Source organism: Ferrimonas sp., assembly GCF_048263965.1.
In the GTDB taxonomy this organism is placed as follows: domain Bacteria; phylum Pseudomonadota; class Gammaproteobacteria; order Enterobacterales; family Shewanellaceae; genus Ferrimonas.
This window is the reverse complement of the sequence record NZ_JBLXDO010000008.1, coordinates 56,652-113,062: the sequence shown is the minus strand read 5'-3', so window position 1 is coordinate 113,062 and position 56,411 is coordinate 56,652. Positions and strand designations below refer to the sequence as shown.

General features: G+C 59.7%; 54 protein-coding genes and 1 riboswitch (2 of these 55 cut by a window edge). Of the genes, 20 read left to right on the top strand and 34 right to left on the bottom strand.

Features of this window, described 5'->3' with window-relative positions; genetic code table 11:
- The 4 genes from ACN0RV_RS09500 to ACN0RV_RS09485 all read right to left on the bottom strand — a co-directional run.
- Window positions 1-285, bottom strand: partial view of a hypothetical protein gene (locus ACN0RV_RS09500; RefSeq protein WP_417347380.1) — the 5' end (the start) only. The gene continues 486 nt to the left of window position 1, outside the view; 285 of the gene's 771 nt are visible here — the first part of the coding sequence; the start codon lies at window positions 283-285; the stop codon falls past the left edge of the window.
- Between the two features lie 207 nt (window positions 286-492).
- On the bottom strand, window positions 493-1,167 hold the full coding sequence (locus ACN0RV_RS09495; RefSeq protein WP_417347379.1) for a ChrR family anti-sigma-E factor: 675 nt from the start codon (window positions 1,165-1,167) through the stop codon (window positions 493-495).
- Window positions 1,160-1,753, bottom strand: a complete 594-nt coding sequence (locus ACN0RV_RS09490) for a sigma-70 family RNA polymerase sigma factor (protein WP_417347378.1) — start codon at window positions 1,751-1,753, stop codon at window positions 1,160-1,162. Before ACN0RV_RS09490 ends, ACN0RV_RS09495 begins: the two co-directional genes overlap by 8 nt.
- A 128-nt stretch (window positions 1,754-1,881) precedes the next feature.
- Window positions 1,882-2,454, bottom strand: a complete 573-nt coding sequence (locus tag ACN0RV_RS09485) for an LON peptidase substrate-binding domain-containing protein (RefSeq protein WP_417347377.1) — start codon at window positions 2,452-2,454, stop codon at window positions 1,882-1,884.
- A 118-nt stretch (window positions 2,455-2,572) separates the two neighbouring features.
- Between ACN0RV_RS09485 and ACN0RV_RS09480 the strand changes: the two genes are divergently transcribed.
- From ACN0RV_RS09480 to ACN0RV_RS09450, 7 genes are all read left to right on the top strand, one after another.
- On the top strand, window positions 2,573-3,100 hold the full coding sequence (locus ACN0RV_RS09480; RefSeq protein WP_417347376.1) for a DUF2878 family protein: 528 nt from the start codon (window positions 2,573-2,575) through the stop codon (window positions 3,098-3,100).
- The gene (locus ACN0RV_RS09475) at window positions 3,097-3,585 is read left to right on the top strand and encodes a chalcone isomerase family protein (protein WP_417347375.1); all 489 of its coding nucleotides are present in this window, start codon (window positions 3,097-3,099) and stop codon (window positions 3,583-3,585) included. The genes ACN0RV_RS09480 and ACN0RV_RS09475 overlap by 4 nt, the downstream gene beginning before the upstream one ends.
- Window position 3,586: 1 nt before the next feature.
- On the top strand, window positions 3,587-4,102 hold the full coding sequence (locus ACN0RV_RS09470; protein ID WP_417347374.1) for a DUF3833 domain-containing protein: 516 nt from the start codon (window positions 3,587-3,589) through the stop codon (window positions 4,100-4,102).
- A 79-nt stretch (window positions 4,103-4,181) separates the two neighbouring features.
- Window positions 4,182-5,633, top strand: coding sequence for a DUF4397 domain-containing protein (locus tag ACN0RV_RS09465; protein WP_417347373.1), 1,452 nt, complete (start codon window positions 4,182-4,184; stop codon window positions 5,631-5,633).
- Window positions 5,634-5,740: 107 nt separating this feature from the next.
- Entirely contained in the window at window positions 5,741-7,336 is a 1,596-nt protein-coding gene (locus ACN0RV_RS09460) for a M28 family peptidase (protein WP_417347372.1), read from the top strand.
- Window positions 7,337-7,351: 15 nt separating this feature from the next.
- Window positions 7,352-8,158 (top strand): ABC transporter permease, encoded by an 807-nt coding sequence (locus ACN0RV_RS09455; RefSeq protein ID WP_417347371.1) that lies wholly within the window; start codon window positions 7,352-7,354, stop codon window positions 8,156-8,158.
- Window positions 8,155-9,060 carry an ABC transporter ATP-binding protein gene (locus ACN0RV_RS09450; protein ID WP_417347370.1) on the top strand — a complete coding sequence of 302 codons (906 nt, stop codon included), beginning with the start codon at window positions 8,155-8,157 and terminating at the stop codon, window positions 9,058-9,060. The genes ACN0RV_RS09455 and ACN0RV_RS09450 overlap by 4 nt, the downstream gene beginning before the upstream one ends.
- Window positions 9,061-9,127: 67 nt before the next feature.
- Here the strand turns inward: ACN0RV_RS09450 and ACN0RV_RS09445 are convergent, their stop codons facing one another.
- From ACN0RV_RS09445 to ACN0RV_RS09430, 4 genes are all read right to left on the bottom strand, one after another.
- Window positions 9,128-9,823, bottom strand: a complete 696-nt coding sequence (locus ACN0RV_RS09445; RefSeq protein ID WP_417347369.1) for a PepSY-associated TM helix domain-containing protein — start codon at window positions 9,821-9,823, stop codon at window positions 9,128-9,130.
- Entirely contained in the window at window positions 9,823-10,347 is a 525-nt protein-coding gene (locus ACN0RV_RS09440) for an FMN-binding protein (protein WP_417347368.1), read from the bottom strand. The genes ACN0RV_RS09445 and ACN0RV_RS09440 overlap by 1 nt, the downstream gene beginning before the upstream one ends.
- 1 nt (window position 10,348) lies before the next feature.
- Window positions 10,349-11,551 (bottom strand): porin, encoded by a 1,203-nt coding sequence (locus ACN0RV_RS09435; protein ID WP_417347367.1) that lies wholly within the window; start codon window positions 11,549-11,551, stop codon window positions 10,349-10,351.
- 436 nt (window positions 11,552-11,987) lie between these two features.
- Entirely contained in the window at window positions 11,988-12,776 is a 789-nt protein-coding gene (locus ACN0RV_RS09430; protein ID WP_417347366.1) for a ParA family protein, read from the bottom strand.
- 178 nt (window positions 12,777-12,954) lie between these two features.
- On the opposite strand from ACN0RV_RS09430, the gene ACN0RV_RS09425 reads away from it, so the two are divergent.
- Window positions 12,955-13,407, top strand: coding sequence for a hypothetical protein (locus ACN0RV_RS09425; protein ID WP_417347365.1), 453 nt, complete (start codon window positions 12,955-12,957; stop codon window positions 13,405-13,407).
- Between the two features lie 44 nt (window positions 13,408-13,451).
- On the opposite strand, the gene ACN0RV_RS09420 is transcribed toward ACN0RV_RS09425, so the two are convergent.
- A complete protein-coding gene (locus tag ACN0RV_RS09420; RefSeq protein WP_417347364.1) occupies window positions 13,452-14,249 on the bottom strand; it encodes an SDR family NAD(P)-dependent oxidoreductase in 798 nt (265 codons plus the stop codon).
- 97 nt (window positions 14,250-14,346) lie between these two features.
- Here ACN0RV_RS09420 and ACN0RV_RS09415 point away from each other — a divergent pair, with 97 nt between their 5' ends.
- A complete protein-coding gene (locus ACN0RV_RS09415; RefSeq protein ID WP_417347363.1) occupies window positions 14,347-15,162 on the top strand; it encodes a class I SAM-dependent methyltransferase in 816 nt (271 codons plus the stop codon).
- Here the strand turns inward: ACN0RV_RS09415 and ACN0RV_RS09410 are convergent.
- Window positions 15,155-15,688 (bottom strand): thioredoxin family protein, encoded by a 534-nt coding sequence (locus ACN0RV_RS09410; protein ID WP_417347362.1) that lies wholly within the window; start codon window positions 15,686-15,688, stop codon window positions 15,155-15,157. The genes ACN0RV_RS09415 and ACN0RV_RS09410 overlap by 8 nt on opposite strands.
- 222 nt (window positions 15,689-15,910) lie before the next feature.
- Here ACN0RV_RS09410 and ACN0RV_RS09405 point away from each other — a divergent pair, with 222 nt between their 5' ends.
- The 3 genes from ACN0RV_RS09405 to ACN0RV_RS09395 are packed head-to-tail and all read left to right on the top strand — an operon-like array spanning window position 15,911 to window position 17,232.
- Window positions 15,911-16,327: a hypothetical protein gene (locus ACN0RV_RS09405; RefSeq protein WP_028108734.1), complete on the top strand. Its 417-nt coding sequence runs from the start codon at window positions 15,911-15,913 to the stop codon at window positions 16,325-16,327.
- A 56-nt stretch (window positions 16,328-16,383) separates the two neighbouring features.
- Complete coding sequence (locus ACN0RV_RS09400; protein WP_417347361.1) at window positions 16,384-16,914, top strand: methyltransferase domain-containing protein; 531 nt, start codon at window positions 16,384-16,386, stop codon at window positions 16,912-16,914.
- A gap of 24 nt (window positions 16,915-16,938) precedes the next feature.
- Complete coding sequence (locus tag ACN0RV_RS09395; RefSeq protein WP_286341614.1) at window positions 16,939-17,232, top strand: hypothetical protein; 294 nt, start codon at window positions 16,939-16,941, stop codon at window positions 17,230-17,232.
- Here ACN0RV_RS09395 and ACN0RV_RS09390 read toward each other — a convergent pair.
- The 8 genes from ACN0RV_RS09390 to queA form a co-directional block, all read right to left on the bottom strand.
- The gene (locus tag ACN0RV_RS09390; RefSeq protein ID WP_417347360.1) at window positions 17,229-18,116 is read right to left on the bottom strand and encodes a siroheme synthase; all 888 of its coding nucleotides are present in this window, start codon (window positions 18,114-18,116) and stop codon (window positions 17,229-17,231) included. The genes ACN0RV_RS09395 and ACN0RV_RS09390 overlap by 4 nt on opposite strands.
- Complete coding sequence (locus tag ACN0RV_RS09385; RefSeq protein WP_417347359.1) at window positions 18,116-18,484, bottom strand: rhodanese-like domain-containing protein; 369 nt, start codon at window positions 18,482-18,484, stop codon at window positions 18,116-18,118. The genes ACN0RV_RS09390 and ACN0RV_RS09385 overlap by 1 nt, the downstream gene beginning before the upstream one ends.
- Window positions 18,485-18,493: 9 nt before the next feature.
- Window positions 18,494-18,802: a putative signal transducing protein gene (locus ACN0RV_RS09380; protein ID WP_028108738.1), complete on the bottom strand. Its 309-nt coding sequence runs from the start codon at window positions 18,800-18,802 to the stop codon at window positions 18,494-18,496.
- 197 nt (window positions 18,803-18,999) lie between these two features.
- Window positions 19,000-19,944 carry a protein translocase subunit SecF gene (gene secF / locus ACN0RV_RS09375; protein WP_417347358.1) on the bottom strand — a complete coding sequence of 315 codons (945 nt, stop codon included), beginning with the start codon at window positions 19,942-19,944 and terminating at the stop codon, window positions 19,000-19,002.
- Window positions 19,945-19,953: 9 nt separating this feature from the next.
- Complete coding sequence (gene secD / locus ACN0RV_RS09370; protein WP_417347357.1) at window positions 19,954-21,795, bottom strand: protein translocase subunit SecD; 1,842 nt, start codon at window positions 21,793-21,795, stop codon at window positions 19,954-19,956.
- Between the two features lie 21 nt (window positions 21,796-21,816).
- A complete protein-coding gene (gene yajC, locus ACN0RV_RS09365) occupies window positions 21,817-22,146 on the bottom strand; it encodes a preprotein translocase subunit YajC (protein ID WP_028108741.1) in 330 nt (109 codons plus the stop codon).
- A gap of 27 nt (window positions 22,147-22,173) precedes the next feature.
- Window positions 22,174-23,298 (bottom strand): tRNA guanosine(34) transglycosylase Tgt, encoded by a 1,125-nt coding sequence (gene tgt / locus ACN0RV_RS09360; protein WP_286341608.1) that lies wholly within the window; start codon window positions 23,296-23,298, stop codon window positions 22,174-22,176.
- A gap of 203 nt (window positions 23,299-23,501) precedes the next feature.
- A complete protein-coding gene (gene queA / locus ACN0RV_RS09355; RefSeq protein WP_417347356.1) occupies window positions 23,502-24,566 on the bottom strand; it encodes a tRNA preQ1(34) S-adenosylmethionine ribosyltransferase-isomerase QueA in 1,065 nt (354 codons plus the stop codon).
- A gap of 158 nt (window positions 24,567-24,724) precedes the next feature.
- Here queA and ACN0RV_RS09350 point away from each other — a divergent pair, with 158 nt between their 5' ends.
- Window positions 24,725-25,081, top strand: a complete 357-nt coding sequence (locus ACN0RV_RS09350) for a hypothetical protein (protein ID WP_417347355.1) — start codon at window positions 24,725-24,727, stop codon at window positions 25,079-25,081.
- Window positions 25,082-25,120: 39 nt separating this feature from the next.
- Complete coding sequence (locus ACN0RV_RS09345; RefSeq protein ID WP_417347354.1) at window positions 25,121-25,708, top strand: ACP phosphodiesterase; 588 nt, start codon at window positions 25,121-25,123, stop codon at window positions 25,706-25,708.
- Window positions 25,709-25,721: 13 nt separating this feature from the next.
- Here ACN0RV_RS09345 and ACN0RV_RS09340 read toward each other — a convergent pair whose 3' ends face one another.
- Window positions 25,722-26,150: an Lrp/AsnC family transcriptional regulator gene (locus ACN0RV_RS09340; RefSeq protein ID WP_245568339.1), complete on the bottom strand. Its 429-nt coding sequence runs from the start codon at window positions 26,148-26,150 to the stop codon at window positions 25,722-25,724.
- A 131-nt stretch (window positions 26,151-26,281) separates the two neighbouring features.
- On the opposite strand from ACN0RV_RS09340, the gene yjeH reads away from it, so the two are divergent.
- Window positions 26,282-27,511: an L-methionine/branched-chain amino acid transporter gene (yjeH, locus tag ACN0RV_RS09335; RefSeq protein WP_417347353.1), complete on the top strand. Its 1,230-nt coding sequence runs from the start codon at window positions 26,282-26,284 to the stop codon at window positions 27,509-27,511.
- Window positions 27,512-27,561: 50 nt separating this feature from the next.
- Here the strand turns inward: yjeH and ACN0RV_RS09330 are convergent, their stop codons facing one another.
- Window positions 27,562-28,776 (bottom strand): 4Fe-4S binding protein, encoded by a 1,215-nt coding sequence (locus ACN0RV_RS09330; protein ID WP_417347352.1) that lies wholly within the window; start codon window positions 28,774-28,776, stop codon window positions 27,562-27,564.
- Window positions 28,777-28,946: 170 nt separating this feature from the next.
- Here ACN0RV_RS09330 and ACN0RV_RS09325 point away from each other — a divergent pair, with 170 nt between their 5' ends.
- Entirely contained in the window at window positions 28,947-29,540 is a 594-nt protein-coding gene (locus tag ACN0RV_RS09325) for a TetR/AcrR family transcriptional regulator (protein WP_417347351.1), read from the top strand.
- Between the two features lie 487 nt (window positions 29,541-30,027).
- Here ACN0RV_RS09325 and ACN0RV_RS09320 read toward each other — a convergent pair whose 3' ends face one another.
- The 5 genes from ACN0RV_RS09320 to ACN0RV_RS09300 form a co-directional block, all read right to left on the bottom strand.
- Window positions 30,028-31,626, bottom strand: coding sequence for an isocitrate lyase (locus ACN0RV_RS09320; protein ID WP_417347350.1), 1,599 nt, complete (start codon window positions 31,624-31,626; stop codon window positions 30,028-30,030).
- A 27-nt stretch (window positions 31,627-31,653) separates the two neighbouring features.
- Window positions 31,654-33,276 (bottom strand): malate synthase A, encoded by a 1,623-nt coding sequence (gene aceB / locus ACN0RV_RS09315; protein ID WP_417347349.1) that lies wholly within the window; start codon window positions 33,274-33,276, stop codon window positions 31,654-31,656.
- Window positions 33,277-33,985: 709 nt separating this feature from the next.
- Window positions 33,986-37,099 (bottom strand): efflux RND transporter permease subunit, encoded by a 3,114-nt coding sequence (locus ACN0RV_RS09310; RefSeq protein WP_417347348.1) that lies wholly within the window; start codon window positions 37,097-37,099, stop codon window positions 33,986-33,988.
- A gap of 8 nt (window positions 37,100-37,107) precedes the next feature.
- Window positions 37,108-38,238 (bottom strand): efflux RND transporter periplasmic adaptor subunit, encoded by a 1,131-nt coding sequence (locus ACN0RV_RS09305; protein ID WP_417347347.1) that lies wholly within the window; start codon window positions 38,236-38,238, stop codon window positions 37,108-37,110.
- 104 nt (window positions 38,239-38,342) lie between these two features.
- Window positions 38,343-39,323: a calcium/sodium antiporter gene (locus ACN0RV_RS09300; RefSeq protein ID WP_417347346.1), complete on the bottom strand. Its 981-nt coding sequence runs from the start codon at window positions 39,321-39,323 to the stop codon at window positions 38,343-38,345.
- Window positions 39,324-39,329: 6 nt separating this feature from the next.
- A riboswitch (yybP-ykoY riboswitch) is annotated at window positions 39,330-39,496 on the bottom strand.
- 119 nt (window positions 39,497-39,615) lie between these two features.
- Between ACN0RV_RS09300 and ACN0RV_RS09295 the strand changes: the two genes are divergently transcribed.
- Window positions 39,616-41,301: a bifunctional metallophosphatase/5'-nucleotidase gene (locus tag ACN0RV_RS09295; RefSeq protein WP_417347345.1), complete on the top strand. Its 1,686-nt coding sequence runs from the start codon at window positions 39,616-39,618 to the stop codon at window positions 41,299-41,301.
- Here the strand turns inward: ACN0RV_RS09295 and ACN0RV_RS09290 are convergent.
- The 5 genes from ACN0RV_RS09290 to ACN0RV_RS09270 form a co-directional block, all read right to left on the bottom strand.
- The gene (locus ACN0RV_RS09290) at window positions 41,298-42,695 is read right to left on the bottom strand and encodes an APC family permease (protein ID WP_417347344.1); all 1,398 of its coding nucleotides are present in this window, start codon (window positions 42,693-42,695) and stop codon (window positions 41,298-41,300) included. The two genes, ACN0RV_RS09295 and ACN0RV_RS09290, sit on opposite strands and share 4 nt — an antisense overlap.
- 250 nt (window positions 42,696-42,945) lie before the next feature.
- Window positions 42,946-43,653, bottom strand: coding sequence for a phosphate signaling complex protein PhoU (phoU, locus tag ACN0RV_RS09285; RefSeq protein WP_417347343.1), 708 nt, complete (start codon window positions 43,651-43,653; stop codon window positions 42,946-42,948).
- A 12-nt stretch (window positions 43,654-43,665) separates the two neighbouring features.
- Window positions 43,666-44,484, bottom strand: coding sequence for a phosphate ABC transporter ATP-binding protein PstB (gene pstB, locus ACN0RV_RS09280; protein ID WP_417347342.1), 819 nt, complete (start codon window positions 44,482-44,484; stop codon window positions 43,666-43,668).
- Between the two features lie 15 nt (window positions 44,485-44,499).
- Complete coding sequence (pstA, locus tag ACN0RV_RS09275; protein WP_417347341.1) at window positions 44,500-46,149, bottom strand: phosphate ABC transporter permease PstA; 1,650 nt, start codon at window positions 46,147-46,149, stop codon at window positions 44,500-44,502.
- Window positions 46,150-46,166: 17 nt separating this feature from the next.
- Window positions 46,167-48,395, bottom strand: a complete 2,229-nt coding sequence (locus tag ACN0RV_RS09270; RefSeq protein WP_417347340.1) for an ABC transporter permease subunit — start codon at window positions 48,393-48,395, stop codon at window positions 46,167-46,169.
- A gap of 113 nt (window positions 48,396-48,508) precedes the next feature.
- Between ACN0RV_RS09270 and ACN0RV_RS09265 the strand changes: the two genes are divergently transcribed.
- The 3 genes from ACN0RV_RS09265 (at window position 48,509) to ppx (ending at window position 52,660) form a co-directional block, all read left to right on the top strand.
- On the top strand, window positions 48,509-49,015 hold the full coding sequence (locus ACN0RV_RS09265) for a glycine cleavage system protein R (protein WP_417347339.1): 507 nt from the start codon (window positions 48,509-48,511) through the stop codon (window positions 49,013-49,015).
- Between the two features lie 82 nt (window positions 49,016-49,097).
- The gene (gene ppk1, locus ACN0RV_RS09260) at window positions 49,098-51,182 is read left to right on the top strand and encodes a polyphosphate kinase 1 (RefSeq protein WP_417347338.1); all 2,085 of its coding nucleotides are present in this window, start codon (window positions 49,098-49,100) and stop codon (window positions 51,180-51,182) included.
- Window positions 51,179-52,660, top strand: a complete 1,482-nt coding sequence (ppx, locus tag ACN0RV_RS09255) for an exopolyphosphatase (protein WP_417347337.1) — start codon at window positions 51,179-51,181, stop codon at window positions 52,658-52,660. Before ppk1 ends, ppx begins: the two co-directional genes overlap by 4 nt.
- A gap of 113 nt (window positions 52,661-52,773) precedes the next feature.
- On the opposite strand, the gene ACN0RV_RS09250 is transcribed toward ppx, so the two are convergent.
- The 4 genes from ACN0RV_RS09250 to ACN0RV_RS09235 form a co-directional block, all read right to left on the bottom strand.
- Complete coding sequence (locus tag ACN0RV_RS09250) at window positions 52,774-53,745, bottom strand: PstS family phosphate ABC transporter substrate-binding protein (protein ID WP_417347336.1); 972 nt, start codon at window positions 53,743-53,745, stop codon at window positions 52,774-52,776.
- 102 nt (window positions 53,746-53,847) lie between these two features.
- A complete protein-coding gene (phoR, locus tag ACN0RV_RS09245; RefSeq protein WP_417347335.1) occupies window positions 53,848-55,149 on the bottom strand; it encodes a phosphate regulon sensor histidine kinase PhoR in 1,302 nt (433 codons plus the stop codon).
- A gap of 88 nt (window positions 55,150-55,237) precedes the next feature.
- Window positions 55,238-55,927, bottom strand: a complete 690-nt coding sequence (gene phoB / locus ACN0RV_RS09240) for a phosphate regulon transcriptional regulator PhoB (RefSeq protein WP_417347334.1) — start codon at window positions 55,925-55,927, stop codon at window positions 55,238-55,240.
- A gap of 145 nt (window positions 55,928-56,072) precedes the next feature.
- On the bottom strand, window positions 56,073-56,411 hold the 3' end of the coding sequence (locus ACN0RV_RS09235) for a porin (protein ID WP_417347333.1). It continues 585 nt past the right edge of the window; the window shows 339 of its 924 coding nt (coding positions 586-924); its start codon lies off the right edge, out of view; its stop codon occupies window positions 56,073-56,075.

The following is a 56,411-nucleotide window of genomic DNA, read 5'->3' as shown; positions in this document are numbered from 1 at the left end:
GGTGGAGGATAGATAGGCCACGCGGTGGGTCAGCATGGCCAGCTCGTTCTGAGCATGCTGCGCGCGAAGATAAAGGTTTTCGAAGTCTGAGGTCGGCTGAACAACCGATGCTGAATCCTGGCTTTCGATGGCCATCAGACCCGGCAGGCCCTTTTCTGCCTTGTTGGAGCGCTCCAGTCCGGGGAGCTTGTCTAGAGATGTATCAAGGGATAGCTGAGTCGCTGCCTGGACCGGGGCCTGCCCCACCATGAACAACATCAGCGCCGTTTTTAAAAACTTGCCCATTCAGTCTCCTTTTCCAGAAACCGGACCGCTCTGATAGCGGCCCTGCTCCTACTCTCTGGGTGACGAAGGGGGTTTTCAAGATCGACCAGATCACAAAAACCGCCCCTTCTCCTGATTCTTCAGAGTTATCAGGGGTCAGGGCGGTTCCACCAGTGTGCTGAAATCGTTCGGTTATTCAGACTGTATTCAGTTTTGTTTGGCTTGAGGTCAGCCTCCTGTCTTAAAAAACAGCTGACTGAATGGGTTCAGAGCCCGCGCCAGACCAGAGGTAAAGTGCAGTGGGGCATCGATCACCGCCAGGCACAGACATCCCTTCTCAGACCTGGGGCTGTGTTCATTGGACTCGGAGCAGTGCACCAGGTCTCCGGGGCCATAATCTCCGGAATCATCACTGAAGGCGCCGTCCAGGACCAGGGTCCACTCCTTGCCTTTGTGAGTGTGTGCGGCGATGCTCCCCCCTGGTTCCATGTAGATGAAGTTCAACTGATAGGCACGTTGATGGTCTTGGATTGGCGCACTCCAGAGCCGGTTCACCACCCGGCTCCAGGGGCCGGCACGATCCACCAGGCCGGACAGGGCGGGAGGCAGGGTAATGCGGCGTCCCTGAAACTCCATCTCAGTTGGTTGAGGTGCCTGGGGCGCCACCACGGGTGCGTCCTCCAGCCTGTTCAGCATCCTGGCCAACTCATCGTCACCGAAGTCAGAGGGAGGACTCAAAGCAGAGAGTTGCTCGGCCTGCTGCTGCTGCACCAATTCAACCCGGTTCCGACAACGGCGACACTGGCCAAGGTGTACGGACACCATAATGGCGAGCACATCGTCCAGTTCACCGGAAGCGAACTGTTCTAGTTCCATAGCGGTTGGATGATGACGGTCACTCATAGCCCAGTGCCCCCTTGTTTAGACGCATCGAAAGTTTCTCCATGGCCAGTCTCAGCCGGCTTTTCACTGTCCCGACGGGAAGATTCAGGTGTTCGGCCACCGCCTGATGACTCATCTCTTTGAGATAGACCAGAGACACCACTTGACGCTGATTCTCAGGAAGTCGGGCGATCAGCTCATTGAGCCGCCGCTTCTCCGCTTCGCTCTGCACCAGAAGGTCGCTGCTGTCCTCAACCGGAGTCGGCTCCAGGTACAACTCATCGGCGCTGACCAGAGTCGGGCGGGACAGTTTTTGTCGGCCCAGGTCAAAGCACCGATTGCGGGCGATGGTATAGATCCAGGTGGATACGTTTCCCTTGTCCAGATCGAAGCTGGAAGCCTTCTGCCACACCGCCAGCAGCGTGTCCTGCGCGACTTCACGGGCAGTCTGATCATCGCCCAGGCGAGTGAAACAAAAAGCGTGAACGCGGCTGGCGAAGTGCCGAAACAGTTCCGCATAAGCTTGCTTGTCTCTGTTGTTGGCCACACGTGTCATGGCCTGAGCCAAGCGTTGGTTCAGGTCGTCCTGAGAGGCGGACACAGTCATGGAAGTCTCTGAATCCCTCTTGCTCGATGGCGTCGGTACAACTCTCATAGGTGGTCCCCGTAGCGACTCGGCGGCGGGTGCATCGTGCGTCCCAGATCGCCTCCAGACGAAGTCATACGGCAACGCCACTACTGTGGATCACTTTTATCAAGAATAGAATGAATTAGGCTAACCGCCATAGAGGAGGAGGGCTGGGTCAGCAGGGTGGCCTTGGCCGAAGCCTCGATGGGCAATAGCTCCAACCAGCGTTGCAGGCTCCACCTGAGGGAGTCGAGTCCGGGTTCAGGGTAGAGCTCGCCGATCTCCGGGTATTCGGTAAGGAGCCGGCCTAGAGCCTGCTGAATGCGGGCATCCTCGGCAATCTTCTCCTCTGGCCACAGCTCAAAGGCGTTGCAGTCCGCCCAGCGCAAGCCGTCTTCATCGATCTCCACCTCACCGACCCGGGCCAGAGACACCCCTTCTACGGTGATTCCCAGCAGACCGTCCTCAAGTTGGTCAAAGTCCACCATCTTCACCAAGGTAGCAACTGCGAGCACCTGACTTTTGCCGTCAGCAGATTTCTCGAGCATGCCCATGGCAAAGCAGGGGGCGTGACCAGCTCGCTCACGCACCATGCGCAGGTATCTGGCCTCGAAAATCCTCAGAGCCAGGCGCCCTTCGGGAAATACATGGGCGTTTAGAGGGAATAGGGGAAGTCGCATCAGTCTGTCACTTGGCTGGATTCGATGCCATTTGATACGACGGATTACGGCCATCAGTTCACCCGGTGATCCCGGAACCTGGCTGGTACGTAATTGAAGGTTCTTGGAGGAACTGACAATGAACGGCATTCCTTTTACCTGGAACAAGCTGGCACCTCAAACCAGACAGTTGTTGCTGGACAGCACAGTGTTTCAACTGTTTTGGTTTGGTTCGATTCTGTCGCCCCATGTTGCGATGCAACTGACCGCCTTGGCGCTATGGTCTCTGGCGTCGCCCTGGCCCAAGAGACTGTGGTTTCTGGCCCTGATGACGGCCCTGCTGGGATGTGCCGTCGATGCACTGTGGATTCAGTCCGGCCTGTTTATCCCCCATGACACCCTCCCCGGGTTGTTCGTTGTCCCCCTGTGGCTGATGTTGTTGTGGCTGGCCTGTGCTCGCTACCTACTGATGCTGGTCAACTGCCTGACATTGCCCTCCTTCGCCCTGTTTCTGCTGGGGGCCACTGCGGGTCCCCTTAGCTATCTGGCTGCCGCCGGACTCGGCGCCGCCACCATGTCCTCCCCCTCCATCGCCCTGTGGATCGGCTTCACCCTGTGGTGGGGGCTGTTGATGCTGGTGATAAAATTCGTGGGAACCAAGCCATGAAAACATTCTCTCTCTTGTTGATGATCCTGCTGCTTGGCAGCCCTTCGGCCCTCGCCCTGCCTCTGGTAGGGGAGAGCAAACTTCGGGTGCTGTTCTGGGACATCTACACCGCCCGACTCTATGCCCCCGAGGGACAGTTTACCGCCATCGAGGCGCCACTGACCCTCAGCCTCACCTATCACCGAGACATCGACTCATCCGCCCTGATGGACGCCACCAGGGAGCAGTGGCAGCGCCTGAATTTCAAAGATGATGACAGCCTGACCTGGCTAGAGCAGGTCGCTCCCTGTATGCCTGACGTCAGTGACGGAGACAACCTGAGCTTCAGACTGACCGCGGGCAGCCACGCAGAGATCGTGTTTAACGGCGAACTTCTTTGCTCCCTGCCCCCATCCAAAGGAAACAGCCAGTTTCTTGCCATCTGGTTGTCAGAGCAAAGTGCTTACCCCAGATTCACTCAGAGGCTGTTGGCCAAAGGAGACTAGGATGCGAAACCTGTTAGCCCTGCTGCTGACCCTGGTTGTTGGGTGCAGTGCCGATTACAGCGCCATCAAGTCGCGACAGCCCATCCTGGAGCTGGAGAGGTTCTTTGACGGCAAGGTCAGCGCCCAAGGCATGGTGACCAACTTCAGCGGCGAGATAGTTCGACGCTTTACCGTCGAATTGGAGGGCCGCTGGCAGGACGGCGAGGGGGTGCTGGATGAGTACTTCCTCTACAACGATGGCGAGACCCAGTTTCGGCAGTGGCGCATCCGCCGCACCGGTCCTGACAGCTACACCGGTGAAGCGGACGACATCATAGGCACCGCCTCCGGAGAACGTTACGGTCCTCTGCTCAGGTGGCAGTATGAGATGGTGCTGGTCACCGACGATGGCGAGTGGCAGGTCAGCTTCGACGATCTGATGGTGCTGGTGGATAATCGGCACCTGCTCAATCGCGCCAAGATCAATAAGTTTGGCGTCACTGTGGCCGAGGTGTTCATCTCCTTTCAAAAAGAGTGATCAAAAATCAGTTAATTCTGTGATCACCCCAACGCGTTGCTCCGTAATTTTCCAGGCTTATTCCTGATGGAGCACCATGATGAAACTCTTACCCCTATCCGCAATTCTGGCCGCCTCGGCCCTGATTCTGACCGGTTGTGATGACGACGATGACGATCCGGTCGTTGTCCCACCGCCAGAGCTGACCATGAGTTATGTGCGCGTCATCCACGCCTCGCCGGATGCGCCCAAGGTCAATGTCCTGGTGGACGAAGCCACCGTGCTGTCCGAGGTGGATTATCAACAAGCCTCCGCCCTGCTGGCCCTGCCCTCCGGCAGCCACCGCATCCAGGTAGAGGGCATTCTGGCGGACGGCACAACGGCCACCGTCTTCGATGCGACCCTGACCCTGGATCCGGACATCGAATACAACATCACCGCCACCGGCCTGGTGGCCAGCCTGCTGGCAGGCAGCGGCCCCACCCCATTTGCCCCAGTGGTTGTCCCTCGGAATCTGCTCACCGAGGATGCCACCATGTTGAGACTGCAGGTGGCCCACGCCGCACCGGCGGTAGGCAATGTGGGGGTTCACCTCACCGGACCTGACGATGAGCTCAGCGCCGCCACCGAACTCACCGAACTCGACTTCGGCGAATTCACCGAGACCCCGGTGATGGTGGATACCGGCACCTACCGCGTCCGCCTGACTGACCCCGATGATGCGTCCATCGTGGCTTACGACAGCGGCGCCCTGCCCCTGACCGACCCGGCAGACCTCTTCATCGCCGCAGTGGCCAACACCCAGAGCGGTGCGGCCCCGGTCAATCTGCTGGTGGCAGACAATGCCGCCGATGACAACGGCAATGACGCGGCAATCATTCAGGATGCCAACTTGGGCAGTGGCCTGCGCGCCACTCACGGCATCAGCGCCGTCGGCGGTGTGGACATCTGGGTGAACGGTTCGGCCCCGGAGATGGGTTCCCCCCTGTACAACCTGACCTTCGCCAATACCACCCCGGCCCAGGGTTACCTTGACCTGGCCTCAGGCGACTATCGGATTCAGGTTGCCCTCAATGCCACCACGGACGTGGTGATCGACATCCCCGCCCTGACCCTGATGCCCGGTCGAGCCTACAGTGCCACCGCCGTCATCGACGCCATGGGTGCCCCCACCCTGTGGGCCCTGGAAGAAGATCTGCGCAGCATCGCCACCGAGTCCAGGTTGCGTGTCCAGCACGGCAGTCAGTCCGCCGGTAACGTCGACATCTACCTGAGTGCCGACACCACCCCGGACGAGGGCGACATCAAGCTGTCTGATGTGCCCTACCTGGCGGAATCCGGCATCCTCGGCATTCCTCCGGGCACCTACAACCTGATGATCACCCCGGCAGGGGATGCGGCCACCATCGCGGTAGGACCGGCGGCCCTCACCTTCGAAGCGGGCATGCGCTACACCGCCATCGCCGTGGACGACCCTGACAACGTCACCGGTCTCGCCACTCCCGGCATCGACATCGGTGTCATCGGACTGGACGGCCTGGCATCCGAGTAACCCTTCGGGGAGGGCGCCCGCCCTCCCCTCTGTGCCTTATCCCCACCCTGTGTTAGTGTTGACCGATTAAAACAAATAAAGAAATCAACATAAAAGAAGGACACAGGATGTTTGCGTTCCCCACAAAGTCCTGGGCGGCCCTGGCGCTGACCCTGGGCATCAGCACCGCTGCAACGGCAGCAGACCCGGAGTTTGATAAGCAGCAGCTGCGTAGCCACATCAAAACCCTCGCCTCAGACCAGTACGGCGGACGCGGTCCCCTGACCCAGGGAGAGACCCTGAGCATCGACTACATCGCCAAGGAGTTTGCCAAGCTGGGGCTGACACCGGGCAATGGTGACAGCTATCTGCAACCTGTGCCCCTGGCCAAGGTTACCGCCGATCAGGCGATGACCCTGACCCTGGGGGATCTCACCCTGACCAACGGCAGTGAATTCACCGCCCGTACCCAGCAGATCACCCCACGCATCGAACTGAACGACTCGCCCATGGTGTTTGTCGGCTATGGCATCAACGCCCCGGAATATGGCTGGAATGACTACGACGGACTGGACGTCAAAGGCAAGACCGTGGTGATGCTGGTGAACGATCCCGGCTTTGCCACCCAGGACCCCGCCCATTTCAAGGGCAACGCCATGACCTACTATGGCCGCTGGACCTACAAATATGAGGAAGCGGCCCGCCAGGGCGCCGCCGCCGCCCTGATCATCCACCAGACCGACGCCGCCGGCTACGCCTGGGGCGTGGTGGAGAACTCCAACACCGGCAGCAAGTACACCCTGGTGGATGACAACAACAACGCCGGCGACTTGCCGGTGATGGGCTGGTTGCACCAGAGCGCCGCCCAGAAGCTGTTCACCCAAGCCAAGCTGGATATGGCCGCCCTGTCCGACGCAGCGGCCAAACCCGGGTTCAAGGCCGTGCCCCTGCCGGGCAAGGCCAGCCTCAAATTCGACAACAGCACCCATATGGCTGAGTCCCACAACGTTCTGGGGCTGCTCCCCGGCAGCGAGACCCCGGAGGAGGTGGTGATGATCCACGCCCACTGGGACCACCTGGGCACCAATGAAACCGAGGGTCACATCTACAACGGCGCCATCGACAACGCCACCGGAGTGGCCGGGGTCATTGAACTGGCCCGGGTACTGAGCAAACAAAACCGCCAAAGCCCCTTCAAGCGCAGCATCCTGTTCAGCAGCTTTACCGCCGAGGAGACCGGCCTGATTGGTGCCAGTCACTTCGCCGCCCACCCCACGGTGCCCAGCAGCCAGATTGTCGCCTTCCTCAACATCGACGGCATGAACGTCGATAACGCCCTGGACTACATCCTGCGCTACGGCGATGGGGTGTCTGAGCTGGAGGGTTACCTGCAGGAGGCCGCCGCCAGCCAAGGGCGTAAGGTCAAGCCAGACCCCCGCCCACAGGCGGGCCTGCTCTATCGCAGCGACCACTTCGCCATGGCCAAGGTCGGCGTGCCCGGCCTGCTGTTTATGAGCCTGGGAGACAATGACCCGGATTACATCCCCCACAGGTACCACAAGCCGGGGGACGACTATAACCCGGAGTGGACCCTGGAGGGGATGCAGCAGGACCTCTCCCTGATGGCGATCATTGCCGCCCAACTGGCCAACAATGGCGACTGGCCCAAGTGGCTGGAAGAGTCTGAATTCAAGAAGCGCCGTGCTCAAGACGGCCGACAGTAACTACGGAGGAACCCTGTGTCCCTGACCCATTTGCGGCTCACCGCCGTCTTCGAGCTGAGGCGGCTGTTTGCCACCCGCCGCGGCGCCCTTTGGCTGCTGGCCTTCGCCCTGGTGTGGGGCCTGCTGCTGCGCTACCCCATCCTGGGCGCGGCCGACCTGATGCGCAGGGACGACATGAGGGAGTTCTTTATCTCCCTCTCCCCGGATGGCCTGAGTACCCTCTATCTCTGGTCCAGCCCCGAACTGGCGGTGTTCTGGGTCGCCGCTCTGGTGCTCTACCCCATGGCCACCATCGGCCTGGCGGCGGATCAGATGGCCTCGGATCTGCAGCGGGGCACCCTGAGGTTTCTGACCCTGAGGGTCAGCCGTGACAGCCTGCTGCTGGGGCGCTTCCTTGGGATGCTGGCGATCCAGCTGATGATGGTGCTCGCTTCCTTGGCCGGCACCCTGGGGCTGGCACTGTATAAAGGGGCGCCGCTGATGCCGGTACTGGGACAGAGCGCCCTGGTCACCCTCAACCTGATGCTGGTGCTGCTGCCCTTTACCGCTACCATGGCCCTGCTCTCCCTGCTGGCCAAGTCCGGCCGTCAGGCGGTGGTACTGGCCACCCTATTCTGGCTTATGACGCCCCTGGCCATCGGCCTGCTCTCCATGGCCTGGCAGCCGTTTGAACAGCTGTTGCTGCTGATCCCCGGAGGCCAGATCAAGGACCTGATGGTAATGACCCCAACCGGCGCCCTCACCACCAGCTGGCTGCCCCTGGCCCAGACCCTGGTGATGATGGCCCTGGCCCGAGTGACCCTGGTAAGGAGCGCCCTATGAACCTGATGATTGAAGCCAGGGGGCTGACCAAGAGCTATGGCAGCAAAATCGCCCTGGACGGGGTGGACCTGAACCTGGCTGCCAGCGGCAGCATCGCCCTGGTCGGCCCCAATGGCGCCGGCAAGACCACCCTGATGTCCCTCATCTGCGGCTACCTGAGGCCCAGCAAGGGCGAGATCCGGGTATTGGGAGAGGCCCCAGGCGGCAGCGCCCTGCTGGGGCGCATCGGTGCCCTGCCCCAGGACGCCCAGTTGGATCCGGGGTTCAGTGTCGGCATCCAGCTGTCCCACTACGCCGCCCTCCAGGGAATTCCCAAGCCCAAGGAGGAAGCGCGACGGGTGCTGGAGCTGGTGCAGCTGTCGGAGACCTTCAACAGCCTGCCCCAGTCCCTGAGTCACGGCATGCGCAAACGGGTAACCATCGCCCAGGCGCTGATCGGTCAGCCGGAGTTGGTGCTGCTGGATGAGCCCACCGCCGGCCTGGATCCCGCCAACGCCCGGGCGGTACGAGAACTGGTCAACCGCCTGCGCGGCCAGTGCCGCTTCATCATCAGCTCCCACAACCTGGAGGAGCTGCAAAAGATGTGCGACACCGTGCTGCACATCGATCACGGCAGGCTCAGCAACCAGGTGGCGGTAGACGATGCTGGCCAGGAGGGGGCCCTCACCCTCACTCTGGCGCCCGGCATCGAAGATCAACAGTCGGTGCTCACCCAGATTGCCGGCGTACGTCAGGTGACCAAACGTGACCGGGATGAATACCTGGTGCGCTACGACCTGACCACCCACCCGGACTTCGATCTGGAGCTGCTCACCGCCCTCAAGGCCGCCCGCATCCCCTACCGACGCCTGGCCATTGGCCTGAGCCTGGAGGAGCGGCTGTTTACCCCGGAGCAGGCCTAGCGCCCGACTTCAGAGTGACAAAAAAAGAGGACGCCAAGGCGTCCTCTTTTCATGAGATTGTTTCCCGCTAACGACGCCGTCCCCAGATAACAAAGCCGGTGCAGGCGATGCCGATGGCCATCAGGGCCACGGCGCTCATCAGCCACTCGCCCAGAGGGCCGAAGATGCGGCCACTGTGCAGAGCCAGGATCAGTCTCTCGACACTGACCCCACTGTGGCTGTCCTCTATCTCCCCGGGCAGGCTGGCCTGAGTAAACTTCACCGGCCCCTGAACCAGGGTAGCTTCGGCAAGTTCAGGCTTGGCTTCAAGCCACCAGTCCAGTTGCCAGAGGCGCCCCTCACGCCCTTTCAGTAGAGGCAGTCCCGCCGCCGAGGTCCCCGCCAGGGCAAGCCCCTCGAGGGGGACACTGTCCACCAGTTCCCCTTCCGGGGTCAGCAGCCACAGCTGCCCCTGGTCACTGACCAGCATCGACTCCTCACCCACTACCACTCCCTGAACCTCGCCATCCAGCATCGCCAGATGACCTTGTCTGGAAAGCAGACGGTTATCCACCTGATACAGGCCCTGCTCCTCGGCACCGGAGACGGTGGGCTGGGGCAGATCCGCCAGGGAATACCAGAAGGCACCGGTGAGCAGGGGTTTATCCAGCCCCAGCCGGTGACCGTGTTGCAGTATCAAGCCAGTGCAGGCCAACAGCAGGATCCAGGCGCACACCAGGATACCTATCCTGCTATGCCATCGGGTGAGGGTTCGGGTTTTCATCACTTCACATGGTCGGCCAGGAAAAGAGCCATTTTAGCGGTTCGATTCATGGCGTGCACCGACAATGTCGCTCCGCTGATGCCATCGATGATCTCTGACAAGGCATCACCATCCAGTGACACCCCCTGATATTGACGGGTGAAGGCGTCGCGGTGGATCTCCCAGCCCCGGTGTTCACGGAACATCAGCACCCTGGCTTGAATGATGGTGCCATTCTCCACCACATAGCCAAAGGTGATGGGCTGATCCTTACCCACAGACTCCAGCACCCAGGCGGTGCGTCCCTGGTCATGCCAGTAACGCACCCGCAGCTTGGGATAGCGTTCGCCAATCAGGGCCTTAAGCTGATTCTTGAGTTCACCCTTGAGCCAGACCGTCCCCTGCTGAGGCTGACCGTCGCCGAACGCCTGAGCCAGGAACGCCTCCTGAGTCAGGTACTCGGTGGCCGCTTTCGCACTAAAGGTCAGCACCAGGGCCAAGATAGCAAACAGGGGGCCTAGGCCCCCTTTGAAGTTTTTCAGCATCTTAGAAAGAGTAACCTACGCCCAGGTTGAAGCCCTTCTGATCTTTGCCGCTGTCGTTGTCCTGAATCTGGTAGTCAGCCTTGAACACAACGCGTGGGTGCAGCCAGTAGTTGATACCAAAGTCGGTCTGGGCCTTGGCGCTGTCGGCGCTGTCACCAGCCTGGTTGTCCCAGGTGCTGTAGCGGGCGAATACGCCCAGCTTCTCGGTAACCTTGTAGCTAGGCTCCAGGTACCAACCGGTCTGCTCATCGGCGCCAACGGACTCAGGACCGTTACCGTCCAGGGTCCACATGGCGTACAGGCCGCGCAGGGCGAAGGCGTCGTACTGCCAGTCGAAGTGACCTTCAACCAGGTAGGCACTGCCGGCGTCGGCATCGGCGGACTGGGTGATTTCGCCCTGGTACTGGAAGCTACCACCGATGGTCAGACCGGGAACACCAGCGTAGGACACGGCGATGGTGGCCGCCAGATCTTCAGCGTTGGCCTTGGCCACTTTCTGACGACCGGAACGGATGGAGTACTTGGAATCGGCGCTGGTTTCCAGGCCGCTGTGTACGAAGCCCTGAACGGTTACACCGTTATCCAGACGACCGATAACACCGGTACCGGCTTCCCACCAGGTGGTAGGCAGGATGTACTTCTCTACGTTGTTACGCTCAACACCGTAGAAGGTGTCAGGCTCGTGGGTCTCGTTCAGCAGGCCAACGGGCAGCAGGAACAGACCGGAACGGGAGGTCCAGTTGTCGGAGAAATCCCAATCGATGTAAGCCTGCTCCAGCTCTACTTCACCAGGCTTGCCGTCACCGGACAGGGAGTGCTCCAGCTCAACCTCAGAGAAGAAGCGGATGTTGTCGGCAAACTCATAGCCGAACATCAGCACGAAACGGTGGAAGTCGATGGCCTTCTTGTCGCTGGCACCGCCCTCACCGGTCAGGTTGTTGTAGTGCAGTTCACCGTAACCACCGATGGAAACCTTATCCATGGCGCTGCTGCCGGAATCGGTTTCTACCGCTTCCACGGCCGCTTCTACCGCTTCCTGGTTCTCCTTTACCTGACGGCTCAGTTGCTCGATGGCAGCCTGCTGCTGTTTGATCAGGTCCTGCTGAGCTTTCAGCTGCTCCTGCACGGAGTCGGCGGCGAAGGAGGAGGTGGCGGTCAGGGCCAGAGCCACACCAGCTACAATGGGTTTCAACTTAAAGGTCATCATCGCTCCAGAAATTTTTTGTTGTGATTCAAGCCCTCTTGGACTTGGCTCTGGCGCAAATGATAGCCATTTTCATTATCATTGCTAGTTATTTTTGTGTTTTTTAAGTCGCCTTTGTTGCATGAAAGACCAGAAAAGGCCAAAGCAGCATAATATTCTGCGAGATCCCGGTCACACTGCGGCCATGCCGTTAAAAAAACGCCTTATATCAGTGAATTCTAAACAGTCATTTCAGCTGCAATAATGCCAGAGCCAGGAGTGATCCCGGTCGCGTTTATTAACATTGGCGCAAAAACGTAAAGGGGAGCATTTGCTCTATAAGCTCATGATTCAGAAGGGATATAGTCGGACGCGCATGCATCACTGTGTTAATCACCCGGGGGAAGAGGGAGAAACTGGCCGCCGCCCCGATTGGCGCGGCGGCAGCTAAAGGGGGCTAAACCTGGGCGAAGTCGGGCTCAAGCTCATGGAACAGCTCAACAAACTGACCGGTCAGCTTGTGCCCTGGTGCCAGGTGGATCAGCGGGGTTTGGGCCTGATGGGATTCCTTCATCTTCACCGACGAGGAGAGCCGGGTGCCAAACAGGGGCACCACATCCTGCTCCTCCAGCTCCGCCACCAGTTGCTGAGGCAAGCGTGCCTGGGCGTTAAACTGGTTAACCACCACCCCTTCTGCCATCAACTTGCCATTGTGATCGCTTTTCAGCTCCAGCAGGTTGTCCATCAGCCGGTGTATCGCCTGGGCGGAGAAACCGTCACAGTCAAAGGGAATCACCACCCGGTCGGCGGCAATGAGGGCCGATTTGGAGTAGAAGTTGAAGTTGGGCGGGGTATCGATGTAGATGCGGTCGAACTGCTTCTCCAGGGCCTTGAGGGCATCCCTGAGTTTGTAGATCTTGTAGCGCATCTCCAGCTCCCGCTCCAGGCTGGCCAGGGCCGGGCTGGCGGGCAGCAGGCTGAGGTTGTCGAACTCGGTCCTGTGCACATACTGATCCGGGTCCGGCAGAGAGCCAAACCAGCCCACGGTCTGCTTGAGCAGATCGGCCACCGTCTTGCCAGCGGGCAGGCTGGCTTCCTCCACCCCAAGGTAGTGGCTGGCGTTGCCCTGAACATCCAGATCCACCAACAGCGTTTTATAGCCCATGGCGGCACTGACCGCGGCCAGGTTGACACTGATGCTGGACTTCCCCACACCGCCCTTCTGGTTAAACACCACTCGTTTCATAGCCTTATCCCTAAGCGCTCACTTTTCACCCAATACTACGGCAGAGAACACTCCTTGTCAGCCGTTATTGAGTCATTGCTCCAACCGTCGGTGATGAGCCAGTGTAACGGGTGAGACAATCCCAACAGGCAAGGGTACACTTAGGCGCAACAGAGATGCTGACAAAGGTTTAGAGATCATGTCCGACATTCGCAGTTTCAGTCGTCGTCGCTGGGAAGTGGCCGATCTGGCTCAGGACCTGCAATCCCATATCGCCTCCGACCCCCTGGTGCACAACCTGTTCCACGGCGCCACCTCCCTGGATCAGGTGGTCAACCTGCTCACCAACCTGGTGTTGGCGGAAGACCCGGCCCTGCTGAGAGAGCAGGAACTGGATGAGGGCTCACTGCTGCAGATGCTCAGCATCGGCTTTAGGTTGATGGTGATTAAGAGTCTGGACCAGGGCCCGCTGACCCAGACAGAGCACCTGGTGTGCCTGTTGGCTCGCCACTACGCCACCAAGGAGTATGAGCCGCCTCTGCAACAGGGCTATCAGGCGATCGCCAGCCAGATCCTCGATCTCTATGAGCAGTGGGATGCCCAGATGCGCCAGCAACGCAGCGCCCAGCGCAACATGATGCGCAACAGCTGATAAAAAGGCGGCCATTGGCCGCCTTTCTTTTCTCGTCGCCCCCTTTACAAGGCGCGGATGATACCGCCCTCGACCCTCAGGGCCTGGCCATTCATGGCTCTGTTGCTGGAGAGGAATACGGTCGCCTTGGCCACCTCCTCCACCTGAACAAAGCGCTGCAGCAGGCTGGTGGGCTCATGCTCGCTGAAGTAGTTGTCGGTCAGCTCCTGAACCGGTTTGCCCTCGGACTCAGACAGGGTGCCAAAATAGTTCTCCACCCCTTCGGTCCAGGTGGGTCCCGGCAGCACCGAGTTCACCGTCACGTCCTGGCCCTTGGTCAGCTCCGCCAGGCCGCGGGACAGGGCAATCAAAGCGGTCTTGGTCACCGAATAGTGCACCATCTGCCCCAGTGGCTTGATGCCACACTCGGAGGAGATGTTGATGATGCGGCCATAGCCACGCTGCTGCATGACGGGCAGCAGGGCTCGGGAGAGGCGCACCGCACTCATCACGTTGACATTGAAGTAGTGCAGCCACTCCTCGTCACTGATCGCTTCAAACGCCTTCACCTCGAAGATGCCGGTGTTGTTCACCAGGATGTCGATGCCCCCAAGCTGGTCGCACTGAGTCAGCAAAGCCTGGGTCTGAGCGGCATCGGAGAGATCACCGGCAACAGCAAACACCCGGCCCGCTGCAGACATCTTGTCGGCGATCGCCACCGCCAGCTGATCGCACTTCTGCTGATCCCTACCGTGGATAATCACCTCAGCCCCCTCGGCCAGGTAGGCTTCGGCAATGGCCCGACCAATACCTGCGGTTGAACCTGTTACCAAAACCCGCTTATTCTCAAGCTGTAGCTGCATCTCTGGACTCCACTACTATTCATCTGAAGCTAGGAGTTTAGTCGCCAAGCCCTGATGTAAAAATTATCTTTGATAATATTTTTGATTACGAAATTTTATGGAAAAAACACCGGTACCCAAGGACCTGTTCTCCGGACACAGCAGGGAGTACGCCAGCTTCCGCCCTCACTACCCCACCGCTCTGTTCGAGCAGTTGGCCGAACTGGCTCCCTCCCGTTGCCTGGCGCTGGATTTGGCCACAGGCTCGGGCCAGTCTGCCGGCGGTCTGGCGCGTCATTTCACTCAGGTACTGGGGGCTGACCTCAGCCCTCATCAGCTGAGCCACAGTTGCCAGGCCAGCAACCTGAGCTACCTGGTGGCCCTGGGGGAGTCTCTGCCACTGCGGGACAGCTGTGTGGATCTCATCACCATCGCCCAGGCACTCCATTGGCTAAACCTTAAGTCACTGGGGCCAGAGGTTGCCCGGGTGTTGAAGCCCAACGGCATACTGGCGGTATGGAGTTACGGTAACTGCAGCGTCAACAATGACGTGGACAGGGCGGTACACCAGCTGTATGAAGAGGTACTCGGTTCATTCTGGACCCCGGAGCGGCGCTGGGTGGAGCAGGGCTATACTGGGCTCAGTCTGCCGCTTCGACCTCAGACGCCCCAGCTGACCACACTGAGTCACCACTGGAGCCTGCATCAGTTTATCGGCTACCTGCGCACCTGGTCCGCCTTGCAAAGCTATCTGCGCCAACATGACGAGGCGGCGCTGGCCCCCATCTGGGAGGCACTGGCCGGCGCCTGGGGCGATCCAATGCAACCGAGGGGGGTACACTGGCCGCTGACCTTGAGGCTGTTTCACAAAGCCGGCGACAAAGACTGCTCCATGAAAAAGCCGCCTGGCGGCGGCTTCGAAAAGATTACTTGAGGATATCGACCAGGGCCTGTTCCAATCCCCCCTTGGGGGCCCCTTCGATGCGCCCGACCTCCTTGCCGCCCTGTCGAACGATGAAGGTGGGGAAGGCCAAAACCTGTATTCCCTCCAGCAGCGTGCTGTCTCCGGCACTGCCTTTCTTATCCACCCCCACATACTGGGCAGTGATCTTGTCGTTCTCCGCCAGCTTGAGGATCTTCATCATCCGTGGCACCTGCTTCTGACTGGTGGGCTCCCAGGTGCCCAGCACCGCCAGGATCTCCACAGGTTCGGAGACAGTCTTCAGCGGCGCCATGGCGCTCTGGTCCACCTGGTAGGCCAGGTATTCACGGCCCATGGGGATCATCTCGAAGATCAGTTGCTGGCTGGTCAAAACGCCGGTCAGCTCGGCGGTCTCCAGGGGCATGGCGCCATGGGGGTTGGCTCCCGGGGCATTCTGCGGCATGCCATTGCCCATACCGGGCATGGCGGACACGCCACTGCTCATCACCAATGCACCCAGAATCAGTCGCTTCATCATGTTCCACTCCTCTTCGTCGCCATACAGCCGGATTCCCTACCCGGATTCATTTCAACTGTAAACCATAGGACAGAAAAAAATCTCATTCAGTTTCCGGGTATTTAAGGAATTTATTGTCGACGTGCGGGGGATCACGCCATCGGGGGGTGTTTGAGATAAGGCTGTCCACTCTTTCGAAAGCACTGTGATACCCTTGGGCAAATTTTTCCAGTGGATCCCCCCATGGCCAAGAAGCACGCCCACATCCCCGAGAAACAGTTCTGGATTCAGCGACTGGGTAAATCCAGCCTGCGCGCCCTGCATGTGCTGGGGATCATCGGCGCCAGTGGTGGCTTCTTCTATGAGGTGGAGAAGGCGCTGTGGCTGCCCTGGTGGATTCTGGCCATGAGCACCGGGCTGATCCTGATGGCCTGGGAGATCATCCGCTCCCCCCTGTGGCTGATTCAGATGAAAGGGGTACTGACCCTGGTCAAGGTGGTGCTGGTGGCCCTGTGCTACCCCTTCCCCCAATTCAAGGTACCGCTGTTCTGCCTGGTGGCCCTGATCTCTGTGGTCACCTCCCATGGCCCCGCCGGACTGCGACACTACTCCGTGGTGCACCGCAAGCGCATCGACGGTCCCAAGGAGATCAAGGGCTAAGCTTCAGGCTAACCCCTTTAAGGGTATACTGGGGGCGATTCGACAAGGAGAGCCCCATGCCCTGCACCCAGACCCCGGCGTCACTGATTACCGACAACCTGCCCCTGTTCGATACCCTTCCCCAAGGGCCCATACTGGACCTGGCCTGTGGCCATGGTCGTAATGCCCTCTACCTGGCCAGACAAGTCCTGCCCCTGTGGTGCTGCGACCGCAATGGCGACGCCCTGAGCCAGCTGCAACAGGCTGCGGCTGATGAACGATTGAATCTGGTCACCTGGCAGCAGGATCTGGAACAACCGGGGTGCTCCCCCTTGGGAGAGAGGCAGTTTGCCGCCATCTTAGTGTTCAACTATCTGCACCGCCCGCTGATGAGTGCCATAGAGCAGGCGCTGATGCCGGGCGGCCTGCTGGTGTACGAGACCTTCCTGGAACAACAGGCCAGCATCGGCAAGCCCAGCAACCCGGATTTCCTGTTAAAGCCCGGCGAGCTGCAACAACACTTTGCATCCCTGACCACTCTGCATTACGTTGAAAAGGAGCACAGCCAACCGCATCGCTTCACGGCGCAACTGATTGCCAGGAAGTGATCGGCACACAGATAAGGAGATAACGTGCTGCAGTGGTATCCGGACAGTTACCGAATCGGCCTGGCGCCGATATTAACCCTGATGATGGTGGTGTTTGCCATCCTGGTAAGACTGGTGATCCCTGAAGGCAACCACGCCTTCCAGTGGCCGCTGAACATCGCCATGGGGTTGATTGCCCTGCTCCACCTCTATCTGCTGGTGGACGACCGGGTGATGAAGCGTTCTGACGCCCTGATCTATGGCCTGGTGCACCTGTGCATGGCCTTTACCGTGTGGATCTTCGCCCTGATGGTGGTCACCGGAAACGATCTGTTCTAACCCGTGACCCTGCCGGACTCGACGCGCATGACCCGCGCCCCTTTCAGATGAGCGGTCAGGTCGGCCTCACTGCTCACCACCAGCATCACTTTCCCGCGAACCTCAGGCAGGGCTGAGTCGCTCACTTCCATGCGGCTGGCATCCCGGCGACACAGCTCATCCAGGGCCCGAGGCAGGGGCCCCTGATGCCACAGGGCATCACACTCCTGCATCAGCCGAACCGCTTTTAGCGGCAGCAGCTCCGCATCCTGATCGGCAGGGATCAACAGCACCCAGCCTGGCAGCTCCTCTCCCTCAAGGGCCGTTTGGAATCGCCCTTGGCTGCGCTGTTCGTCCCACTCCAGGCCATTACTGCCCAGGAACCGCTCCCAGACCGAGCGGCGTAGCTTCAGAGGAATGCGGTAGCGGGCCTGCCCCATAAAACGCGCCAGGGCTCCCAGGGACTCAGGTAACAGGGACTCGATGCGACGCCGAAGCTCCTTGACCAGCACCGGCGCCGCCCCTTCACTGCCGATGGCCACCACCATGGGTGTGCGGTCGACAATGGCCGGGGTGATCACCGTGCAGGATTCGGGGTCATCCACCACATTGACCCAGGCGCCGGCCTGGCGAGCCAATGCGGCCACCCTCCGGTTCAGGACCTCATCGTCGGTGGCGGCGATCACCCCGTGCTTCCCCCTCACCAGCTCATCGCTGAACTCCTGGGCCAGCCAGGTAAACTCCCCCTGACGGGCACTCAATTCACCGTTGAGTGCCGGGGAGACCAGGGTGATGGCCATCTCGCTACGCCGCCACAGTGACAGCTTGCGAGCAGCCACCTCACCACCGCCGACAATCAGTAGTTGACGCTCCCTGGTATCGAAAAAGAGGGGAAAGTAGCGCATCAGGCTTCCATGGGCAGGCTGCGGGCCATCCATTCACGGCGGCCGCCGATGAGAGAGTGCACCTGGGTGTACCCCATCTGCTCCAGGTTGTGTGCCGCCAGTACCGAGCGGTAGCCGCCGCCACAGTAGAGCACCAGCACACTGTCTTTATTGGGGTAGAGGGTTTCCACATCCCGCTCCATCACTCCGCGGCCCAGGTAGGCGGCGCCGGGGAGACGGTCGCTCTGCCACTCATCCTGCTCGCGGCAATCCACCAGGTGGTGTGGGGTGCTGGCATCCTGCCAGTTCAGCAGGGTATCGATGGAGATCTCATTGACTTTGGGGCGGAGGGAGTCCACCAGCTGTTCAAATCCGGGATTGTGCTTCATATGTAAGACCTATTTTTGGGGGACGCCCCCGCAGCGCCAACAGGTCTCGAAATGGCCATCGTTCTGCTCCCCACAGCTGGGACACTGCCAGGGGGCCTGACTCTGATGATACTGCTCCAAGACGGCGTTGGCTTTTTCCAAATGACGACGTTGCACCAACAAGCCGACCTCCTGACTGTCGACGGGTAGCTCACCGGTTCCGCCAGCCAGGGCTTCCCCCAGCAGTCGTACCATCACCCCCTGTTGCTCCAGCGCCCCCTTCAGGGCATGAGCCTCCAGGGCGTTACTGGCCCGGTATAACTCAACAAAGCTGTCCATAACCACACTCTAATCCTCGTGTCACTCCGTTCAGTGTCGACCCGCGGCAGGGCTTCTGTCAAAGTCCCAATCACCGCATTCCCGGCCAAGCACGTCACTGATCCTTTATGAGTTGTGCCCGGACATCATCTACAAAATGCCATAAAAAAGCCACCCCGTAGGGTGGCTTAGAGTTGAACAATGCGACTGGCACTGAATCAGGGCAGCAAGCTTTCCTGATCTGCACCCTCTTTTTCCACCACCACGGGCATCATGTGCTCGCGGGTCAGGCCCAGCTTGATGGAAGCGTAGCTGGCCACATAGATGGAGGAGAAGGTACCGAAGCCAATGCCCAGCAGCAGCGCGGTGGCGAAGCCGTGGATCATGGAGCCACCCTGAACGAACAGGGCAATCACCACGAACAGGGTGGTGCCTGTGGTGATGATGGTCCGGCTCATGGTCTGGGTCACCGAGGTGTTGACCACGTGTTCCGGGGTACCCTTACGCATCTTACGGAAGTTCTCCCGAACCCGGTCGAACACCACGATGGTGTCGTTGAGGGAGTAACCCACAACCGCCAGCACCGCCGCCAGCACCGTCAGGTCGAACTCCAGGAAGAAGAAAGAGAACACACCCAGGGTCACAGTCACGTCGTGCACCAGGGCCGCTACCGCACCCAGGGCCAGACGCCACTCGAAGCGAAACGCCACGTAGGCCAGGATGCAGATGATGGCGGTCAGTACGGCCAGGCCGCCCTGCTCTGCCAGCTCTTTACCCACCTGGGGACCGACGAACTCAACGCGCTTGATCACCGCGTCAGATTCCAGGCTGCGGGCCGCACCCTCGATGCGGGACACCATCTCGTTGCCCTTACCCGCCTTGGGCGGAACACGGACAATCAGGTCGGTGGCCGCGCCGAAGTGCTGGACGATCACCCCTTCCACACCCTGGGCTTCCACAGCCTTGCGCAGTTCGGAGGTGTCCTTGGCTTCGGAGTAGACAATCTCTACAACGGTACCGCCGGTGAAATCCAGACCCCAGTTGATGCCTCGGGTGGCCAGAGAGGCCACGGAAGCCGCCATCAGCAGCAGGGAGATCATACTGATCACCCGTGCATGCTTCAGGAAATCAACGGTCTTGTTCAGTTTTAACAGTTCAAACATGACAGCCCCTTAAATCGACAGCTTCTTGAGACGCTTGCCGCCCCAGAGACCGTTAACAACGGCACGGGTGCCGACGATGGCGGTAAACATGGAGGTGGCAATACCGATCATCAGGGTCACTGCGAAGCCCTTCACCGGCCCGGTGCCCACGGCGAACAGAATCAGCGCGGTCAGCAGGGTGGTGATGTTGGCATCGGCAATGGTGGAGAAGGCGTTGGCATAGCCCTCGTGGATCGCCTGCTGAACGCTGCGACCCGCCTTGAGCTCCTCACGGATACGCTCGAAGATCAGCACGTTACCATCCACCGCCATACCCACCGTCAGTACGATACCGGCGATACCGGGCATGGTCAGGGTGGCACCGGGGATCATCGACATGATGCCCACCATCAGTACGATGTTGGCCACCAGGGCGCCCACGGCAATGAAACCAAACTTACGGTAATAGACCGCCATAAACAGGATGGTGGCCACCAGGCCGGAGAGCATCGCGGCCATACCGTTGTCGATGTTTTCCTGACCCATGGAGGGACCGATGGTGCTCTCCTGGACGATGGTGATCGGCGCAATCAGGGCACCGGCACGCAGCAGCAGGGCCAGCTTCTGAGCCTCCTGAGGAGTGTCCAGGCCGGTGATGCGGAAGCTGCGACCCAGGCGAGCCTGGATGGTCGCGGTGTTGATCACCTCTTCGTGCTTATCGAACTTGGGAGAACCGTCGGGGTTACGCTCGCCGGTGGACTTGTACTCGATGAAGACCGTGGCCATCGCCTTGCCGATCTTGTCCCGAGTCCAGTCGGCCATCTTGTTACCGCCGGTGGCATCCAGGTTGATGCTTACCTGAGGCTGGCTGGTCTCACTGAAGCCGGACTGGGCGCCGGTGATATGGTCACCGGTGAGGATCACCCGCTTGTCCAGCAACACAGGGCGGCCATTGGAGTCTTCAAACAGCTGAGAACCCGGAGGCACACGGCCACGTACCGCGGCGCCCAGATCGGCGCCTTCGGTCACCATGCGGAACTCCAGGGTCGCCGTGGCGCCCAGAATTTCCTTGGCGCGGGCGGTGTCCTGAACACCAGGCAGCTCAACCACGATGCGGTTGGTGCCCTGCTGCTGAACCACAGGCTCGGCCACACCCAGTTCGTTCACCCGGTTACGCAAAATGGTGATGTTCTGCTGCAGGGCGTACTTCTGAACTTCGGCCAGATACGCATCGCCCATGGTGACGTGCAAGGTCAGTTCCTTGTCGTCGAACAGCAGGTTGGGGTTACGCTGTTTGAGGAAATCCTCCGCCTTGACCAGGGTCTCCTCGTCGCGGAAGCGGATCTCGATGCCCTTGGCACCGGCACGAATGCCGGCATAACGCAGCTTCTCACCACGCAGGTCGGCACGGAAGTCGGTGACCAGCTGGGTCTCCTGCTTGCGTACCGCTTCGCTCATGTCCACCTCCATCAGGAAGTGCACACCACCACGAAGGTCCAGACCCAGTTTCATCGGGCTGCCGCCGATGGCTGCCAGCCAGTCAGGTGTCGCCGGAGCCAGGTTCAGGGCGACGAAGTAGTCATCCCCCAGCTCCTTGGACACCAGATCCTTGGCCTTCAGCTGATCATCACCGCTGTTGAAACGTATCAGGATCTGGCCGTTTTCCAGCTCAGCCCGCTTGATGGTCAAACCCTGAGACTCAACCGCAGATTGCAGCCGGGTCAGGGTAGACGGAGTCACCTCGGCGTTACGGCCGGCGGAGATCTGCAGGGCAGGATCTTCACCGAACACGTTCGGCAAGGCGTAAAGAGCACCAATGGCGATGATGAACACCACCATCAGGCTCTTCCATAATGGATATTTATTCAGCACCGCTGTGCCCTCTCAACCAACTTACAGAGACTGCAGGGAACCCTTAGGCAGAACAGCAGTGATAAAGCTCTTCTGGATGGTCACGTTAGTCTGATCGTTCAGGGACAGAACCACGAAATCATCGTCCTCTTTGATCTTGGCGATCTTGCCAACCAGACCACCGTTGGTCAGGACCTCGTCACCCTTGCTCAGGGAGGACATCAGGTTCTTGTGATCCTTGGTGCGCTTGGCCTGGGGACGGTAGATCATGAAGTAGAAGATCAGACCGAATACCACCAGCATGATCAGGGTTTGCAGACCGCCACCCTGGGGGGCGGCACCAGCTTCAGCGTATGCCATTGGAATTAACATAGTGGTTCTCTTTTAGTTCTCTGTTAGTCAATCGTTTAAAGGCGGCACAGGGCGGCCCAGCTTGGAATAGAACTCTTCGACAAAGTGCTCTAATTTACCCTGCTCAATAGCCCCCCGCAAACCTTCCATCACCTTTTGATAGTAACGAAGGTTGTGGATGGTGTTCAGTCGGGCGCCCAGAATCTCGTTACAGCGATCCAGATGGTGCAGGTAGGAGCGGCTGTAGTTCTTACAGGTGTAACAGTCACACTCGGCATCCAGCGGGCGGGTGTCGTCCCTGTGCTTGGCGTTACGGATCTTGATCACCCCTTCGGAGGTGAACAGGTGACCGTTACGGGCATTACGGGTGGGCATCACGCAATCGAACATGTCGATACCACGGCGCACGCCCTCCACCAGATCCTCCGGCTTGCCCACGCCCATCAGGTAACGGGGCTTGTCTTCGGGGATCTTGGGGCAGATGTGTTCAAGGATGCGGTGCATGTCCTCCTTGGGCTCCCCAACCGCCAGACCACCGACGGCGTAACCGTCGAAGCCGATGTTCATCAGTCCCTCGAGGGACTCATCACGCAGGTGCTCATAGACGCCGCCCTGGATGATGCCGAACAGGTTGTTGGGGTTCTCCAGCTTGTCGAAGGCGTCACGGGAACGCTGAGCCCAGCGCAGGGACATGCGCATGGACTTGCCCGCTTCCTCTTCGGTAGCCGGATAGGGGGTGCACTCATCGAAGATCATCACGATGTCGGAGCCCAGGTGATACTGGATCTCCATGGACTTCTCGGGATCCAGGAAGATCTTGTCACCGTTGATGGGGTGACGGAAGTGCACCCCGGCTTCGGTGATCTTACGGATGTCCCCCAGGGAGAACACCTGGAAACCGCCGGAATCGGTCAGAATCGGCTTCTGCCAATTCATAAAATCGTGCAGGTCCCCATGCTTTTGCATGATCTCGGTGCCGGGACGCAGCCACAGGTGGAAGGTGTTGCCCAGGCAGATCTCAGCGCCTGTGGCCTCCACCTCTTCCGGAGTCATCCCCTTGACGGTGCCATAGGTACCCACGGGCATAAAGGCCGGGGTTTCTACTGTGCCCCGCTCAAAGGTGAGGCGACCACGGCGTGCGCGGCCATCGGTGGTGATCAGATCGAACTTCATTACATCCTCTTTGTGCCAGATAAACAGTCTGACGAAATACACATGCCCTTGGCATGAAATACAAAATGTGGATTCAGGTAGCGGATTTCAAGGGAGCCAGTGAGATGGGGATCAAAAAACCCCTAAAACCTGGGCCTCTGGGGCTCCGAATGCCGAAAAACAGAGCGCCGCCCAGGGGCGGCGCATCAAATCTGGACCGGGATCTACTCCACCTCGCCGTGGAGCTTCTCGTCCCGGTTGATGAACATGGCATCACCATAACTGAAGAACCTGTACCGGTTCTCAACGGCATGCCGATAGGCGTTCATCACATTGTCCTGACCGGCAAAGGCACTGACCAGCATGATCAGGGTGGACTCGGGCAGGTGGAAGTTGGTGACCATGGCATCCACCAGCTGGAAACGGTAACCGGGGTAGATGAAGATGCTGGTGTCGGCGGCGAACGCCTCCAGCACTCCGGTCTTGGCCAGGGTCGCCTGGGCGGCAGACTCCAGTGAGCGCACCGAGGTGGTGCCCACGGCCACCACCCGGCCGCCATTGGCCTTGGTGCGGATCACCGCGTCCACCACCTCCTGGGGCACTTCCGCCCACTCGGAGTGCATGTGGTGGTCTTCGACCTTGTCGACCCGCACCGGCTGGAAGGTGCCCGCCCCAACGTGCAGGGTCACATAGGCAAACTCCACTCCCTTGGCCTTCAGCTTGGCCATCATCCCCTCATCGAAGTGCAAGCCGGCGGTGGGCGCCGCCACCGCGCCGGGGCGCTGGTTATAGACGGTCTGATAGCGTTCCTTATCGGTCTCCTCATCGGGACGGTCGATATAGGGGGGCAGGGGCATGTGGCCGATGGCATCCAGAATGGAGAGGACCGGGGTGTCGCCGTGGAACTTGATCTCAAACAGGGCATCGTGGCGGGCCACCATGGTGGCGCTGATCCCCTGATCGAACACCAGCTCGGTGCCGGGCTTGGGCGACTTGGAGGAGCGCACATGGGCCAGCACCCGACGGGTGTCCAGCACCCGCTCCACCAGCACCTCAATCTTGCCGCCTGAGGCTTTTTGGCCATAGACACGGGCGGGAATCACCCTGGTGTTGTTGAACACCAGCAGATCCCCGTCGTGGAGCAGGTCCAGCAGGTCCGGAAACTGACTGTCCACCAGATGGCCGCTGTTGCCATCCAGATGCAGCAAGCGCGATGCGCTGCGCTCCTCGGTGGGATAGCGGGCAATCAGTTCATCGGGAAGGTCAAATTGGAAGTCAGCAACCTGCATACTCATCTACTCTGTGGCATCACCCCTTAGGGCGGGGGCGCTAGTCTAAGAAGTGAACGGGTCATAATCAAGTTTTCCTATCTTTACCCACTGCGGACAGCGGTTGACACTCTCCTCCATAGAATAGGAGCTCCTGATTGCAAACGGAGATACCCACCATGCGTAACCTGATTTTTTCCCTGCTGCTGGCACTGCCCCTGACCCTGCACGCCGGTGAAGCCAACGAGCTGGCCCAGGAGATGACCGACCGCCTCACAGAGGCCTTGTCTCTGACCGAGTCACAACAGGCCGAGGTCCTGGAGCAGCAGACCCGTTTCAGTGACACCCTGCTCACCCTGAAAGAGAGCGGCGGCAGCCGTCGTGACAAGGGACGACAGATGCGCGACGCCGCCGAAGCCCGGGATGAGGCACTCCGGGAGATTCTCACCGAGACCCAGTGGAAGGAGTATGAGGTGATTCGCGACGAGCAGAAACAGAAGATGCGCGATCAGATGAAACAACGCCGCAGCAACTGAAGCCTTGCCGCCATAGCGCCCTGGGGCTAAGGTGAGCCCATGAACTTCCTCGCTCACCTGCATCTGGCCCACATTACCGACACCAGTCTGGCCGGCGCCCTGGCCGGGGATCTGGTCAAGGGCCCCATCGACCACCTGCCCCATCCTCTGCAGCAGGGGATCTGGCTGCACCGCCAGCTGGACAGCCGCATCGATGCCCAGCCACAGATGCAGACCCTCAAGGCGCTGTTCCCCCACCCCTACCGCCGAACCGCCGGCATCCTGCTGGACATGGCCTTCGACCACCAGTTGGCCAGTCACTGGTCCGGTTATCACCACGACTCGCTGGAGCACTTTTGCCAGCAGAGCTACCACACCCTGCTGACCGACCCCCAGCTTCCGCAGGTCGGCCACCGGCTGGTCAGCAACATGGCCAGGGGCGACTGGCTGGGCAGTTATCGCTACCGGGAGGGGATCGCCCTGGCGGTCAACGGAATCAGCCGCCGCCTGAGCCGGCCGCAGCTGCTGGAGGGGGGCGACGCGGTGCTGTGGCAACACCATGAAGAGATCAGTGACACCTTCATGGAGCTCTACCCGAAGATGATGGACTATGCCCGGCAGAGGGCGCTTGAGTGGCCCAACCGCTGAGCATCAACCGGCTTCAGAGCCACTCGTTCATCACCACATGGGTGGTGATCTTCACCACAGAGGGCAGATCGTTGATCTCGGCGCGGATCTCATGGAGGCGCTGCATGGAGTCCATCTTGACGAACACCAGCAGATCGATGTGACCGCTGATGCCATGGCAGCTCATCACCTCAGGGATCTGGCGAATCACATCGATGATGTCCAGGCAGCTCTTATCCTCATGGATGATCTCGAAGTAGGCACTGATCCCCGACAGCATGGATTGCTGAATCTGAGCCCGGTAACCCCGGATCACCCCGCGCTGCTCCAGCTTCTTGATCCGCTCTGACACCGAGGAGCGCGCCAGGTTGACCTTGTCGGCGATGGCGGCCACCGGCTGACGGGCATCCAGGCGCAGCTCCGCCAGGATCGCCTGATCGAATGAGTCCAGGGTTTGGGGCATCGGTTTTCTCCTGTCGGCGACAGCCGACGATCCGTCGGCAAACTCCGATAGTTTGCGTGCCATTTCCGACGCCGACAAGGAAAATTTAGGCGTACACTTGCCTCTATTATCCCTTAACACCAGAACCAATCATGACCGAATTGAAAGGCACCATAGGGCGCTGGCAGGGGGTGGGACTGATCACCACCTCCCTGCTGGGCACCAGTGTATTCATCCTGCCAGAGCTCACCGTCAAAATGGCGGGAGAGGGGGCGATGTGGGCCTGGATGCTGCTGGTGGCCGCCATCCTGCCCCTGGCGCTGATCTTCGCCGAGTTGGGCAAACGCTTTCCCAACGCCGGCGGTCCCTCCCACTTCGTCCAGCTGGCGTTCGGTCGCCGCCTGGGCACCAGTGTGGGCATGCTGTTCCTGATGGCCGCCCCCATCGGTACCCCGGCGGCGATCATGATGACCTTCGAGTTTATCCGTCCCCTGGTGCACCTGGAGGGCAGCACCCTGCTGCTGGCTCAGCTGGGGATGCTGGCCGGACTCTGGCTGATCAACGTGCGCGGCATGCAGCTCTCCAGCTCCCTGCAACTGGGCCTGACCCTGGCCATCCTGGCGGTGGTGCTGGGAGTCAGTGGCGGCCTGTCCCTGCCCAGCGGGGAAATGCCGCAGTTTACCCCTGGGGTCTGGGGCGCCTTTGCCCTGGCGCTGTGGGCCTACCTGGGTGTGGAGGTGGTCAGCCACCTGTCCGCCGAGTTCAAGCGCCCGGAGCGTGACTTTGTGCCTGCCATGGTGATCGCCACCCTGCTGGTGGCCGCCATCTACCTGCTCTGCACCGCACTGATTCAGGCGCTGCCCGCCGGAGAGGGCCTGGCCATGGTGCGTCTGTTCAACCATGTGCTGGGCGGCGGAGGTGAGCTGGTGGTCGGGGTGCTGGGTACCGCCGCCGGCATCGCCACGGTCAACACCTACCTGGCAGGGATGTCCCGCCTGGGCTGGAGCCTGGCCCAGGAGAAGCAGCTGCCGCCGCTGTTCGCCAGACTCAACCGCCATCGGGTACCTGCCCTGGGCCTTGGGGTGCTGCTGTCGGTGGTGGCCGCCTCCCTGGTGCTGGCCCACGGCTTTGGCTGGGGCTTCGAAACCCTGCTGGAGTCGGTCAATGGCGTGTTCGTGGTGATCTACCTGCTCTCCATGCTGGCCGCCTGGCGTCTGCTGCCCGGTCGTTTCCGCCTTAAGGCCGCCAGTGGCAGCGTTGCCTGTTTGCTGTTCGCCTGGTCCCTGGGCTCTGCCATGGTCTACGGCGCCCTGATCTTCCTGTGCGTCTGGTGGTGGCAGGGGGTGCGAGCCAAACGGCTGAAGCCCTGCCTGGAGCGCTGACGCGCCATGGAGAGATGGAAAAAGGTGCCCCGAGGGCACCTTTTTTCTTGTTAATGCCCCAGGAAGCCCAGGTTGTTCAACAGCAGACTGCGCAGCTCGGGGTCAGTGCTGCTCTGCCACAGGTCCGCCCCATGGAGCAGGAAGGGCAACACCAGCATCACCAGCATCAGCCACAACACCAGGGCCAGGGGCGACAGGGGCAGTCGATGGCCAGGCAGGCTGACGGTCACCGCTCCTTTCACCGGACAGGCACTGACACAGCGCTGACAGCTGTTGCACTCATCGCTGTGCACCGTGCCCCGTTTGTCCACCGGAATCCCCGCCGGACAGGCTCGGGTGCACTTGTCACAGGCCATCTCCTTGGCCTCCTTAAGGCAACGTTGTGGGTTACGACGCACCTTGAAGGGACTCAGCAAGCCACCTATGGCCAGCCAGGCGCCGTAGGGACAAAGATAGCGGCACAGGGCGCCCCGACGCAGGGCCATCACGGCCACCACCAATGCCACACACAGGACGGTTATCAGAGTGGGGCTGGCAAACAGGTACCACATCTTCAGATCCGCCGCCTGATGATACTGACCATTGAGGAAACCGATGGAACCCTTGCCCCCCAGGCTGAGGACGATGGCAACGATGCCCCCCAGCAAGATGTACTTCAGCGAGCGCAGCGGCCAGTCCAGCCAGGCAGGGGGCGTCAGTTTGGCAGGCCAGAACTTCAGTCTCAGTTGATAGAGCCGCTCTCCCAGCCACCCCAGGGGGCAAACCCAACCACAGAAGGCGCGCTTGACCCCAAGGCTTACCAACAGGGTCAGCAGCAGCAGGATCACCCCGGCGGGGTGATGGCCATCCCAGTAGCCCTCAACCAGCCAGGCCTGCAGCTGGATTCCGGCGGCGATGGGCAAAAAGCCATCCACCAGGTCCGGCCGGGCAACCCAGGGCACCCCCTCCCACAGCTGCATCACGTGCAGGGCATACTGGACGGCAATGGCGCCAAAGGAGAGGGCACAGGCGGCCTGGGCATAACCGCGCCACTGATCCACCCTCTTAAGCGCCGGGGGCGGCAGGGTCACCAGGGCCGAGGTCAGCACCATCAAGGCGGCCAGCAACAGGAAGGCGCCCCACACCAGGGGCGCCAGGGCGAGAACCCAGGCGGTTAGCGCCAGGGTGGCGGCCGGTAACCAGCCCATCTTGGGCCAGCGGCTCAGCAGCAGCCAGGCGCCCAGGGCGGCAAACAGAGCCAGAGAGAGGAGTTCGGTAATGGTCACGATGTTCTATCCAGTTGTCCTGTAGTCATTTTTTTCTGCCTCTTCCTGAGAAAATGACCGCGATCCCAACCCGGACAGTCTAATTTGCTCCCAGCCCTTCGCCTAAGGACAATGGCTTGCCTCAGTCCCAACTGAGACAGACCAACCCTTTTGTCCCACCGGAGTGTGTCATGCAAGCAGGCCAGCGCCAGAAGAACCGTACCGTTACTCGGCTGATCAACGCCTTCACCGGGCTGATTGGCCAGCGCCACTATCACGAACTGGGGGTGGCGGAGATCGCCGAGGCGGCGGATGTGGGACGCAGCACCTTCTACCGCCACTTCAAGAGCAAGGCGGATCTGCTGGTGGGGCTGCATCGCAGCATCTTCCTGGATCTGTTTGCGGATCTGCAGAGCAGCGAACAGTGGCTGGCAGACACCCCACCCCCGTCACTGCAGCGCTTCCTGGAGCAATATCAGAGCCGCCATTGTCTGCGCAGGGCGGTGGCCTATCGACTGGGCACAGACACGGGGTACGTCTCCCGACACACCCGGGAGCTGCTCACCACTTTGGTGGAGGAGAACCTGCGCCACTGTTTCGCCGACAAGGCACTGACCCTGCCCTTGCCGCTGCTGGCCCACTCCATCGCCGGCTCCTACGCCTGGATGCTGACCCAGTGGCTCTCGGGAAAACAGAACTACAGCAACGATGAGATGGCCCTGCACATTCACCAGCTGAGCCGCTCTGCCATCACGGCGGCGTTAAAGAGTGAACAGAGAACGTAAAAGCGGGACAAAAAAAGGGGGAGTGGCCGCAAGATCCACTCCCCTAAGCACAAGCAACGTAGCTAAATTGGAAGGATGCCCTTGCTGGGGCTGATGACCATTGATGATTTCCTTTGCACCAAACTTAAGACAATTCGGACACCGCTAGCCAAGAGAAAAGTCTCTTTGCAAGCCCGTTTTGAATCTAAGTCGGTGCCCTCCGGGGTTGGCCTGACACCAGCCTCTCGTCGTCGTTCGATTTTGACTTGGAACCACCAAGCCAGCTATCGAACTTCTCGATTGGCTGTCGTCATTCTCAACCAAAGACTAACCACCAAAGATCAACAGCCCCATAGGGCAGGGTACTCGTGGTACCCCATGGCTGACGGTCGGGAGTCACTCCACTCCGCCAACCCACCGCCCTACTGCATGGCGGTGGATGGAGCACCGGCCTCCAACTGCTCGAAGCCGGTCATGGCGATGGCCGAGGGAGGCCAGCGCCACACCATCAACCGAACTGGTTCATGGTGTTGTCTTTACCCGCTGCCTTCAGGGCCGCGTCACCGGAGAAGTACTCCTTGTGATCGTCACCCATGTCGGAGCCGGCCATGTTCTGGTGCCTCACGCAGGCGATGCCCTGGCGAATCTCCTGACGCTGGACGTTCTTCACGTAGCCCAGCATCCCTTGGTCACCGAAGTACTCCTTGGCCAGGTTGTCGGTGGACAGGGCTGCGGTGTGGTAGGTCGGCAGGGTGATCAGGTGGTGGAAAATCCCCGCTTCACGGGCGGCATCCGCCTGGAAGGTGCGAATCTTGGCATCCGCTTCCTGGGCCAGTTCGGTGGCGTCGTACTCTTCGCTCATCAGGTTGGCACGGTCAAAGGCAGACACATCCTTACCCGCTTCGCTCCAGGCATCGAACACCTGCTGGCGGAAGTTCAGGGTCCAGTTGAAGGAGGGGCTGTTGTTGTAAACCAGCTTGGCGTTGGGCACCACTTCACGGATGCGGTTCACCATGGCGGCAATCTGACCCACGTGCGGCTTCTCGGTCTCGATCCACAACAGGTCGGCACCGTTCTGCAGCGAGGTGATGCAGTCCAGCACCACCCGGTCCTCACCTGTGCCCTTACGGAACTGGAACAGGTTGGAGCGCAGACGCTTAGGCTTGAGCAGCTTGCCGTTGGCCTTGATCACCAGGTCACCGTTGGCGATGTCGTCGGCACTGTCGATGTACTCACCGTCCAGGAAGTTGTTGTACTGGTCACCCAGGTCACCGGGCTCTTCGGTGATGGCGATCTGCTTGGTCAGGCCGGCGCCCAGGGAGTCGGTACGGGCAACGATCACACCGTCATCCACCCCCAGCTCCAGGAAGGCATAACGGACGGCACGGATCTTGGCCAGGAAGTCCTCATGGGGCACGGTTACCTTGCCGTCCTGGTGGCCACACTGCTTCTCATCGGACACCTGGTTCTCAATCTGAATGCAGCAGGCACCGGCTTCAATCATCCTCTTGGCCAGCAGGTAGGTGGCTTCCTCGTTACCGAAGCCGGCATCGATGTCCGCCACGATGGGCACGATGTGGGTCTGATGGTTGTCGATCTGGCTCTGGATCTCCGCTTCCTTGGCACTGTCACCCGCCTCGCGGGCCGCATCCAGGGCACGGAACAGACCGCCCAGCTCACGGGCATCGGCCTGGCGCAGGAAGGTGTACAGCTCCTCAATCAGGCCGGCCACCGAGGTCTTCTCATGCATGGACTGATCCGGCAGAGGGCCAAACTCGGAACGCAGGGCCGCCACCATCCAACCGGACAGGTACAGGTAGCGACGATCGGTGCTGTTGAAGTGTTTCTTAATGGAGATCATCTTCTGCTGACCGATGAAACCGTGCCAGCAACCCAGGGACTGGGTGTACTGGGAAGGGTCGTTGTCGTAGCGCTCCATGTCGGCCCGCATGATCTTGGCGGTGTAGCGAGCGATATCCAGGCCGGTCTTAAACTTGTTCTGCGCCTTCATCCGGGCGGCGTACTCCGGGTTGATGGCGTTCCAGGCACTGCCTTGAGACCCAATCAAAGTGGCTGCGTTGTCGATGTCTGACTTGTAGGTGGACATAGTGTTACTCCTTGAAATTGCAAATCCTTAAGAAACCGTTTCTTGGGTCAAAATCTGGTAGCCAGACAGGGTCAGGAACTCTGCCAGCTCATCGGCTGTGGTCAGCTGCTCGAACAGTTCGGCAGCCCGGTCGAAGGCGCCGCCGTTGAAGCGCTCATCACCCAATTCGTTGCGTACCACCTTGAGCTCCTCTTTCAGCATGGAGCGAAACAGATCGGCGGTCACCAGCTGACCATTGCTCAGATGCTTGCCGTGCTTGATCCACTGCCAGATGGAGGAACGGGAGATCTCGGCGGTAGCGGCGTCTTCCATCAATCCATAGATGGGCACGCAGCCGTTGCCGGTGATCCAGGCTTCGATGTACTGCACCGCGATGCGGATATTGGCGCGCATGCCCGCCTCGGTGGCTTCCCCTTCGCAGGGCATCAGCAGCTCACGGGCGGTGATGGGGGCATCCACATCCCGGGTAATGTGCAGCTGGTTGTCCATGTCGGGACCGATGTGGTCGTTGAACACCGCCATGGCGGTATCCGCCAGACCCGGATGCGCCACCCAGGTGCCGTCGTGACCGTTGCGGGCTTCCAGCTCCTTGTCCTGGTTCACCTTGGCCAACACCTGCTCCTGCTTGGCGGGATCCTTAGCGGGAATAAAGGCCGCCATGCCGCCCATGGCCAGGGCGCCGCGCTTGTGACAGGTCTTGATCAGCAGTCGTGAGTAGGCTGACAGGAAAGGCTTGTCCATGGTCACCTGCTGGCGATCCGGCAGTACCCGGTCGGGATAGCTGCGCAGTGTCTTGATGTAGCTGAAGATGTAGTCCCAGCGTCCGCAGTTCAGCCCGACGATGTTGTTGCGCAGTTCGTAGAGGATCTCGTCCATCTCGAACACCGCCGGCAGAGTCTCAATCAGGCAGGTCACCTTGATGGTGCCGGGCTGCAGACAGAACTTCTCTTCGGTGTAGGCAAACACCTGGGCCCACCAGCGCGCTTCCATATGACTCTGCAGCTTGGGAATGTAGAAGTAGGGGCCGGAGCCCTTCTTCAGCAGGGTACGGTAGTTGTGGTAGAAGTAGAGGGCGAAGTCCATCAGGGCACCGGGAATGGTCTCCCCGTTGAACAGTACATGGTTTTCCTTCAGGTGCAGGCCACGAACCCGGGCTATCAGAACCGCTGGATCCTCATCCAGCTGGTAGTGCTTGCCGTTGGCAGGGTTGGTGTACTCAATGGTGCCTTCCACCGCATCCTTCAAGTTCTGCTGTCCCTCAATCACCTTATCCCAGGCGGGGGCCAGTGAATCTTCGAAGTCAGCCATAAACACCTTTACCCTGGCATTCAGGGCGTTGATCACCATCTTGCGCTCAACCGGCCCGGTGATCTCTACGCGACGATCCCGCAGATCCTCAGGGATCCCCAGAATCTTCCAGTCACCGTCACGAATGTCCCTGGTCTCGGGCAGAAAGTCGGGCAACTGGCCCGCATCCACCATCGCCTGGCGGGCTTCTCGCCCTGCCAGCAGCTGCTTCACGCCGGGCGCAAAACGCCCTGCCAGATCCGCCAGAAACGCCAGTGCATCCTCACTTAGGATCGTGTCGTATTCCGGCTTATGAGGACCGATAACCTTTAACCCCTGCGCTAACTCCGTAATCTGGCTCATTTGGCGCACCTCCAGTGCAACTTTCATTTGTAACTAGAAAACCACTTTGCTTGGAAACAAGCTTAGACCACTTCCGGTCAAGATATGCCCTAAAGGCTGTCTAATTAACCTGCTACAGGGTGAATTTAAGATCAACAGCCAAAAGACAGTTTTTTTGCAGAAACATGTCAAATTGCTGATTTAAAAGGATATTTAATTAGAACAAATGCTTTAAACGGTAGTTTTAATCATTCGACTGAAATTTGCCGATCGGATTCTACGCCTTTAGTCTAATATTGTGGTTATTTTCCTACATTTGATTTTCAGGCAGGGTATTTATTCGCCTTTATTCACTAATATTCACAAGTCCGCCGTTAGCGAGATATTGATTCCCCAAGCCTGGGTAATGGCGAATATTTCGGTATAAGGCTGTTTTACCTAGTTTTTGATCTGTCTCGGCAGAAAATCACCAACACAGGGACTGGAAAGGGTCAAGGGGGCAGGCGCCGGCTTTTCTCATCTTTTCTGAAGGGGGGTGATGGAAGATAACGTGCGTGGGATCACGGGTTTGACGACAACGAAATGATTTGCTGCGCGATTCGGGCCATTCCACCGCCAACGGAGAACCAGGCAAAATTGCCCCCCGAAGAGCGCCAACATGGCGTTATCAGTGCCGTGAAGACACAAAAGTGGGGGCCGAAGCCCCCACTGTTTTGTTCCGCTTAGGCGATTAACCCGATTGCCCCTTCACCTTTTCACGCATGCTTTGCAGCAGGTAATAGAACACAGGCACCAGCAGGGTGCCTACCACCCCGGCCATCACCATGCCGCCAAACACCGCGTAACCCAGGCTGTTGCGGCTCTCGGCCCCGGCTCCTGTGGCCACCACGAGAGGCAGCACGCCAAGGATAAAGGAGAACGCGGTCATCAATACCGCCCTAAAACGCAGTCTGGCCGCGGTCACCGCCGAGTCCACGACACCCACGCCGCTTTCCCGCTGCTGTTTGGCAAACTCCACAATGAGGATGGCGTTCTTCGACGCCAGGCCAATCAGCAGTACCAGGCCGATCTGGGTGTAGAGGTTCACCTCCGACCCTGCCAGCCACACATGGAGGAAGGCCCCCAGCACGGCCACAGGCACCGCCAGCATCACCGCCAGGGGAATGGTCCAGCTTTCATACTGGGCCACCAGGAACAGGTAGGTGAACACCAGGGCCAGGCTGAAGATCAGCGGTGCCAGGTTGCCCGCCTTGATCTCCTGGTAGGTCTGCCCGGTCCAGCTGAAGCTGTACCCGGCCGGCAAGTTACCCGCCGCCACCTGTTCCATGGCCGCCACCGCTTGGCCGGAACTGAACCCGGGGGCGGGAATGCCGTTGATCACCGCGGAGCCATAGAGGTTGTAGTTGTTGACCACCTCGGGCCCCAGGATCGGTTCCACTCGGGTCAGGGTCGAGAGAGGCACCATCTCCCCCTGGGCGGTGCGCACATAGAAACGGGAGATATCCCGGTCGGAGTTGCGGTACTCCTCCTCCGCCTGCAGCATCACCCGGAACACCTTGCCAAAGCGGTTGAAGTCGTTGACGTAGTTTCCGCCCAGTTGGGTCTGCAAGGTGGAGAACACCTCGGTCAGGGGGATCCCCAAGGCCTTGGCCTGGTTGCGATCCACATCCACGAACAGTTGAGGGGTATCGGCGCGGAAGTTACTGAAAGCCATGGCGATCTCCGGGCGGCCATTGGCTTCGATGATCAATCCTCGCATCACCTGGGCCAGCTCGGCGGCACTGCGGCCCATGTTGTCCTGCAACACGAACTCGAAGCCGCCGACGGCCCCCACCCCAGGCAGGGGCGGCAGCGCAAACACCATCGCCTGCAGTAGCGGATTCTGGGCGTAGATCCCCTGCAGCTGGCGCATGATCGCCTTGTCGGTCAGCTCCGGCGACAGGCGATCGTCCCAGTCATCCAGCACCACCACCAGCAGGCCGCCGTTGGAGGAGACCGAACCGGAGAGCACCGAGAACCCCGACGCATGGATGACGGAGTTGACACCGGGCACCGCCAGGGTTTGATCCACCATCTGGGCCATCGCCGCCTCGGTACGGTTGAGGGAGGCACCGTTGGGCAACTGAACGTCCACCAGGAAGGATTTCTTGTCCTCGGCGGGCACGAAGCCGGTCGGCAGAGAGCTACCCAGCCAGGCGGTGGCGCCGATGGCGGCCACGAAGGCCAGCATCGCCAGGCCGCTGCGACGGATCAGAACCCCCACCCAGCCACTGTATCCCAGGGTCAGCTTGTCGAAGTTGCGGTTGAAGTCCCCGAAGGGACCGGTGGTCTTGGGCTGCGGCGCCTTGAGCACCGAGGCGCAGATCGCCGGTGACAGGGTCAGGGCGTTGACCGAGGAGATCAGCACCGCCACACAGATGGTCACCGAGAACTGGGCGTACATCTGGCCGGTGATCCCCGGCATCACCGCCGTGGGGGCAAACACCGCCAGCAGCACCAGGGTGGTGGCCACCACAGGACCGGTCACCTCCTCCATCGCCTTGATGGTGGCCGCCTTGGCGTCCAGCCCCTCATCCGCCATGATGCGGCTGACGTTCTCCACCACCACGATGGCGTCATCCACCACGATGCCGATGGCCAGGATAAGGGCAAACAGGGAGATGGTGTTGATGGTCATCCCCCCCACCAGCAGGAACACAAAGGTACCCACCAGGGAGACCGGGATGGCGATTCCCGGCACCAGAGTGGCCCGGAAATCCTGCAGGAACAGGTAGACCACGGCGATCACCAGGGCCACAGACACGAACAGGGTGGTCACCACCTCCCTGATGGAGACAGTCACAAACTCCGTGGTGTCGTAGAGGATGGTGTATTCCATGTCCTGGGGGAAGTTCTGACGGAGCAGCGCCATCTGCTCACGCACCGACTTGGCCACCTCCAGGGCGTTGGCGTCCGGGCTCTGATAGACGGCGATGATGGCGCTGGGGGCATTGTTGAGCTGGCCCTGGGCATCATAGGTCTGGGAGCCCAGCTCCACCCGGGCGATGTCACCAATCACCACCTTGGAACCGTCGGGGTTGGAGCGCAGCACCACCTGCTCGAACTCCTCCACCTCAACCAGTCGCCCCCGGGTCTGCAGACTCAGCTGAAACTGCTGGTCCGGGGAGATGGGCGCAGAGCCGATGCGGCCCGCCGGCACCTGGATGTTCTGCTCCTGCAGCGCCGCCTGCACATCACTGGCGGTAATGGCCAGGGCGGCCATCCGGTCCGGATCCAGCCAGATCCTCATGGCGTAATCCAGGCCACCGATGATCTGCACCTCGGACACCCCGCCCTGACGGGCCAGTACGTCCTTCACGTTCAAGGTGGCGTAGTTGGTGAGGAACAGGGAGTCCAGGCTACCTTCCGGCGCCACCAGGTTCACCAGCATCAGGAAGTTGGGGCTCTGTTTCTTCACCCGAACCCCCTGCTTGGTCACCGTCTCCGGCAGCCTGGGCAGGGCCTGCTGCACCCGGTTCTGTACGTTCACCTGAGCGGCATCCGCGTCGGTGCCCACCTCGAAGGTGACCGTCAGCGAGTAACTGCCATCGTTGGCGGACTTGGAGGACATGTAGATCATATCCTCCACCCCGTTGACCTCGGCTTCGATCACCTGGGCGACGGTATCCTTGACCACCTCGGCGCTGGCTCCGGAGAAACTGGTGGTGACATTGATCTGCGGCGGCGACACATCGGGAAACTCCGCCACCGGCAGCAGGGGAATGGAGAGCAGTCCCGACAGAGTCAGGACAATGGAGATAACGAAGGCAAACTTGGGCCTGAAGACAAAGAAACGACTGATCATACTGCCCCCTAACCCTGGTTAAAGGGGGTGGCACTGCGCTCAGTGGCCTTCACTTCCACCCCGGGGCGGATCTTCTGCAAACCCTCCACCACCACTTGTTCGCCATCCTTGAGGCCTTCGCGGACCTCCCAGTCCACGCCGAACTGCTGGCCCAGGGTCACCAGGCGCTTCTCCACCTTGTTCTCGGCGTCGACCACGAACACGTAACGCCCCTGCTGATCCTGCTGCACCGAGGCCTGGGGCACCAACAGCGCCATCTCGGTCTCCGGCGCCTTCACCACCACGGTGACATAGGTGCCGGGAAGGACAAACTCGTCGGGGTTGGGGAAAGTGGCCCGCATCTCGATGGTGCTGGTGGCTGCATCCACCCGGTTGGAGACGTAATCCACCTTACCCTGGTGGGCATACTCATCGCCATTGGGCAATCTCAGGTTAAGAATGAGATCTTCCAGCCTGGGCAGGGCACTGGGGTTCTCCCGGATCACCCGGTAGGCGTTGGACATCTCCCGGGCCGACACCTGGAAGGTCACCCGGATGGGATCCACCTGAACCAGGGTGGCCAGATCCTGCTGCAGGTTGATGAGATCCCCTTGAGAGATCAATGCGGTGGAGATCTTGCCTGCGATGGGGGCGGTCACCTTGGTGTAGGAGAGTTTGAGCTCGGCGGCCTCAAGGGCGGACTGTGCCTGGACCATCTGAGCTTCGGTCTGCAGCTTGTTGGCGGTGAGAGAGTCCATGTCGGTGGCGGAGATCATGCCATCGGGAAACAACTTCTTGCCCCGGCGCCAGTTGAGGATCGCCACATCACGAGCGGCGACGGCCCTCTGCAGCTCGGCGGCCACCTGGGCACGCTCCGCCTGGTAGGGGGCCGGATCAATTTCAAACAGCAGCGCCCCCTGCTCCACATGGTCGCCCTCGATGAAGTGGCGTTTGAGCATGGGACCTGACACCTGGGCCTGGATGCTCACATCCTCGCTGGCCTGGGTCCGGCCCACGTATTCCATGCTGTAGGTCACCGGCTTCAAGGCCACCGTGGTTGTGGTGACACTGGGCGGAGGCGGAGGGGGGGCCGTGGTGGCCTGGTTACAGCCTCCTAACAGGGCCAACGACACGAAACCTAACCAGGCTATCCCTCTCATAGAGCTGCTCCTTACCCTTGGAAATTTGCATACTTGCAACTTTCCTGAGCATATCACAGCTCATCTATTGACCAAGTTTCAACTTACTGAATTGATCAATTTTTTTACGCTTGTGACAGCACTTCCAGCGTCAGCAATCCCATGTATCCCGCAAAGCCAATAAGCAAGAGAGCCCCCGCCAGCCGGTTCATGGGCACATAGGGTGCCCGGCCGTGACGGTAACGGGCCAGCAGGAAGAACAAGCCTGGGATCAGGGTCAGGGCAAACATCGCCGGCACGTCCCTGGCCATCACCTGCTCAGGCAGGGTCATACCGTCTCCTATCAGCCCGGGAAACGCCAATACCCCGAGCAGGTTGAAGATGTTGGAGCCCACCACGGTGGCCAGGGTCATGTCATACAGGCCCCGACGCACTCCAGCCACCGCCGCTGCCAGCTCCGGCAGGCTGGTGCCAAAGGCGATCACCGTCAAGCCAATCACCAGCTCACTGACCCCAAAGGCCCGAGCCAACTCGACACTGCCCCACACCATCACCTGGGAGCTGGAGAGCAGCAGCACCAGCATCAGCACGGTCTCCGCCATGGCGCGCCCCCGGCCTATCTGCAAAAACTCCACCTCCAGCTCCTCCTCGCTGTTGTGGCTGCGGCCCAGGTAGATGCCGTAGGCGATCATCGCCCCCAGCAACGCCAGCCCCTGGGGCCAACCCAGGGATCCGCCCATCAGCACCAGGGCGGCATAGGTCATCACCAACAACAGGATGGGAAACTCCCGCTTGAGAAAGCGGCGGCTGATCATCAGCGGGGTCACCAGGGCACAGATCCCCAGCACCAGACCGGTATTGATGATGTTGGAACCGATGGCATTGCCCACGGAGAGACCATCGGCACCATTGGCTGCCGCCACCGCACTCACCAACAGCTCGGGGGCCGAGGTACCGAACGCCACTATGGTCATGCCGATAAATACAATGGAGAGGCCAAAATGACGCGCCAGGGTTGCGGCAGACGCAATCAACCTGTCGGCACTGACACTCAGCACCAGGAAGCCACCGAGAACGGCGAGTATGGGAAGCAGTAATGAAGACATAGATACAACTCAGAGGGCAGATAACACGAACGCACCCTCCCCTGCCCTCACCGGAGATGGCCCGTTCGAGTCTCACCAAGCTAAGGCCTAAGCCCCGCCGGCAACACCACAGCCGAATGGCCGAGGATGTTGATGTTGCCCCCTGCTTTTGCAGGGCGATTACTCCCCCGAAGTCGGCGGCCATTATAATGGGAGTCTCCATACCAATGCCAGCATGAATTGGCTTCTGTCATCATGATTGTGATGGAAAGTGCTACACTGGTCGGCCTCACCGTCCGTACCACAGAGTAAGATGACCGAACACCGCCCCCTGAGCCTGACCCTGGCCCACCTGAATGACACCCACTCGCACTTCGATGCCAGCCGGCTCAAACTCACTCTGCCAGAGCTGGGAGAACTCTTTGCCGAGTGTGGCGGCTATGCCCGACTGTGCAGCGCCGTAGACAGGGCCAAATCCGACGCCGTTGAAGAGAATCGGCACTTGCTGCTGGTGCACGCCGGCGACTGCTTCCAGGGATCACTCTACTTCTCTCACTTCAAGGGGAAGATGAACGCAGTACTCAACAACCAGCTGGACCTGGACGCCATGGCTCTGGGCAACCATGAGTTCGATCTGGGCAACCCGCCGCTGTCCGCCTTCCTCGACCACATTCAGTTCCCCATGCTCAGCGCCAATATGGACCTGAGCCAGGAGGCGCCATCCAAAGAGAACCCCATGCGCGGCAAGCCGGGGCTCTACGATTTCGACGAAGACGTTGGCCATGGTCGCTACCTGGTGCGTCATTTCGACGGTGAACCCGTGGCCCTGTTCGGCCTGTCGCCGGACAACATGACGGAGCTGGCCTGCGCCGACCCGGACACCCTGTTTCTTGACTGTCTCACCACGGCCCAGACAACGGTGGCCGCCATCCGACGAGAGGGGATCAACAAGATCATCCTGCTCAGCCACCTGGGCTACGACAGGGACTTGATGCTGGCCGAGCAACTGGATCAGGTGGCGGCAATCATCGGCGGCCATACCCACACCCTGCAGGGCCACTTCGATAATCTGGGGCTGGGCGGCCGCGACCATTATGGCGTGGTGATCAATGGCACCGCCGTGGTCCAGGCCGGCTGTAACGCCCTGTTTCTGGGACAGTTGAAGTTGGATCTCAACGCAGACGGCAGCCTGGATCGGGTGGACGGGGGCAATCTGCTGCTACTGGGACACAGCCTCAGCCGGGACTCGGGGGGGCGGACGCCTCTGACTCCGCCCGAAGAGGAGCAGGCCTGGGCCTACCTGGAAGCTCAGGACAACCTGTGGCAGGTGACGCCGGATCCCAAGGTGCACCGACTCATCGAAGAGCACTATCGCCCCAAGATCCTGGAGTTTGAGCGACAGAAGATCGCCCTGGCTCAGCGGGATCTGCGCCATATCCGCATTCCCGATGACAAGGGCGGCAGCGAGGTCGCCCCTCTGCTGGCACAAGCGATGCGCTGGCAGGCCAGGGAACTGGGCCTGGAAACCGACTTCGGACTGCACAACGCCGGCGGCACCCGCGCCTCCATACCCCAGGGCCAGGTGAGCGCCGGCTGGATCGCCGGAACCCTGGCTCCCTTCGCCATCGGCGTCGAACGTTATCGCCTCTCCGGCCAGGAGCTGGCGGATACCCTGGAGTCCGCCATCAACAACGCCACCAACAATGGCGTGGTGGGGACCGGCACCGGCAGTTACCCCTACGCCGCCGGCCTGCGCTTCCACTACCAGGCCGATGCCCCCATGGGGGAACGGATTCGGAATCTGCAGATAGACAAGGGGGGGCAATGGCAACCGATTCAACCCGACGCCCTCTACTATGGTGTCTCCACCGGCTACACCGCCGCCGGCAAGGAGGGCTACTACCCCCTGGCCCGGCTTCCCCAACCGCCTCAGGAGCTGGGGCTGACCATCGCCGAGGCGGTGATCGCCCACTGGCGGCACCTGGGTACCCTGAGTTAAAGGAAAGCCTGGTCCATTTTATGCGTCTGGTTTCGATTTTCAGAGGCGCGCTTCACCACCGCCTCGCCCATGACCAGGGTCAGCACCACACCACAAAGGACCGGGCCGCTGTAGTGCCAATCCACCTCAGAAGCACTGAGGCCGGGAAAGATAAACAGAATAATGGCGGCAGTAATCACCAGCAGACACTGCCCCGCATAGACCCCTTGCACCATCAGATTTCCAGATACACGGTAGGGCCGAGACCTCTTGGGATCTTGCAGGCGCAGTTTCACGTGCGCCGGAAACATCATCAGATAGGGGAGCAGCGCAATGCAGGAGGAGAAAGCAAACAGTGACCAGAACAGGTCGTCTGCACTCTTGGCAAACAGGGCATGGATAAGGATCACCGCAGTGGACACCAGCCCGGTCAGGGTGTTGGCCCCCACTGGTGTGCCGTAACGCTGAGACAGTTTGCCCCAAGGCCGTGGCAGTTCACCCTCGGCAGATGCTTCTGCCGCCGCTCTGGAGCTACCCATGGTCCAGGCCACCATATTGCCCAACAGAGTCAGCAGAGTCAGCCCGCCCACCAGTTTTACCATCAACGCCCCTAAGGACAGGTCAGCAAACAGGATCCTCAGGGTATCCACCACGCCGGACAACAGGCCCACCTCCCCTTCCGGTAGGGCCATCAGAATGCCAACTGTACTGAACAGATAGAGGCCGGCAGTCAGTCCAATGGACAGAAACAACGATTTGGGCAGTTCACGCACAGCCGACATCTCCCCCGACAGGGTAGCCACCAACTCAAAACCAATCACATTGAACACCAGTGCGGGCAAAAAAGCGGAGACATTACTGGCCGAGGGGAGCATGGCGGATAGGGTAAACTCGTTGGCCATGCCATGGGTCATGCCGTACCAGAAGCCGCCGCCGCCAAGCAATAGAATAACCAGTATCTTCAGGCTGGCACCAACCTTGGTGACCCAAACGCCTATGTCAGCGCTGAGGTTACAGATCCACACAGTCAACCAGGTGAGAAAAATACACATGGTGACCTGCCAGGGCAGTGACAACCCTGGCGCAAACAGCTCTACAAAAATACCAGCAAACAGGATGTAGACCGCAGGCATCCACAGCCCCACGTTGATCCAGTAGAGCCATGAGGTACGGGCCGCCCAGCGACGACCAAAAGCTCTGAGTACCCAATCATAAATGCCTCCCTGACCGGGATAAGTGGTGCTCAACTCCGAGGTGATCTTGCCATAGGGGATAACGAACACCACCAGGGTCAACAGAAGCCAGCCGATGGCACAGACGCCAATGGACGCCACTGCGGTAAGTGTATCGAGACTGATCACTGCGCACAGCGTAAACAGGGCAGCGCCCCCGACCCCCATAGTCCCCTTTTTCACCGATGACTCCCTCTTACCTTAAGCCACAGACCCAATTGCAGGGTCAATAGCTGCCTTCCCTAGCCATATCAAGCAGCCATGATTGCACAATGAAAGGCGCAAATATCCCTTACAAATCAGATTATAAGAATGAAATTAAGCAAACTTGACGTATTGTGACTGGCCTCCCAGTCACAATAAGAAGGGAGTAAAACGGATCAACAAAGCCGGGCACCAGGCCCGGCTTTCACGAACAGGAAGGACCACAGGGTTAACCCAACAGGTCTTCCATATCCTCGGTATCCATGTGGCGCACGTCCTTACCCTTCACAAAGTAGATAACGTACTCACAGATGTTCTGACAGCGGTCACCAATGCGCTCCAGGGCGCGGGCAGCCCACATCACATCCAGGATGCCGGGGATGGAGCGCGGGTCCTCCATCATGAAGGTCATCAGCTGACGGAACACCGCTTCGAACTCCTTATCCAGCTTACGATCCTCCTTGTGCAGGCGGAACGCAGCGTCGATGTCCATGCGGGCAAAGGCATCCAGGGTGTCGTGCAGCATACGGGCGGAGTGGCGGCCCATGGCCTCCATGGAGACCAACATCCCCTTGCGGTTGCCTTCGTTATTGTCGATCACCGCCTTGGCCACGCGTACACAGGCATCACCGATACGTTCGAGGTCGGCGGTGGTTTTGGAGATCGCCAGGATCAGGCGCAGATCGGAGGCCGCAGGCTGGCGTTTGGCGATGATGCGGGCACACTCCTCGTCAATTTTCACTTCCATGGAGTTGATCTTACGATCGGCGCTCATCACCTTGCGGGCCAGTTCTCCGTCACCGCTTTGCAGCGCCTCCAGGGCATCGTTCAGCTGCTGCTCCAGCAAGCCGCCCATGGCCATCACTTGGCTGCGAACATCCTCCAGCTCCACATTGAACTGTCCGGAGATGTGTCTTCCCAGGTTGTTGTTGTCCATCGGCTTCAATCCTTATCCGTAACGACCGGTAATGTAGTCTTCGGTCTTTTTCTTCGCTGGCGTGGTAAACAGGGTGTTGGTGTCACTGTACTCGATCAACTCGCCCATATACATGAAGGCGGTCTGATCGGACACACGAGCCGCCTGCTGCATGTTGTGGGTCACAATCACCACGGTGAACTGGTCCTTGAGGGTGTGAATCAGCTCCTCAATGGTCAGGGTGGAGATGGGGTCCAGAGCCGAAGTGGGCTCATCCAGCAATAGCACTTCAGGTTGAATGGCGATGGCGCGGGCGATCACCAGACGCTGCTGCTGACCACCGGAGAGGCCAAAGGCGTTGTCGTGCAGCCGATCCTTCACCTCGTCCCACAGGGCGGCGCCCTTCAGGGCGCTCTCTACCGCGTCGTCCAGCTCACGGCGGTTGTTGACGCCCTGCAGGCGCAGGCCGTACACCACGTTTTCATAGATCGACTTGGGGAAGGGGTTTGGACGCTGGAACACCATGCCCACGTTGCGGCGCAGAGAGGCCACATCCACATGCTTGCCGTAGATGTCGTCGTTGTTGAGCAGAATCTGCCCCTCCACCCGACAGCTGTCCACCAGATCGTTCATCCGGTTCAGGCAGCGCAGCAGGGTGGACTTACCACAACCTGAGGGGCCGATGAAGGCAGTCACCTGGTTACGGGGAATCTTCATGGTAATGCCGGACAACGCCTGCTTGTCACCATAGAAGAGATCCAGGTTATTGATGTCAAACGCGGTCATCTCAGGCGACAGCTGTTTCAGATCCAGCGGCGCCGAGGATTTGTTCAGGGTTTCAATAGCAATCATCTTGGTCGTCTCGGCTTAGTGTTCCAAGGAACGGAATTTTTCACGAAGGTGGTTACGTACGCCAATGGCGGTCAGGTTAAGCGCAACAATCACGCTGACCAGCAGGAACGAGGTGGCGTAGACCAGCGGACGTGCCGCTTCCACGTTAGGGCTCTGGAAACCCACATCATAGATGTGGAAGCCCAGATGCATAAATTTACGATCCAGGTGGATGTATGGCCAGTTGCCATCCACCGGCAGGGTGGAGGCCAGTTTCACCACACCCACCAGCATCAGGGGCGCCACCTCACCGGCGGCGCGAGCCACCGCCAGAATCAGGCCGGTCATGATCGCCGGGCTGGCCATGGGGATAACGATGCGCCACAGGGTTTCCGCCTTGGTAGCGCCCAGGGCCAGGGAGCCATGTCGTACTGCCGACGGGATGCGGGACAGGCCCTCCTCGGTGGATACGATCACCACAGGCAGGGTCAGGATCGCCAGGGTCAGGGCAGACCAGATCACCCCAGGGGTACCAAAGGTAGGATTCGGCAACGCCTCCGGGTAGAACAGGTCATCCAGGGAGCCGCCCACCATGTAGACGAAGAAGCCCAGGCCAAATACCCCGTAAACGATGGAGGGCACGCCAGCCAGGTTGATCACCGCGATGCGAATCAGCTTGGTCAGAGCGTTCTTGGCCGCGTATTCGTGCAGGTAGACTGCCGCGATGACACCAAAGGGGGTAACGATCACCGCCATCAGCAGCACCATGAATACGGTGCCGAAGATGGCCGGGAACACCCCACCCTCGGTGTTGGCCTCACGGGGGTCGTCACTGACAAACTTGGCCACCGCGTGCATCCAGTGCGCCACCTTGCCGCCAAAACCCAGCTCATTGGGGAAGGCCACATCCAGCACGCCGTCCATGGGCAGAGTGACCCGCTCACCGCGCATGTCACGAACCACCACATAGTCTTCGGCGGCCTTATCGCGCAGGGCGAACAGTTCCTTCTCCAGACCCTGGTATTCATCATCCAGCTGCTGACGACGCTTGGCCAGATCCGCCAGCGCCTCTTCGGTCAGGGCGTTTTTCAGCTCCAGCTTGCGCTGGTCCAGACGCAGGCGCTCCAACTCATAGTTGATGCGGCCGATGTCCACCTTCTGCAGCTCTTCCGCTTCATCATTGATCTCAGCGGCCTTGTCGATGGCCAGCAGCAGTTGGTCATGGATGTCGGCACCGGTGTAGATCTGGCCGTTGAAACTGAGCTCCACCGGAAAGCCGTAGAAGTTGCCGTTCTTGTTGCGCTCGAATACCGCCACATCCACCGGCTGGGTATCGGACTGGATCATCGGCTCCAGCACCCAGCGGAAATCCAGAGGCACATACTCACGGTTACCGGTCTTGATCAGGTAGCGGGTGACAAACTCCTCATCGGTCTTCAGTTCGACGCCGGCCTGCAGGATGCGCTCCAGCGGCACCTGCTCCCGGTCATAGATCTCACCAATGACGGTTTCAATCTGGCCGTTGGCCACTTCCAGCTCCAGCTGATGAACCGGGGATGGCCAGAAGTAGACCAGGCCACGCCAGGCGATCATCAGCAACAGACCCAGTACAGCAATCAAGCTGAGGCTAACCGAACCTGCGGTCATCCAGATCCAGGGAGAGCCCGATTTAATCCACTTACCCATTGATTTATTACCTTCCATTACAGGGAGCTGTACTTGTCGCGCAGACGCTGGCGGATGAACTCAGCCAGAGTGTTAAAGATAAAGGTGAAGATAAAGAGCACGAAGGCGGTCAGGAACAGCACCCGGTAGTGGGAGCTGCCGATGGCCGATTCCGGCATCTCAACAGCGATGTTGGCGGAGAGGGTGCGCATCCCCTCGAAGATGTTCCACTCCATCAGCGGGGTGTTACCCGTGGCCATCAGCACGATCATGGTCTCACCGACGGCTCGGCCCACCCCCATCATCACTGCAGAGAATATGCCTGGGCTGGCCGTAAGCATCACCACCCGAACCAGGGTCTGCCACTGGGTGGCCCCCAGAGCCAGTGAGCCATTAATCAGGTGACGAGGCACAGAGAACACCGCGTCTTCGGCGATGGAGAAGATGGTGGGAATCACCGCAAAACCCATGGCGATGCCCACAACCAACGCATTGCGCTGGTCAAAGGTGATGCCCAGCTCGTTGGTCACGAAACCACGGGCGTCGCCACCCATAAAGGCATTTTCCACCACAGGACTCAGCTCGATGGCGCCCCAGCCCACCAGCAGCAGCAGGGGGATCAGCATCAGCTCGCGCATCTCACCGAAGCGGGAGTTCTGAATCTCTCTGGGCAACATGTTCCAGGCAAAGGCCGCCAGCAGAACAGACACAGGCAGGGAGAACAGCAGCATGAAGATGCCGGGCAGGTTGTCCTCCACCAGGGGGGCCAGCCACAGCCCGGCCAAGAAGCCCAGAATCACCGTCGGCAGGGCCTCCATGATCTCTACCGTCGGTTTGACGATGCTGCGCACCCGTCCGGACATGAAGTAGGCGGTGTAGATGGCACCAGCCAGGGCCAGAGGGGTGGCAAACAGCATGGCGTACAGGGCCGCCTTCAGGGTACCGAACGCCAGGGGCATCAGGCTGAGCTTGGCTTCAAAATCATCGGAGCCTGAGGTGGACTGCCAGACAAACTGAGGCTCGGGATAGCCTTCATACCAGACCTTGGTCCACAGGGCGCTCCAGGAAACCTCGGGGTGAGCGTTGTCCAGCTCGGCAAAGGTCAGGGTGTTACCGGCTTGAATCACCAGGCCGTTCCCCCGGGGGGAGAATGCCATGGTATCGACCGGGGCACTGCCCAGGGGCTCGGTCAGCAGCTTGTTTTCACTGGTGGTGTAGAACAGCTGAACGTCGCCATTGTCGGTGCCGACCACGAAGCTCTTGCGGAAAAATTCGGACGCCAGGGACACCGCCCCATTTCCGGTGTCAAAATCGCGGATGCGTTGGAAACGACGACCGTCTTTGCCCGGCACCTGGAACCACTGGGAGATGATGCCGTTATCGTTGGCCACCATCAGCGAGCTGGCACCGGCCAACAGTTCAATGTCGGTGATGTGAGCGCCACTCTCGGCGGGCTCCAGCACCTGCTCAATGAAGATCTCGTCGCCGTACTCCACGTTGAGCACGGTAATGCGATCACCGGCCAGCAGCATCAGGTTGCGCTGATCCGGAGTCAGCAGCATCTTGCTCACCGGCTCGGCGGGGCGCGGCAGCTGGTGATCTTCACGGGTCCACACCACCTCATCGGTGAGAAAGTCCACCTCGGCACTCATGCGGGTCAGATGCAGGGCGTCAGACTCGGTGTCGCTCCAGATAAAGGTGCTGGCCTCTTCGCCTGAGGCAAATACCAGTTGGTCGATGGCCAGGCCGTCACTCAACTGAATCGCCTCCTTCCCCAGGGGGTAGCGAAGCTGGGGGGTAATGGTGCGCACATCATTGGGGTAGCTGATGGCAAAGTCCGGCTGAACCACCCACACTGAACCATTATCAAAGGCCAGCGCCGAGCTGCGCTGAGCGGGGTTACTGCGGGCTGAACCGGTACCGGTCAGGCCCGGTGCCACGGGCACCTGTAGGTCTGTAGTTAGGTCTTTGGAACCCAACGAAAAAAACTGTACCTTGCCGGAGGACATGATACGGTAAAGATACTCCTTCTGCTCATCGGTCCCCAACTGAACCGTCGCAGCCTCGTCGCTTACACTGGTAGTGTAAACCGGGGTCAGACTGGCTCCCTTGAATACCGGCGCAACAACGTAGAGCAGGTAAAAGAAGATCAGCAGCAGGGCGATCAGCACCATGACGCCGCCGGAGGTGACACCGTACTTCGCCAGCCTGTCCTTGAGCAGGCGCCTGTTGCTGGCACGATATCGGTCAACAATCGTCTGTTCCATCAATATCCTCGAGCAAATGGGAGCAGTCGTTTCTGAAATTGTTGGGGAGTATATGTCGGTTGTATGACACTAGTGTTACACCCCGAGTCACAAAGAGCGCATAAGGAGCCCCTATGGACAAATGGATCGCCAGCGTAATCGGTGAGGATTACCCTGGTATTACCGAGACCCTTGCCCAGATCTTAAAAGACAACGGTGCCAACTGGCTGGACGCCAGCCTGCGACGGGTGGGCGACCGCTATGCAGGCATCATCGAGCTGGAACTGCCCAAGGAGAACTCAGACGCCCTCAAGCGCCAGTTGGCGGATGTGCCCAAGCTCAGCATCGTACTGCAGCCTGTGGCCCCGAAAAGTCAGCCCGTCCTGCAATTCCAGGTCGAGGTGATCGGTAATGATCGTCCCGGCATCGTTGCCGCGGTAACCCAGATTCTCAAGGCCAATCACGCCAACATCGAACAGCTGGAGAGCGATCTGGACACCGCCAACCACACCGGCGTGCCGCTGTTCCGTCTCAATATCCTGCTGGCCGCCCCGGATGAAGCCAGCCTCGACCGAATTGAGCAGGAACTGTTTACCCTGGGTGATGATTTGATGGTGGAGTATGAGCGTATCGCCAACTAACTGAAAATTCTCTGCTAAGTTTCATAAGGATGACACTTTTCTGACAGAGAATGTGCGCAATTCACTTTAGAAGGACCCTAAGATGTCTGCGCAAACGAGTTTTCCCTACATAGAAAAAGAGCTCAGTTGGCTGTCCTTTAACGAGCGGGTACTGCAGGAAGCGGCCGATCCCAAGGTGCCGGTGATCGAGCGTGTCCGCTTCCTCGGCATCTACTCCAACAATCAGGACGAATTTTTCCGGGTGCGGGTGGCGGATGTCCGCCGCCAGATCCTCATCGATGAGTCCAAGGGTCGTGGTCAGCGTGCCCGCAACCTGCTGGCGGCAATCAACGACAAGGTGCTGGAGCTCCAGGGAAAATTCGATGAGATCTACAAGCAGCTGCTGCTGGATCTTGCCCGCCGCAACATCTTTCTGGTCAACGAAACCCAACTCTCACCAGAGCAAGGAAGGTGGCTGAAAAAGCACTTCCGCGACAAGATCCGTCGCCACATCGTGCCGCTGATCATCACCGACGATACCAACATCTCCCGCACCCTCAATGACGGTACCACCTACCTGGTCACCGCCATTCGCAAAGGGGAGCAGGTTACTCACAGCCTGCTAGAGGTGCCCACCGCCCAGGTTCCCCGCTTCGTCCAGCTGCCCACACAGGGCAGCAAGAAGAAGAAAACCCTGATCCTACTGGACAACATCATCCGCTACTGTTTGGCAGAGGTGTTCACCGGCTTCTTCGAGTTCGACACCGTCGAGTGCTACTCCATTAAGCTGACCCGGGACGCCGAGTATGACCTCTCTGATGAGATAGAGATGAGCCTGCTGGAGAAGATGTCCTCGGGACTGAAGCAGAGGCTGACCGCCGAGCCGGTGAGCTTCGTCTACGACAGGGAGATGCCCCAGACCATGCAGGAGATGCTGCAGCAAAAACTGGGGATCACCGCCGCCAATGCCATGATTCCCGGAGGGCGATACCACAGCTTCCGCGACTTTATCGCCTTTCCCAACCCGGGCCGGGGCTACCTGGAAAACCCCAAGGTGCCGGCGCTGCGCAGCAACCAGTTTACCGCCCACCCCAACACCTTTGCGGCGATCCGTTCACGGGACATACTGCTCTATTACCCCTATCACGCCTTCAGCCATGTCACCGAGATGCTGCGCCAGGCGGCGTTCGACCCTGCGGTGCGCTCCATCAAGATCAACATCTACCGGGTGGCCAAGAACTCCCAGATTGTGCACTCCCTCATCGAGGCGGTGAAAAACGGCAAGGACGTTTCCGTGGTGGTAGAGTTGCAGGCCAGGTTCGACGAGGAAGCCAACATAGGTTGGGCCAAGTTCCTCACCGACCACGGCGTGCGGATCAACTTCGGCATCCCCACCTTGAAGATCCACTCCAAGCTGATCCTCATCAAGCGGATGGAGAACGGCGAGCTACGCAACTACGCCCATGTGGGCACCGGCAACTTCCACGAAAAGACCGCCAAGATCTACACCGATTTCGCCCTGTTTACCTGCCACGAGGAGATCTGCTCCGAAGTGGAGAACGTGTTTGAGTTTATCGAGCACAGCTACAAGAAGTTTCGCTTCAATCATCTGCTGGTCTCCCCCAATGACGCCAGGCGTAAGCTGTACAGCTTTATCGACCGGGAGATTCAGAACAAACTGGCCGGCAAGAGTGCCGGCATCACCCTGAAGCTCAATAACCTGGTCGACAGTGGCTTGATCAAGAGGCTCTATGACGCCTCCAGAAACGGCGTCAGGGTCCGGTTGATCATCCGCGGCATGTGCTCCCTGGTGCCCGGAATAGCCGGCGTCTCTGACAATATTCAGGCGACCTCCATCGTCGACCGTTTCCTGGAACACCCCAGAATCATGGTGTTCGACAATGACGATGACCCTAAGGTGTACCTCTCCAGCGCCGACTGGATGACCCGTAACATCGACCGACGCATCGAGGTGGGCTGCCCCATCTACGATCCGGCCCTTAAGCAACAGATCCTGGATATCCTGGCGCTGCAGTTCAAAGACACCACCAAGGCCAGGGTGCTCAACCGGGAGCAGAGCAACCAGTATGTGAAACGGGGTAACCGCAAGAAGATCCGCTCACAGATGGCAATCTACGACTATCTGTTCGACCATGAAAAGAGACTGGCACTGAAGATACCCATATGACACCACCGGACACTCCCCAGGGCCGCATACTGGCGGCCATCGATCTGGGCTCCAACAGTTTCCACCTGGGGATCGCCCGAGCCCTGGATGGCAGCATCCAGCCCATGCACCGCATGAAGCAGCGGGTACAACTGGCGGAAGAGGCCGACGAGCAGGGTAACCTCCACCCAGAGGCGATGGAACGGGGGCTGGAATGTCTCAGTCAGTTCAGTCAGCGCCTGACCGAGATGCGCTTCGACGACATTCGCATTGTGGCCACCTATGCCCTGCGCCAGGCCCCCAACCGGCGTGAGTTCATCCGCCAGGCCAGGGAGATCCTCGACTACCCCATCGAGGTGATCTCAGGCCGCGAGGAAGCCCGGCTTATCTACACCGGCGTCAGCCAGAACCAGAGCCTGCCCTTCCCCACCCTGGTGATCGACATCGGCGGCGGCAGCACCGAGCTGATCATTGGCCAGGGTCATGAACCCAGGCAGATGGAGAGCCTCAACATGGGCTGCGTCAGCTACCAGTCCCGCTACTTTACTGACAGCAAGCTCTCTCCCAAGAGGATGCGCAAGGCAATTCTCGCCGCCGAACAGCAACTGGAGAAGCTGCAGCAGCGTTACCTGCGTCAGGGCTTCCACGCCGCCATAGGCTGCTCCGGCACCATCAAGGCGATCGCCAGTATCGTTAACGACGGCGATCTCGGCCAGCCGGTAACCCTGGAGCAACTGGAGAAGCTGGCCAAGCGCATCGTAGAGTTCGACCATGCGGAGCAGTTGCCCTTCGACCACCTGGCCGAACTCAGACGTAAGGTGCTGCCCTCCGGGCTGGCGATCCTGATCGCCTGCTTCCGCCAGCTGGAGATCCAGCAAATAGAGTTCAGCGAACATGCCCTGAGAGAAGGGGTACTCAGCGAGTTGGCGGACGAGGCCCTGCATCAGGATGTGCAGAAGCGCACCATCATCTCTCTGCAGAAGCGCTATCAGTTGGACAGGCTTCACAGCGAGCGGGTTTTCGCCAGCGCCAGTCAGCTCTATCACCAGGCCAAGCTGGGCCCCAAGAAGCATAAGCCCTGGCTGCACTTTGCCGCAGCGCTCCATGAGATCGGCCTGCAGATCAACTACCGCGGCATCCACAAGCACGGGGAGTACATCCTCACCAACAGCAACCTGCCCGGCTTCACCCTGGAGGAGCAGCAGTTGCTGGCCTTCCTGGTGCGCTGGCACCGCAAGAAGCTCAGCGGCTGCGAGCCCCCCAAGCTGCAGTTGATGGACAAAGAGGCCATTCTCGCCCTGCTGTTGCCCCTGCGCCTGTCGGTACTGATGCACCTGGGGCGACGCCATCACATCCCGCTGCCGCAGATGGAGCTGAAAAAACGCACCCTGAGACTGACCTTCGGCGACAACCTCAAAGAGGATGACCTGCTGGCCGCCGATCTGGAGATGGAAAGGCTGCACCTTGAGGAGCTGGGCTGGAACCTGGAGTGGCGCTAACCATGTCGAAGCAAAGGCGCCATTTGGCGCCTTTTTTCGCTCCCGCCGATCTCCCTCAGGGTACCACCATAAAAAACCCGCCTAGCGGCGGGTTTTTCAAAGAACCTCAAGGCTTACAGACTCACGCCAACCTTGGCCAGGTCCTTGGCGGTAACCGTCTTGGGTACGGAAACGTAGCCGTCCTTCTCAACAATGCTCTGGCCCTGCTTGGACAGCACGAACTTCAGGAATTCGCGAGTCATGGGGTCCAGGTCCTTGTTGGGGTGCTTATTCACGTAAACATACAGGTAACGGCTCAGAGGGTAGGTGCCGTTAGCCGCGTTGTCGGTGGTCGCAGCGACGAACTTGCCGCCCTTCTTGGACAGGGGGACCGCTTTCACGCCGGCGGTCTTATAACCGATGCCGGAGTAGCCGATGGCGTTCAGGCTGGTGGACACAGACTGTACCACGGAAGCGGAGCCAGGCTGCTCGTTTACGCTGGCCTTGAAGTCGCCCTTACACAGAGCTTTCTTCTTGAAGTAGCCGTAGGTACCGGATACGGAGTTACGGCCGTACAGCTGCACGTCTTTGCCGGTGAAGCTGCCGGTCAGACCCAGGTCACCCCAGCGAGTGACTTCGCCGCCGCCACACTTACGGGTGGAGGAGAAGATGCCGTCAACCTGCTTGATGGTCAGGCCTTCGATTGGGTTGTCTTTGTGTACGAAGACTGCCAGGGCGTCGATGGCAACGCGGATGGCGGTAGGCTTGTAGCCATAGTGCTTAACGAAGGCTTCCTCTTCGTTTGGCTTCATCTTGCGGCTCATGGGGCCGAACTGAGAGGTACCTTCGGTCAGGGCCGGTGGTGCAGTGGAGGAACCCGCAGCTTGAATCTGAGGATTCACGTTAGGGTACAGACGCTTAAACTCTTCGGCCCACAAGGTCATCATGTTGGCCAGGGTGTCGGAACCCACAGAGGAGAAATTGCCAGACACGCCGCTGGTCTTCTGGTACTCAGGCAGAGCAGGGTCGATGGCAGCAGAGGTAGCAGAAGCGAAAAGGGTGGCTGCGGCAAAGCCCAGTGCACTGACAAGATGTTTGATTTTCATTTGGATTACTCCGGTATCTTCCGTAATCAGGTTTCGTGACGGCACTCAGTATCGAGGCTGAAGATGACACTTATGTGACTATGGAGTGACTGGTCGATGACATTACACCCGTTCATGCTGCTGCTGGGCAATCAGGTTGGAGGGGACGGAAAACCCGAAGGTACTGCCCTTGCCCAGGGTGCTCTGAATCTCCAGATGACTGTTGTGGTGATTCAGGGAGTGCTTGACGATCGCCAGGCCCAGACCGCTGCCGCCAGTCTGGCGGGAACGGGCCCTGTCCACCCGGTAGAAACGTTCGGTCAGCCTCGGCAGGTGTTCAGGGGCGATCCCCTCACCGCTGTCCTTGACCTCGAAACGGGCCACATCCTCCTGCCGGTGCCAGCGAACCCGGATCTCCCCGCCCTCCGGGGTGTAGTGCACCGCGTTCTGCACCAGGTTGGCGCAGGCACTGCGGATCTGCAGCTCATCCCCATACATGTCCAGGGACTTATCGATGTCGAAACGGATCCGGTGGCGTCCCCCGGACATCGCTTCGGCCTCCTCAGCAATCTGCTCCAGTAACTGGCTCATGACGATCCGTCTGGCCGGGTCCACCTCGGTGGACACCTCAATCTTGGACAGGGTCAGCAGCTGATCCACCAGGCTCTTCATCCTGTAAGTCTGATCGGACATCGCCTTAACCTGCTTCTCATCCTGATCAGGCATCATGCTCATGATCTCCAGATAGCCCTGAAGCACGGTCAAAGGGGTCTTGAGCTCGTGAGACACGTTGGCCACAAAGTCGCGGCGCATCTGCTCCAACTGACGCAACCGGGTCACGTCCCGCGCCAGCAGCAGTTTCTGGTTGTCCCCATAGGCCATGATGCGAATCTCCAGCAATCTGGAGTCCGACGCCGCCGACACCATCTCGATGGGATCGTCATAACGGTTGCTGTGCAGATACTTGGAAAACTTGGGGTGACGCATCAGGTTGTCTATCCGCTGTCCGGCATCCTGAGGCCAATGAATGCCCAGGTGCAGCTCCGCCAGCTTGTTACACCAGGCGATCTCCCCCTCGTGCCCCATCACCACCGCCGCATCGGGCAAGGCCTCGGCCCCTTCCCGGAAACGGGAAAGCAGACGCGCAAGCTGTGAACGGCGGCGGCGGTTCTTGCCCTGAAGACGGTAGATGCCATTAAAGATCGGCTCCCAACTGCCGCTGCCATGGGGTGGGGTCAGGCGGCGATCCTTCCAGAGCCAATGAGCCAGGCGGGAGAGATGGCGATAGTGGTAACCCAGCAGAACCAGGGCACCGACCAGGAGAAGCAGCAGAAACTGATCCAGCAACAGGCCCAGAATAGCCCACAGGGAAAACCACAGCGCCAGGCGTCCTGCCAGGCGGTAGCCGGAATACTCTTCAAACATTCAATCTGCCTTACACAGAGGTCTTAATACAAAAAACCCATTGCCATCGATATACGCAGGGCAATGGGTCCTGGGTGCAGGGGGGACTCTACACCTTGGTTGAGAAACGGTACCCCGCTCCTCGAACCGTCTGAATCAGAGCGTCGTGCCCCTTGGCCTGTATCGCCTTCCTCAACCGGCGGATGTGAACATCCACGGTGCGATCCTCAACATATACATTGGTTCCCCAAACATTGTCCAGCAGTTGTTCTCTGCTGTAGACCCGTTCGGGGTGGGTCATAAAGAAGTGAAGCAGGCGGAACTCGGTGGGGCCCATATCCAGTTGCTCATCCTCGACGCTGACCCTGTGACTGACCGGGTCGAGCTTAAGGCCGCGAACCTCGATGGTCTCCTCCAGCCGAGTGGGCGCACTGCGGCGCAGAACCGCCTTGATGCGGGCCACCAGCTCCTTAGGCGAAAAGGGCTTGGTCATGTAATCATCGGCACCCACCTCCAGGCCACGCACCCTGTCCTCCTCCTCACCACGGGCGGTGAGCATGATGATGGGGATCTGTCGGGTGATCTCCTGGCTGCGCATCTGCTTAGCCAACTGAATGCCACTGCCACCGGGCAGCATCCAGTCCAGCAGGACCAGATCCGGGAAGGGCTCGACCAGCTTTTGAACTCCCTGTTCAAAGTCTTCGGCGCTGACGGCCTGGAAACCATGTTGCTCCAGGACAAAGGTCAGCATCTCGCGAATGGCTGATTCATCTTCGACGATTAAGATGCGGGCAGTCATTACCTTGCTATGCTCCATCATAAATTGACTGAGGAGAGTATGGGTCAGTGTTATTACAGAAATATGACGTAGCTGAACGAAGAGTCAATTAAAAAGGGGCCTTGCGGCCCCTTTTCAGCAGATAACTCTGTAAGCATTTTTTAACTTAGAATTTGTGCTCAAGACCCACGCCGATGTAGTCGTCGGTGCTGGACGCAGACTCCAGGTCGCGCTGGGTGTAGTAGGCAAACAACTTGGTGGGCTTACCCAGCTTGTAGTCGGCACCGATGGAGATGGCGTCCCCCTTGGTGTCCATATCCTGGAACTGGGCTTTCAGGGTGACGGCGTTGAGCTTGTAGGCACCGCTCACCATGAAGCCGTCGATGCTGTCCTTACCGGCCTCTTCCTGGTCCTGGTAGATGGCGCCCAGTTTGAAGTCACCGATCTTGCCCTGCACCGTGGCACGCAGGATGTTGTCGAAGCCTTTCACGTCGGTGTCGTACGC

What these genes read in the sequence shown, in the direction of transcription:
- phoU (WP_417347343.1), bottom strand. Translation starts at nt 43,653, where the DNA reads ATGGACAACAACAACCTGGGAAGACACATCTCCGGACAGTTCAATGTG.
- ppx (WP_417347337.1), top strand. Translation starts at nt 51,179, where the DNA reads ATGACACCACCGGACACTCCCCAGGGCCGCATACTGGCGGCCATCGAT.
- yjeH (WP_417347353.1), top strand. Translation starts at nt 26,282, where the DNA reads ATGACCGAATTGAAAGGCACCATAGGGCGCTGGCAGGGGGTGGGACTG.
- ACN0RV_RS09350 (WP_417347355.1), top strand. Translation starts at nt 24,725, where the DNA reads ATGCGTAACCTGATTTTTTCCCTGCTGCTGGCACTGCCCCTGACCCTG.
- ACN0RV_RS09385 (WP_417347359.1), bottom strand. Translation starts at nt 18,484, where the DNA reads ATGAAGCACAATCCCGGATTTGAACAGCTGGTGGACTCCCTCCGCCCC.
- ACN0RV_RS09480 (WP_417347376.1), top strand. Translation starts at nt 2,573, where the DNA reads ATGAACGGCATTCCTTTTACCTGGAACAAGCTGGCACCTCAAACCAGA.
- ACN0RV_RS09295 (WP_417347345.1), top strand. Translation starts at nt 39,616, where the DNA reads ATGACCGAACACCGCCCCCTGAGCCTGACCCTGGCCCACCTGAATGAC.
- ACN0RV_RS09390 (WP_417347360.1), bottom strand. Translation starts at nt 18,116, where the DNA reads ATGCGCTACTTTCCCCTCTTTTTCGATACCAGGGAGCGTCAACTACTG.
- ppk1 (WP_417347338.1), top strand. Translation starts at nt 49,098, where the DNA reads ATGTCTGCGCAAACGAGTTTTCCCTACATAGAAAAAGAGCTCAGTTGG.
- ACN0RV_RS09460 (WP_417347372.1), top strand. Translation starts at nt 5,741, where the DNA reads ATGTTTGCGTTCCCCACAAAGTCCTGGGCGGCCCTGGCGCTGACCCTG.
- yajC (WP_028108741.1), bottom strand. Translation starts at nt 22,146, where the DNA reads ATGTTAATTCCAATGGCATACGCTGAAGCTGGTGCCGCCCCCCAGGGT.
- ACN0RV_RS09475 (WP_417347375.1), top strand. Translation starts at nt 3,097, where the DNA reads ATGAAAACATTCTCTCTCTTGTTGATGATCCTGCTGCTTGGCAGCCCT.
- ACN0RV_RS09320 (WP_417347350.1), bottom strand. Translation starts at nt 31,626, where the DNA reads ATGTCCACCTACAAGTCAGACATCGACAACGCAGCCACTTTGATTGGG.
- ACN0RV_RS09440 (WP_417347368.1), bottom strand. Translation starts at nt 10,347, where the DNA reads ATGCTGAAAAACTTCAAAGGGGGCCTAGGCCCCCTGTTTGCTATCTTG.
- queA (WP_417347356.1), bottom strand. Translation starts at nt 24,566, where the DNA reads ATGCAGGTTGCTGACTTCCAATTTGACCTTCCCGATGAACTGATTGCC.
- ACN0RV_RS09495 (WP_417347379.1), bottom strand. Translation starts at nt 1,167, where the DNA reads ATGAGTGACCGTCATCATCCAACCGCTATGGAACTAGAACAGTTCGCT.
- secF (WP_417347358.1), bottom strand. Translation starts at nt 19,944, where the DNA reads ATGTTTGAACTGTTAAAACTGAACAAGACCGTTGATTTCCTGAAGCAT.
- phoR (WP_417347335.1), bottom strand. Translation starts at nt 55,149, where the DNA reads ATGTTTGAAGAGTATTCCGGCTACCGCCTGGCAGGACGCCTGGCGCTG.
- ACN0RV_RS09345 (WP_417347354.1), top strand. Translation starts at nt 25,121, where the DNA reads ATGAACTTCCTCGCTCACCTGCATCTGGCCCACATTACCGACACCAGT.
- tgt (WP_286341608.1), bottom strand. Translation starts at nt 23,298, where the DNA reads ATGAAGTTCGATCTGATCACCACCGATGGCCGCGCACGCCGTGGTCGC.
- ACN0RV_RS09265 (WP_417347339.1), top strand. Translation starts at nt 48,509, where the DNA reads ATGGACAAATGGATCGCCAGCGTAATCGGTGAGGATTACCCTGGTATT.
- ACN0RV_RS09430 (WP_417347366.1), bottom strand. Translation starts at nt 12,776, where the DNA reads ATGAAACGAGTGGTGTTTAACCAGAAGGGCGGTGTGGGGAAGTCCAGC.
- ACN0RV_RS09465 (WP_417347373.1), top strand. Translation starts at nt 4,182, where the DNA reads ATGAAACTCTTACCCCTATCCGCAATTCTGGCCGCCTCGGCCCTGATT.
- ACN0RV_RS09270 (WP_417347340.1), bottom strand. Translation starts at nt 48,395, where the DNA reads ATGGAACAGACGATTGTTGACCGATATCGTGCCAGCAACAGGCGCCTG.
- ACN0RV_RS09325 (WP_417347351.1), top strand. Translation starts at nt 28,947, where the DNA reads ATGCAAGCAGGCCAGCGCCAGAAGAACCGTACCGTTACTCGGCTGATC.
- ACN0RV_RS09450 (WP_417347370.1), top strand. Translation starts at nt 8,155, where the DNA reads ATGAACCTGATGATTGAAGCCAGGGGGCTGACCAAGAGCTATGGCAGC.
- ACN0RV_RS09340 (WP_245568339.1), bottom strand. Translation starts at nt 26,150, where the DNA reads ATGCCCCAAACCCTGGACTCATTCGATCAGGCGATCCTGGCGGAGCTG.
- ACN0RV_RS09445 (WP_417347369.1), bottom strand. Translation starts at nt 9,823, where the DNA reads ATGAAAACCCGAACCCTCACCCGATGGCATAGCAGGATAGGTATCCTG.
- ACN0RV_RS09300 (WP_417347346.1), bottom strand. Translation starts at nt 39,323, where the DNA reads ATGTCTTCATTACTGCTTCCCATACTCGCCGTTCTCGGTGGCTTCCTG.
- ACN0RV_RS09410 (WP_417347362.1), bottom strand. Translation starts at nt 15,688, where the DNA reads ATGATGAAGCGACTGATTCTGGGTGCATTGGTGATGAGCAGTGGCGTG.
- ACN0RV_RS09250 (WP_417347336.1), bottom strand. Translation starts at nt 53,745, where the DNA reads ATGAAAATCAAACATCTTGTCAGTGCACTGGGCTTTGCCGCAGCCACC.
- ACN0RV_RS09485 (WP_417347377.1), bottom strand. Translation starts at nt 2,454, where the DNA reads ATGCGACTTCCCCTATTCCCTCTAAACGCCCATGTATTTCCCGAAGGG.
- ACN0RV_RS09400 (WP_417347361.1), top strand. Translation starts at nt 16,384, where the DNA reads ATGCCCTGCACCCAGACCCCGGCGTCACTGATTACCGACAACCTGCCC.
- ACN0RV_RS09305 (WP_417347347.1), bottom strand. Translation starts at nt 38,238, where the DNA reads ATGAGAGGGATAGCCTGGTTAGGTTTCGTGTCGTTGGCCCTGTTAGGA.
- ACN0RV_RS09490 (WP_417347378.1), bottom strand. Translation starts at nt 1,753, where the DNA reads ATGACTGTGTCCGCCTCTCAGGACGACCTGAACCAACGCTTGGCTCAG.
- ACN0RV_RS09420 (WP_417347364.1), bottom strand. Translation starts at nt 14,249, where the DNA reads ATGCAGCTACAGCTTGAGAATAAGCGGGTTTTGGTAACAGGTTCAACC.
- ACN0RV_RS09425 (WP_417347365.1), top strand. Translation starts at nt 12,955, where the DNA reads ATGTCCGACATTCGCAGTTTCAGTCGTCGTCGCTGGGAAGTGGCCGAT.
- ACN0RV_RS09380 (WP_028108738.1), bottom strand. Translation starts at nt 18,802, where the DNA reads ATGGACAGCTTTGTTGAGTTATACCGGGCCAGTAACGCCCTGGAGGCT.
- ACN0RV_RS09405 (WP_028108734.1), top strand. Translation starts at nt 15,911, where the DNA reads ATGGCCAAGAAGCACGCCCACATCCCCGAGAAACAGTTCTGGATTCAG.
- ACN0RV_RS09435 (WP_417347367.1), bottom strand. Translation starts at nt 11,551, where the DNA reads ATGACCTTTAAGTTGAAACCCATTGTAGCTGGTGTGGCTCTGGCCCTG.
- ACN0RV_RS09310 (WP_417347348.1), bottom strand. Translation starts at nt 37,099, where the DNA reads ATGATCAGTCGTTTCTTTGTCTTCAGGCCCAAGTTTGCCTTCGTTATC.
- pstA (WP_417347341.1), bottom strand. Translation starts at nt 46,149, where the DNA reads ATGGGTAAGTGGATTAAATCGGGCTCTCCCTGGATCTGGATGACCGCA.
- ACN0RV_RS09415 (WP_417347363.1), top strand. Translation starts at nt 14,347, where the DNA reads ATGGAAAAAACACCGGTACCCAAGGACCTGTTCTCCGGACACAGCAGG.
- aceB (WP_417347349.1), bottom strand. Translation starts at nt 33,276, where the DNA reads ATGAGCCAGATTACGGAGTTAGCGCAGGGGTTAAAGGTTATCGGTCCT.
- ACN0RV_RS09470 (WP_417347374.1), top strand. Translation starts at nt 3,587, where the DNA reads ATGCGAAACCTGTTAGCCCTGCTGCTGACCCTGGTTGTTGGGTGCAGT.
- pstB (WP_417347342.1), bottom strand. Translation starts at nt 44,484, where the DNA reads ATGATTGCTATTGAAACCCTGAACAAATCCTCGGCGCCGCTGGATCTG.
- phoB (WP_417347334.1), bottom strand. Translation starts at nt 55,927, where the DNA reads ATGACTGCCCGCATCTTAATCGTCGAAGATGAATCAGCCATTCGCGAG.